The sequence below is a fragment of the Streptomyces sp. AC602_WCS936 genome, assembly GCF_019049125.1.
Classification (GTDB): Bacteria; Actinomycetota; Actinomycetes; order Streptomycetales; family Streptomycetaceae; genus Streptomyces.
This window is the reverse complement of record NZ_JAGMUF010000007.1, coordinates 1-57,671: the sequence shown is the minus strand read 5'-3', so window position 1 is coordinate 57,671 and position 57,671 is coordinate 1. Positions and strand designations below refer to the sequence as shown.

The following is a 57,671-nucleotide window of genomic DNA, read 5'->3' as shown; positions in this document are numbered from 1 at the left end:
GTTCGGCGACGACCGCTGCTTCGACACCCCGCTCGCCGAGTCCGCGATCGTCGGAACCGCGATCGGCATGGCGATGTACGGCCGGCGCCCCGTGATCGAGATGCAGTTCGACGCCTTCGCCTACCCGGCGTTCGAGCAACTGGTCAGCCACGTGGCCAAGTTCCGGGCCCGCACCCGCGGCGCCCTGCCGCTGCCGCTGACCGTCCGCATCCCCTACGGCGGCGGCATCGGGGGAGTGGAGCACCACAGCGACTCCTCCGAGGTCTACTACATGGCCACCCCCGGCCTGACCGTGGCCGCCCCGGCCACCGTCGCCGACGCCTACTCCATGCTGCGCCGCAGCATCGAGTCGGACGACCCGGTGATCTTCCTGGAGCCCAAGCGCCTGTACTGGCACAAGGAGCCCACCGGCCTGCCCGTGGACACCGGCCCCCTCGGCTGGGCCGCCGTACGCCGCCCCGGCACCGACGCCACGCTGATCGCGCACGGCCCGGCGGTGCCCGTCGCGCTCGAGGCGGCCGAGGCGGCCGCCGCCGACGGCCTCAGCCTGGAGGTCGTGGACCTGCGCACGCTGGCCCCGTTCGACGAGGAGACGGTCTGCGCCAGCGTCCGCCGCACCGGCCGCGCCGTCGTCGTCCACGAGGCGCACGGCTTCGCCGGTCCCGGCGCCGAGGTCGCCGCGACGGTCACCGAGCGCTGCTTCTACCACCTGGAGGCCCCCGTCCTGCGGGTCACCGGCTACGACGTGCCCTACCCGCCGCCGCTCGTCGAGGCCCACTACCTGCCCGGCGTCGCACGGATCCTGGACGCCGTCGACCGGCTGGAGTGGCCGGCCCGCCGGACGGCAGCGGCATGAACGTCCCCTGGTACCGCTGCTTCGTGCCCCGCCCCCGGGCCGGCGTCCGGCTGCTGTGCTTCCCCTACGGGGGCGGCTCCGCGACCGCCTACCGCGACTGGCCCGCCCTGCTGCCCGGAAGCATCGAGGTGCACGCCGCGCAGTACCCCGGGCACGCCGACCGCATCGCCGAACCCCTCCACACCGACCTGCACGCGCTGGCCGACGCCGCCGCCGCGGACGCCTCGGCGCTGCTGGACCGCCCGGTCGCCCTGTACGGCCACAGCCTCGGCGCGCTCGTCGCCTACGAGGTGGCGCTCAGGCTCCAGGCGGCCGGCCGTCCCCCCGTCCGCCTCGTCGTCTCCGGCATGCCGCCCCCGCACCGCGTCCGCCCCGGCGCCGTCCACCGCGCCGACGACGCCGGCCTGCTCGCCGAACTGCGCCGCCTGGGCGGCCTGCCCGACGAGGTCCTCGCCCACCCCGACCTCCTGGACCTGGCCCTGCGCACGGCCCGCGCCGACTACGCCCTCGGCGAGACCTACCGGCGGCGGCCGGGCCCCCGTCCGGCCGTTCCGGTGACCGTGCACCGCGGCGCGGCCGACCCGGAACTCACCGCCGAGGAGGCGTCCGCCTGGTCCGCGGTCACCGACGGGAAGGTGCGTGAACAGACCTTCCCCGGCGGTCACTTCCACGTCCTGGACGACCCGGCGCCGGTGCTGCTGGACCTCGTCGCCGACCTGGCCGCCGACGGCCGTCAGCGGCACGTCAGCCTTCCGGCAGCACCGGCGGCGACAGTGGACCGGGACCATCCCGTCCCGCAGCCGAACACCGGGAGACCGACATGAGCAACCCCTTCGAGGACCCCGAGGGCACCTATCTCGTCCTGGTCAACGACGAGGGTCAGCACTCGCTGTGGCCGTCCTTCGCCGAGGTGCCGGCCGGGTGGACCGTGGCGCTGCCGGCCACCGACCGGGACAGCGCGCTCGCCCACATCACCGAGCACTGGACGGACATGCGGCCGGCGAGCCTGATCGACGCCATGAAGGGCACGGCGGCATGACCCCGGCCGCGGGCCTGCTGGACGCGCCGGGCCGCGCCGCCCCCACCCTCTCCACCGAGGGCCTGCACGCCAGCCTCAGCGACCCCGCGCTGACCTCGATGACCCTGCTCAACGAGATCACCGGCAACTACCCGGACGCCGTGTCCTTCGCCGCCGGCCGCCCCTACGAGGGCTACTTCGACACCGAGGCCCTCCACCGCCACCTGCGCCTGTTCGCCCGGCACCTCGAGACCGAGCGGGGCATGGACGAGCGGGGCGTGCGGCGCACCCTGTTCCAGTACGGGGCGACCAAGGGCATCGTCGGCGACCTGATAGCCCGTCACCTCGCCGTCGACGAGGGCATCACCGCCGACGGGGACGACGTCCTCGTCACCTCCGGCTGCCAGGAGGCCATGGTCCTGGTGCTGCGCGCCCTGCGCCGCGACGAACGCGACGTCGTGCTGGCCGCCGCGCCCACCTACGTCGGTTTCACCGGCGCCGCCCGGCTCACCGAGACCCGGGTGCGGCCGGTGCCCGAGGGACCCGCGGGGCTCGACCCGGCCGCCGTGGGCCGCGCCGCCGACGAGGCCCGCGCGGCCGGGCTGCGCCCCCGCGCCCTGTACGTCGTGCCCGACTTCTCCAACCCCGGCGGCGCCCGGATGCCCGAGGCGGCCCGCCGGGAGCTGCTGCGCGTGGCCGACGCGCACGATCTGCTCGTCGTCGAGGACAACCCGTACTCGATGTTCCACGACGGCTCCGGCCGGCCGCCGACCCTGAAGTCCCTGGACCGCTCCGGGCGCGTGGTGTACATCGGGTCGTTCGCCAAGACCGCCTACCCCGGCGCGCGGATCGGCTACGTCGTCGCCGGGCAGCCGGTGGCCGAGGGCGGCACGCTCACCGACCAGCTCGCCAAGGTCAAGAGCATGGTCACCCTCAACACCTCCAGCGTCGCCCAGGCCGCGATCGGCGGACTGCTGCTGGAGAACGGGTGCAGCATGGAGCGCGCCTGCGCCCGCGAGGCCGCGGTCTACCGCCGCAACCTGCGCACGGTGCTGGACGGTCTGGCGGCACGCTTCCCGCGCGGCGGCCCGGTGAGCTGGAACGCCCCCGAGGGCGGGCTGTTCGCGGTGGTCACCGTGCCGTTCGCCGCGGACGAGGCGGCGCTGGAGGAGTCGGCCGAGCGGTTCGGCGTGCTGTGGACGCCGATGTACCACTTCTACGCCGGCACCGGCGGCCTGAACCAGCTCCGCCTGTCCTACAGCGTCCTGACGGAACCCGACCTCACCGAGGGCCTCGACCGCCTCAAGTCCTTCATCGCTTCCCGTACCCCCTGACCACGGCAGCCACCGCAGCCATGGCAGCCATGGCAGCCACCGCAGCCACCGCAGCTGCCGCAGCCACCGCAGCTGCGGGCAGTCGTGCCGCTGGGGCGGCACGGGTGGGCGCAGCGGCACCCCGCCACGCCGGGCCGCGCAACGCCCCCCCGCCCAGCCGAGACGCCGAGCACCCCTCGAACCCCGGCCCGCGCTCCCGCCCCGAGCGACCCGCCCGAGCGACCCGCCCCAAGGGCCCCGCCCTGAGGGCCCCGCACGAAACCCCACGTCAGCCCCCCGTCAGCACCGCGCAAGAGCAGCCCGGCACGCTCGCCCCGGACGCGCACCCCGGGCCGAGGCCTCGGATCCGACCCAGGAGACACCCGATGACCAAGCTCCACCCGCCAGGCGAGCAGCCCTCCGCGACCGCCGGACGCGGGGCGGACCAGGCGCGGCGGCTGCCGCTGACCGAGGACCAGCTGGGCCTGCTGCTCCAGCACCGCGCCGATCCCGGCGCCTCGCCCTACAACGTGCCGCTCGCCGTCGACCTCACCGGTCCGCTCGACGCGACCGCCCTGGAGACGGCCCTCGCGCGGCTCGTCACCCGCCACCCCCTGCTGTCCGCTCGGTTCGTCGACGACGCGTACGGCGACGGCCTGCCCGCCCTCGACCTGGACCCCGGCCGCGCTCCGCGGCTGGACCGGCGCACCGCGAGCCCCGGTCCCGACGGCACCTGGCCCGCCGAGGCCGTGGCCGCCGAGGCCCGCCGGGAACTGGACCTGGAGCGCGACGGCGTCCTGCGGGCCGTGCTGGTCGCGCACGGCCCCGACCGCCACACCCTCCTGCTCGTCGTCCACCACCTCGTCGTCGACGGCGAGTCCACCGGCATCCTCCTCGCCGACCTGCTCGCCGCCTACGACCGCGGCGAGGTGCCCGGCCCCGCCCCGCAGGCAGGCTTCGACGCCTACGTCGCCGACCGTGCCGCCGAGGCCGCCACCGGCGCGGAGGCCGCCGAGGCGTACTGGCGGGAGCGGCTCGACGGAGCCGACCTCACCGTCGACTTCCCGCTCGACGTCCCCGGCGGCGACGGACCCCCGCGCGAGGCGGCCGTCCCCCTGGAACTCGACGCCGGTCTGTGGGACCGCGTCCGCGCCTTCTCCCGGGCCCACCGCGCCGGCGCCGCCGCCGTACTGCTGGCCGCCTACCTCAAGGCCCTGGCCACCTACGGCCGCCAGGACGCGCCCACCGTCGGTGTCCCGCTCGGCGCCCGCACCGACCCCCGGTTCGACCGCACCGTCGGCTACTTCGTGCGCACCCTGCTCGTCCGCGCCCCGGACCGCGCCCCCGGCCTGACCTCGGCCGGCTACGTCACCGCCGTCCAGCGGGAACTGGCCCGTGCCGTCGACCACGCCGGGCTGCCGTTCCCGCGGATCGCCAGGCTCGCGCCGGACGGCACCGACCCGTCGGTGTTCAACTGCACCTTCGTGCTGCACAGCTGGGCCGACGCCACCGCCGCCGCCACCGACGGCGTCACCCTGCGCGGCGGAGTGCGCGCCCACTGGCGCCAGGACGTGCACACCCCCGGCCTCGGCCTGCTCACCCTGGAGCTGTACGAGGGCGAGGGCCGGCTGCACGGCCGGCTCAAGTACGACGCGACCCGCCTGGAGGCGGCCACGGCCGAAGCGTTCACCGAGCACGTCGCCACCCTCGCCGCCCAGCTCGTCGCCGACCCGGAGCAGCCCGTCGCCGGACTGGACGGCCTCGGCCCGCGCGCCCGCGCCACACTGGACTTCCTCAACGCCACCGACCACCCGATCCCCGACACGGACATCGACACCCTGCTGCGCGAGCGCGCCGCCGACCGCGGCGACGCCACCGCCGTGGAGTTCGGCGACGTGCGCTGGAGCCACCGCGAACTGGGCGCCCGTATCGACGCCTTCGCCGCCGGCCTGGAGCGGGCGGGCGTACGGGCCGGCGACCGGGTCGGCATCCTGCTGCCGCGCAGCGCCGACGCGGTCGCCGCGATGCTCGCCGTGCTGCGCACCGGCGCCGCCTACGTCCCGCTGGACGCCGCCCACCCCGAGGCGCGCCGCCGGCACATCGCCGACAGCAGCGGCATGCGGCTCGCCGTGGTCGACCCCGGCACGGCCGAGGCCTGCCCGCCCGGCCCCCGGCAGGTCCTCCTCGCGGACCTGGCGGTACCCGGCGGCCACGCCGGGCAGCCCGGCCCCGCCGGCGCCGACGCCCTGCACGTGCTGTACACCTCCGGCTCCACCGGTCTGCCCAAGGGCGTCCAGCTCAGCCACCGCGCCCTGGTCACCGACGTCCTGGCCGCGATCCGGCACTTCGGCATCGGCCCCGACGACGCCGTGCTGCTCAAGGCGCCCTTCACCTTCGACGTCAGCGCCCACGAGATGCTCGTCGCCCTGGTGTCCGGCGCCCGCCTGGTCGTCGCCCCGCCGGACGCCGAGCGCGACCCCGACCTGCTCGCCGAGACCCTGGACCGGCACGGGGTCACCCTGCTGCACGCCGTACCGTCCCAGCTGCGGCTGCTGCTTCAGGCCGAGGCGTTCGGCGCCAACCGCACCCTGCGCACGGTGGTGTCGACCGGCGAGTCGCTGCCCAACGAGCTGCGCGCCGCCTTCGAGGCCGCCCACCCGGCACGGCTGCACAACGCCTACGGGCCGACCGAGACGTCGTACTCGACGGTGTTCTCCTGGAGCCGCGGCGACGGCGCGTTCTGGACCCGGCGGGCCGAGGTGCCGATCGGCGTGCCCTTCGACAACATCCGCTGCCACGTCCTCGACGACGACCTGCGGCCGCTGCCCCCGGGCGCCCCCGGCGAGCTGTGGATCGGCGGCGGCACGGTCTCCGACGGCTATGTCGGCGACCCCGAGCGCACCGCCGACCGCTACCGCACGCTCCGGCTCGGCGACCGCACGGACACCGCCTACCGCACCGGCGACCTGGTCCGGCTGCTGCCCGACGGCACGCTCACCCACCTGGGCCGCCTCGACGACCAGGTGAAGATCAACGGCAACCGGGTCGAGCTCGGCGAGGTGCGCGCCGCGCTCGTGGCACTTCCGGGCGTGCGGGACGCCGCCGTCCAGGTGGCCCGGCACGCCCGCGGCAGCCTGCAGATCGTCGCCCACGTGGTGACGGACACGCCGGCCGCCGGGCTGCGCGCCGCCCTGGCGACCCGGCTGCCCTCCCACATGATCCCGGCACACTTCCACCCGGTGCCGCACATCCCCCTGCTCCCCAACGGCAAGACCGACCGCCGCGCCCTGGCGGCGCTGACCTCCCGCGAGCCGGACGCGACCGGAGCGGGTCCGGAGCCGGGCGTGGAGACGGCCCGGGCGTCCGCGCCCGAGCCGAACGTCTCCGAACCCGCCCCCGCACCGGCTCCCGCCGAACCCTCCGCACCGGCTCCCACCGAGCCCACCGAGCCGGCCGAGCCCACCGAGTCCACCGAGCCCACCGCGCCCGCGCCCATCGCGCCCGCCGAGCCCTCCGCCCGCACCCTCCAGGCCGTGCGCACCGTGTGGGCCGACCTCCTCGGCGAGGCCGGCGACGACGCGCAGTTCTTCGAGGCGGGCGGCGACTCCATCCTCGCCATGCAGATGGTGTCGCGGCTGCGCCGCGAGGGATTCGCCCTGGCCCTGCGCGACATCTACCGCCACCCCGTCCTCGCCGACCTCGCCGCCCACCTCGGCGGCGGCGCCGAGCAGGGCGGACCGGACGGCCCCCGGGCCGCGCAGCCCGCACCGCCCGCGCCCGCCGGGCGGGCCACCCCGCTCGCCCCGGTCCAGGCCTGGTTCTTCCGGCACATCAGGACCGACCTCCACCAGTGGAACCAGTCGGTGCTGCTGGAACTGAGCCGCGCCGTCGACCCCACGACGCTGCGCCTGGCCCTGCAGGCCGTGGTCGCCGCGCACCCGGCGCTGTCCGCACGGTTCGACCCCGACCCCGACGGCGACACCTCCGACGCGTCCGGCCGTCTGATGGTCGCCGCCGAGCCCTTCGCCGCGTACCCGCCGCAGGAGGTCCTGTGGGAGCGGGACATCGCCGAGGAGGCCGACTTCGACCGCGCCCTGGAGGACACCGAACGCAGCCTCGACCCGCTCGAGGGCGTCCACGTACGGGCCGTGCTGGTGCACGACCGGCGCTCGCCGGCGGCGCCCGCGCACCTGTTGATCGCCGTCCACCACCTGGTCGTCGACGGCGTCTCCTGGCGCATCCTGCTGGAGGACCTGGAGCACGCCCTGACCGCGCTGGCCGGCGGTGTGCTGCCCGCGCTGCCCGCCGAGGCCTGCCGCTACGAGGACTGGGTGGCCTCGCTGCCCGCCGTCGCGGCCCGGGACGGCGAGGCGGACCACTGGCGCGGCGTCGCCGCCGCCCGCGAGTCGGCGCACACCCTGCTGCTGACCACGCCCGCGCCGGACGAGGAGCACATCCGCCGCGTCGAGTTCTCCCTCGACCCCGAGGCGACCGCCCGGCTGATCGGCCCGCTGCCCGCCCGCCTGGGCCTGGAGGTGCACCAGGTCATGGCCGGCGCGTTCGCGCAGGCCCTGGCCCGCTGGCGGGGCACCCGCACGGTGACCTTCGACGTGGAGACGCACGGCCGGCACGGCCGCGACGACCTGTTCCGCACGGTCGGCTGGTTCACCTCCATCCACCCCGTGGTGCTCGGCGCCGACCGCGCGCTGCCGCCCGACCGCTACCTCGCCGCCGTCGGCGCCGGCCTGACCGCGGTGCCCGAGGGCGGGGTCGGCTTCGGCGCCTGCCGGGAGTTCTCCCCGGACGCGGCCCTGCGCGAGCTGCTGCGCGAGCTGCCGCCGGCCCTGGTCTGCTTCAACTACTACGGACAGGCCGACCAGTTGAGCCCGTCCGGCGGTTTCGCCATGTCCCAGCGGCCGATCCCGCGCGAGCACTCCGCCCGCTGCGAGCGGGTGTACGGCATCGAGGTCTACGGCATCGTCCACGGCGGTCGCCTGCGCATGGGCCTGACCTGGGTGCCGAGCCCCGCCGACGGCGTGGACGAGGCCGGCGTGGACGCGCTCGTGGCCCAGATGGCCTGGGTGCTGGCCACCCTGGCGGGCGCCGACCCGGCCGCCGTCGCCCCCGCCGAGATCCCCGCGCCGGGCACCGGCGCCCCGGCGCCGCGCCCCCGCCCGGCCGCCCTGCCGGCCCCGGCCCACCCCGCGGCGGCGGACGGGCGCCCGGTCACCGTGCCGGTCACCCCGCAGCAGCACGGCCTGCTCCTCGACGCGCTCGCCCACCGCGGCACCGGCCGCTACGTCGAGCAGCTGTTCTGGCGCTGGCACGGCCCCCTGGACACCGACCGGTTCACCGCGGCCTGGCAGTCGGTGTTCGACCGGGAGACCGTCCTGCGCGCCTCCTTCGACTGGGAGGCGGAACCCTGCCTGGTGCTGCACGAGCACGTCCGCGCCGAGGTGGTGCGGCACCCGGCCGGCTCGGTGGGCTTCGAGGAGCTGCGGGAGAGGGACCGGCTGCGCGGCTTCGACCTGCGCGGCCCCGGCCTGCTGCGGGTCAACGTGCTCGACGAACCGGAGCCCGTGGACGGCGGCCCGGCCTCCGCACGGATCCTGCTCACCTTCCACCACGTGCTGCTGGACGGCTGGAGCGTGTCCGTCCTGCTCCAGGAGTTCTACCGGGCCTACCTCTCCGGTGGCCTGCTGCCGGGCGGCGAACGGCGCCCGGACATCCGCGACTACGCCCGCTGGCTGGCCGGCCAGGACACCGCGCCCGCCCGCGAGTTCTGGTCCTCGGCGGTCCCCGACGCCACCCCGCTGGTGCGGCCCGCGATCCCCGGCCCGGCGACCGGCCTGACGGGGTCCGGCCGGGCCGAGGCCCGCATCGCCGCCGCACAGGCCGACCGGCTGCGCTCCTGGGCGGCGTCCAGCGCGGCCACCGAGTCCACCGCGCTCCAGGCGGTGTGGGCGCTGCTGCTGTACCGGGCCGGCGTCACCTCCGGACCCGCCCCGGTCGGCTTCGGCGTCACCGTCTCCGGCCGCGGGATCGCCCTGGAGTCCGTCGAGCGGCTGCCCGGCCTGCTGATGAACTCGCTGCCCATGACCATCCGGGTCGACCCGGACGGGGCCGTGACCCGGCTGCTGACCGAACTGCGCGACCAGGCCCTGGACATGGCCGCCTACGAGTGGGTGTCCACCGGGCAGATCCACCAGTGGAGCGGACGCCGCGCCGACGAGAAGCTCGTCGAGAGCCTCATCGTCTTCGAGAACTACCCGCGCGGCTCCGACGACCTGAGCACCGCGCTCGCCGCGCAGGGCATCAGCGTCGAACTGCCCGACGCGGCCGGCTCGCAGACCGCGTTCCCGGTCACCCTGCTCGCCTACCGGGACGTCGACGGCAGCCTGGTCCTGGCCGCCGTCCACGACCGCACCCGGCTCGCCGACGAGGACGCGGCGCGGCTGGTCGGCCAGTGCGCCCGGCTGCTGCGCGAACTGCCCGACCTGGCGGGCGGCTCGGCGACCGTGACCGACGTGCTGGCCGCGATCGACGACGACCCGCCGGTTCGCATGGGCGACGCGCCCGAGCCGGACGGCGCCGACGCCGGCGACGGCGACACGGCATGGCCCGACGGCCCCGAGACCGGCCTGGTCAAGGAGGCCTGGCAGGCGGTGTTCGGCACCGGCGACGTCGCCCCCGGCACCCACTTCTTCGACGCGGGCGGCCACTCCCTGCTCGCCGTGCGCCTGCTGCGCGAGCTGGCCCGGCGCACCGGCCGGACCCTGCGCCTGGACGACCTGCTCGCCCACCCCCGCGCCGGACAACTGGCCGCGCTGCTGGCCGGACCGGCCCCCGAGGACGGCCCGGACGGCACCGGCTCCGTCCTGGTCCCGCTGCGGCCCGCCGACCGCCCCGGCACCGGCACCCTCTACCTCGTCCACCCGCCCGGCGGCCAGGTCGCCTGTTACGCGCAGCTCGCCCGCGAGTACACCGGGCCGCACGCCCTCGTAGGCATCCGCGACCCCCGCACCGAGGACCCCGAGCCGTCGTACCTGTCCGTCGAGGAGAGCGCCGAGAAGTACGTGGAGGCGCTGCGCCCCGCCCTGGACCAGGGGGAGCGCATCGTGCTCGGCGGCTTCTCCGGCGGCGGCGTCCTCGCCTACGAGATGGCCCGCCTGATCACCGCCGAAGGCGGCCGGCCACCGCTGGTGGTGATGGTCGACGCGGGCGCCCCCGACGGCGACCTCACCGACGCCGACGCGGAGGGCTCCTTCGCCCGGCAGCTCAGGGACGTCGCCGAAGACCGGGCGCGGCCGGCGACGCCCGCGGCCGGCACGGCCCCCGAGGACGTCGCCCCCGAGGACGCCGAGACCGCCGAACCCGCCGAGTCCGCCGACCCCACCGCCGAACCCGACGGTGCCGCCGCCTACCTCGCCGAACTCGCGCAGATCGCCGACTGGATGCGCGGCGACGGCGGCGGCGACCCGGTGGAGCTGATGCGGATCAGCGTCGAGGCCGTACAGCGCTACCGCCCGCGTCCCTACTCGGGCCCGGTCGCGGTGCTGCGGGCCGGCGACACCGGCTTCGGCAAGGGCGCCTCCTACGACGAGAGCGACCGCTTCCACCACCGCCCCGGCCTCGGCTGGGAGGACCACGTCGCAGACCTCGCCATCCGCGTCGTCCCCGGCAACCACGTGACCATGCTGACCGGCGACAACGTCCGCAGCCTCGCCCGGATCCTGGCGTCCGCGCTCACGAACTGACCCGAGGAGAGCACCCACCATGACCACCCCGCGCCGGCGCATCACCCTGGCCGGCATCATCGACGGGCCGGGCGGCCACGTGGCCGCCTGGCGCCACCCGGCCACCCAGGCGGACGCCCAGCTCGACCTCGCCTTCCACCGCCGCAACGCCCAGACCCTCGAACGCGGGTTGTTCGACGCGGTGTTCATCGCCGACATCGTCGCCGTGTGGGGAACCCGCCTGGACTCGCTGTGCCGCACCTCGCGCACCGAGCACTTCGAGCCGCTGACCCTGCTCGCCGCGTACGCCGCCGCCACCGAGCACATCGGACTGTGCGCCACGGCCACCACCACCTACAACGAACCCGCCCACGTAGCCCGCCGGTTCGCCTCCCTGGACCACCTCAGCGGCGGCCGGGCCGGCTGGAACGTCGTCACCTCCGCCGCCCCCTGGGAGTCCGTCAACTTCGGCTTCCCCGAGCACCTGGAACACGGCCTGCGCTACGCCCGCGCCGAGGAGTTCATCGACGTCGTCAAGCGGCTGTGGGACTCCGGCGAGCAGCCCCTCGGCCACCGCGGCGAGCACTTCGACGTGCCCGGCCCACTGGGCCTCCAACGCCCGCCGCAGGGCCGCCCCGTGATCATCCAGGCCGGCTCCTCCCCGGTGGGACGCGAGTTCGCCGCCCGCCACGCCGAGGTGATCTTCACCCGGCACAACGCCCTCTCCGACGCCCAGGACTTCTACGCCGACCTCAAGAAGCGCGTCGCCGGACACGGCCGCGACCCCGAGAAGGTCCTGGTCTGGCCGACCCTCGCACCGATCGTCGCGGCCACCGAGGCGGAGGCGCGGCAGCGCCTGGCGGAACTGCAGGACCTCACCCACGACCACGTGGCCCTGCGCACCCTGCAGGACTTCCTCGGCGACGTCGACCTGAGCGCGCACCCGATCGACGGACCCGTCCCCGACATCCCGTACACCAACCAGTCCCAGTCGACGACCGAACGCCTCGTCGGCCTCGCCCGGCGCGAGAACCTGAGCATCCGGCAGCTGGCGCTGCGCCTGATGGGCGACATCGTCGCCGGCACGCCGGAGCAGATCGCCGACCACATGGAGAGCTGGTTCACCGGGCGCGGCGCGGACGGCTTCAACATCGACTTCCCGTACCTGCCGGGCTCCGCCGACGACTTCGTCGACCACGTGGTCCCCGAGCTCCAGCGCCGGGGCCTGTACCGCACCTCCTATGAGGGCGGCACGCTGCGCGAGAACCTCGGCATCCAACCGTCCACGACGACCACCGAGGCAGGTGCCGCCGCATGACCGCCCCGCTCCTGATCGGCCGGATCCCCGCCCACGGCCCCACCGCGCCGCCCTCCCTCGCGGACGTGCTGCGGCTTGTGCGGGCCGCCGAGACCGCAGGGTTCGACGCCGTCGTCCTCGACGACGGGGCCGGCGCCGACGGCACCCGGGCCCGGTTCGAGGCGACCACCCTGGCCGCCGCCGTGGCCGCCGCCACCGACCGGATCGGCCTGATCACCGCCCCGCTCCCCGCCGACCAGGCCCCCTACCACGTGGCCCGCATCACCGCCTCACTCGACCACCTCGCCCACGGCCGCACCGGCTGGCTGGCCGGGCCCGCCGACGCCGACGGCCGCACCGCCGAGCTGATCGAGGTGGCCCGCGGCCTGTGGGACAGCTTCGACGACGACGCCTTCGTGCACGACCGCGCCGACGGCCTGTACTGGCGGCTCGACGGCATCCACCGCCTCGACCACAAGGGCCGTCACTTCGACGTGGCCGGCCCGCTGAACGTCGCCCGCCCGCCCCAGGGCCACCCGGTCGTCGCCGTCACCGACCCCGCGCCGGCCCGCCACGCCGACCTGGTGCTGCTCGGCACCGAGCACGGCCCCGGCACCGTACGGGAGCTGAGGCACGGCGCGCCCCTCGCCAAGGTGCTGTGCGCGCTGCCGTCCGGCGCCGACGCCCGCGCCCTGCTCGCCGGTACCGCGGCCGACGGCCTCGTCGCGGACGTCACCGCGCCCGACAGCCCCTCCCTGGGCCTGCCCCGGGAGCTGGGCACCGTCCCGGCGGCGGGCGCCGCCACCGAACCGCGCACCGCCACCTCGGGCCCCACCCTGCGCGCCAGGCTCGGCCTGGTCCGCCCGGCGAGCCGCCACGCCCGCACCTCCGCAGCAGCCTGACCCGCCCCGGCCACCAGCCCACCCGGCCCCTGCCCCTGGAGAGTCATGTCCAGTCGCCTGTTCACCTCGGAGTCCGTCACCGAGGGCCACCCCGACAAGATCGCCGACCGGATCAGCGACACCATCCTCGACGCGTTGCTGCGCGAGGACCCCGCCTCCCGCGTCGCCGTCGAGACCCTGATCACCACCGGCCAGGTGCACGTCGCCGGCGAGGTCACCACCAAGGCGTACGCGCCGATCGCCCAGCTGGTGCGGGAGACGATCCTGGACATCGGCTACGACTCCTCCGCCAAGGGCTTCGACGGCGCATCCTGCGGCGTCTCGGTCTCGATCGGCGCGCAGTCCCCGGACATCGCGCAGGGCGTCGACACGGCCTACGAGAACCGGGTCGAGGGCGACGAGGACGAGCTGGACCGGCAGGGCGCCGGCGACCAGGGCATCATGTTCGGCTACGCGACCGACGAGACCCCGACCCTGATGCCGCTGCCGATCGAGCTGGCGCACCGCCTGTCCCGGCGCCTCACCGAGGTCCGCAAGGACGGCACCGTGCCCTACCTGCGGCCCGACGGCAAGACTCAGGTCACCATCGAGTACCTGGGCAGCACGCCCGTCCGCCTGGACACGGTCGTCGTCTCCACGCAGCACGCGAGCGACATCGACCTGGAGGGCCTGCTGGCCCCCGACATCCGCGAGCACGTCGTCGAGCACGTCCTCGCCCGCCTCGCCGACGACGGCATCAAGCTGGCGGCGGACGACTACCGGCTGCTGGTCAACCCCACCGGCCGGTTCGAGATCGGCGGCCCGATGGGCGACGCCGGCCTCACCGGCCGCAAGATCATCATCGACACCTACGGCGGCATGGCCCGCCACGGCGGCGGTGCCTTCTCCGGCAAGGACCCGTCCAAGGTCGACCGCTCCGCCGCGTACGCGATGCGCTGGGTCGCCAAGAACGTCGTCGCCGCGGGCCTCGCCTCCCGCTGCGAGGTCCAGGTCGCCTACGCGATCGGCAAGGCCGAGCCCGTCGGCCTGTTCGTGGAGACCTTCGGCACCGGCAAGGTCGCCCAGGAACGCATCGAGCAGGCCATCGAGCAGGTCTTCGACCTGCGCCCGGCCGCCGTCATCCGCGACCTGGACCTGCTGCGCCCGGTCTACGCCCAGACCGCCGCCTACGGCCACTTCGGCCGCGAACTGCCCGACTTCACCTGGGAGCGCACCGACCGCGCCGCCCAGCTCAAGGCCGCGGCCGGGCTCTGAGCCGGACCGCCGAGCTCGACGGGAGTGCCCACGTGCGTATCGCGGTGACCGGATCCGTCGCCACCGACCATCTGACGGTCTTTCCCGGCCGGTTCGCGGATCAGCTGATCCCTGACCGGCTGGCCCACGTCTCACTGTCCTTCCTGGTGGACCGCCTCGAGGTACGCAGGGGAGGCGTCGCCGCCAACATCGCCTACGGGCTCGGCCGCCTCGGCCTGCACCCCCTGCTCGTCGGTGCCGTCGGCAGCGACTTCGCCGAGTACGAGGTGTGGCTCAAGGAGCACGGCGTCGACACCGGCGGGGTCCTGGTGTCCGCCGAGCGGCACACCGCCCGCTTCATGTGCACCACCGACGCCGACAACAACCAGATCGCCGCCTTCTACGCGGGCGCCATGTCCCAGGCCCGCGACATCGACCTGACCCGGCTGCCGGTCCGCCCGGACGAGCTGGGGCTGGTCGTCGTCGGCCCCAACGACCCGGCGGCGATGGTGCGCCACACCCGCCAGTGCCGCGAGCGGGACGTCCCGTTCGCCGCCGACCCCTCCCAGCAACTGGCGCGGCTCGACGGCGGCGAGGCACGCGAACTGGTGGACGGCGCCCGCTGGCTGTTCACCAACGAGTACGAGGCCGCGCTGCTCCAGGAGCGGACCGGCTGGCGCGACGCCGACGTGCTGGACCGGGTCGGCGCCTGGGTCACCACCCTGGGCGCGGGCGGCGTCCGCATCCGCCGCGCCGCCGACGGCCTCGACGTGACGGTGTCCGCGATCCCCGACGTCCCCGTGGCCGACCCCACCGGCGTGGGAGACGCCTTCCGCGCCGGGTTCCTCGCCGCCACCGACCGGGGCCTGCCGGTGACCCCCGCCGCCCGCCTCGGCTGCGCGCTGGCCGCACTGTCCCTGGCCGCCATCGGCCCGCAGACCTACGAGCCCGACCGGCAGACCCTGCTCGGCCACCTCACCCGCGCCTACGGCGCCGACGCGGCCCGGTCCCTCGCCCCGCACCTGGAGGGCGTCCGATGACCGCCACCGCCCGGGTCGCCGCCCTGCGTGAGGCCCTCGCCACCCGCGTGGTGGTCGCCGACGGGGCGATGGGCACCATGCTCCAGGCGCAGAACCCGACGCTGGACGACTTCCAGCAGCTGGAGGGCTGCAACGAGGTCCTCAACGTCACCCGCCCGGACATCGTCCGCTCGGTGCACGAGGAGTACTTCGCCGCCGGCGTGGACTGCGTGGAGACCAACACCTTCGGCGCCAACCTCAGCGCCCTCGGCGAGTACGACATCGCCGACCGCGTCCACGAGCTGTCCGAGGCCGGCGCCCGGATCGCCCGCGAGACCGCCGACGCGTTCGCCGCCGAGGACGGACGGCAGCGCTGGGTGCTGGGCTCCATCGGCCCCGGCACCAAGCTGCCGACGCTCGGCCACATCGGCTACCGCGCCCTGCGGGACGGCTTCACCCGGAACGCCGAGGGCCTCGTCGCGGGCGGCGCGGACGCGCTGCTGGTGGAGACCACCCAGGACCTCCTCCAGACCAAGGCGGCTCTCGTCGGAGCCCGCCGTGCCATGGACGCCCTCGGCGTACGACTGCCGCTGATCTGTTCCCTCGCCTTCGAGACGACCGGCACGATGCTGCTCGGCTCGGAGATCGGCGCCGCGCTCACCGTCCTGGAGCCGCTGGGCATCGACATGATCGGTCTCAACTGCTCCACCGGACCGGCCGAGATGACCGAGCACCTGCGCCACCTCGCCCGCCACTCCCGCATCCCGCTGATGTGCATGCCCAACGCCGGCCTGCCCGTCCTCACCAAGGACGGCGCGCACTTCCCGCTCGGCCCCGAGGGACTGGCGGACGCGCAGGAGACGTTTGTCCGGGAGTACGGGCTGTCCCTGGTGGGCGGCTGCTGCGGGACGACGCCGGAGCACCTGCGGCAGGTCGTGGAACGGGTGAGGGGCATGGCCCCGGTGGAGCGGAACCCGCGTCCGGAACCGGGTGCGGCGTCGCTGTACCAGTCGGTGCCGTTCCGGCAGGACACGTCGTATCTGGCGATCGGTGAGCGGACGAACGCGAACGGGTCGAAGAAGTTCCGTGAGGCGATGCTGGAGGGCCGCTGGGACGACTGTGTGGAGATGGCCCGGGACCAGATCCGCGAGGGCGCGCACATGCTGGACCTGTGCGTGGACTACGTGGGCCGGGACGGCGTGGCCGACATGGAGGAGCTGGCGGGCCGGTTCGCGACCGCGTCGACGCTGCCCATCGTGCTGGACTCCACCGAGGTCGACGTCGTCCGGGCCGGTCTGGAGAAGCTCGGCGGCCGTGCGGTGATCAACTCGGTGAACTACGAGGACGGTGCGGGTCCGCAGTCCCGGTTCGCGAAGGTCACCGCGCTGGCGCGGGAGCATGGCGCGGCGCTGATCGCGCTGACCATCGACGAGGAGGGCCAGGCCCGTACGGCGGAGAAGAAGGTGGAGATCGCCGAGCGGCTGATCGCCGACCTGACCGGGAACTGGGGCATCCACGAGTCGGACATCCTCGTGGACTGTCTGACGTTCACCATCTGCACCGGGCAGGAGGAGTCCCGCAAGGACGGCATCGCGACGATCGAGGGCATCCGGGAGCTGAAGAAGCGGCATCCGGACGTGCAGACCACGCTGGGTCTGTCGAACATCTCCTTCGGTCTGAACCCGGCCGCCCGCATCCTGCTCAACAGTGTGTTCCTGGACGAGTGCGTGAAGGCGGGCCTGGATTCGGCGATCGTGCACGCCTCGAAGATCCTGCCGATTGCGCGGTTCGACGAGGAGCAGGTGCAGACGGCTCTGGACCTGATCTACGACCGCCGCCGTGAGGGTTACGACCCGCTGCAGAAGCTGATGCAGCTGTTCGAGGGTGCCACCGCGAAGTCGCTGCGGGTGTCCAAGGCGGAGGAGCTGGCCGCGCTGCCGCTGGAGGAGCGGCTCAAGCGGCGCATCATCGACGGTGAGAAGAACGGCCTGGAGGCCGACCTGGACGCGGCCCTGACCGAGCGTCCGGCACTCGACATCGTCAACGACACGCTGCTGGACGGCATGAAGGTCGTCGGTGAGCTGTTCGGCTCCGGGCAGATGCAGCTGCCGTTCGTGCTCCAGTCGGCCGAGGTGATGAAGACCGCGGTGGCTCATCTGGAGCCGCACATGGAGAAGACCGACGACGACGGCAAGGGCACGATCGTGCTGGCCACGGTCCGCGGTGACGTCCACGACATCGGCAAGAACCTCGTCGACATCATCCTGTCCAACAACGGCTACAACGTCGTCAACCTCGGCATCAAGCAGCCGGTCTCCGCGATCCTGGAGGCGGCCGGCGAGCACAGGGCCGACGTCATCGGCATGTCCGGGCTCCTGGTCAAGTCCACGGTGATCATGAAGGAGAACCTGGAGGAGCTCAACCAGCGCGGCCTGGCCGCCGACTACCCCGTCATCCTCGGCGGCGCCGCCCTCACCCGCGCCTACGTCGAACAGGACCTCCACGAGGTCTACGACGGCGAGGTCCGCTACGCCCGCGACGCCTTCGAGGGCCTGCGCCTGATGGACGCCCTGATCGGCATCAAGCGCGGTGTGCCCGGCGCCAAACTCCCCGAGCTGAAGCAACGCCGCGTCAAGGCGGCCACCGTCGCGTTGGAGGAACCCCCTGAAGACGGCAGCGTCCGTTCCGACGTGGCCGTGGACAATCCGGTGCCCACACCGCCGTTCCGGGGCACGCGTGTGGTCAAGGGCATCCAGCTCAAGGAGTACGCCTCCTGGCTGGACGAGACCGCGCTCTTCCGCGGCCAGTGGGGACTGACCAAGGAACTGATCGAGACCGAGGGCCGGCCCAGGCTGCGCGGCCTGCTCGACCGGCTCCAGACGGACAACGTCCTCGAAGCCGCCGTCGTCCACGGCTACTTCCCCTGCGTCTCCAAGGGCGACGACCTGATCATCCTGGACGACAGCGGCGGCGAGCGCACCCGGTTCACCTTCCCGCGCCAGCGCCGCGGCCGGCGGTTGTGCCTGGCCGACTTCTTCCGCCCGGAGGAGTCCGGCGAGACCGATGTCGTCGGCCTCCAGGTCGTCACCGTCGGCTCCCGCATCGGCGAGGAGACGGCCCGCATGTTCGAGGCCAACGCCTACCGCGACTACCTCGAACTGCACGGCCTGTCCGTCCAGCTCGCCGAGGCCCTCGCCGAGTACTGGCACGCCCGCGTCCGCGCCGAACTCGGCATCCACCGCGGCGACCCGGACGGGCTCGACGGCATGCTGCGCACCGAGTACCAGGGCTGCCGCTACTCCCTGGGCTACCCGGCCTGCCCGGACCTGGAGGACCGCGCCAAGATCGCCGAGCTGCTCCGGCCGGAGCGCATCGGCGTCGAGCTGTCGGAGGAGTTCCAGCTCCACCCCGAGCAGTCCACCGACGCCATCGTGGTCCACCACCCGGAGGCCGGTTACTTCAACACGGGAGCCAGGCGATGACGACCTTCTCCTTCGAGTTCTTCCCGCCCAAGACGGAGAAGGGCGAACGCACCCTGTGGGAGGCGATCCGCCGGGTCGAGGCGCTGCGCCCCGACTTCGTGTCCGTCACCTACGGCGCGGGCGGATCCTCCCGGGACCGGACCATCGCCGTCACCCGGCGCATCGCCGCCGAGACGACGCTGCGTCCCGTCGCCCACCTCACCGCCGTCGGTCACTCGGTGGCCGAACTGCGCCGGATCATCGGCCAGTACGCCGACGCCGGCATCCGGGACGTACTGGCACTGCGCGGCGACCCGCCCGGCGACCCGGGCGGACCCTGGACCCCCCACCCGGACGGCTTCACCCACGCCCGGGAACTGGTCGAACTCGTCCGCTCCCTGGGCGACTTCACCATCGGCGTCGCGGCGTTCCCCGAACGGCACCCGCGCTCGCCGGACTGGGACAGCGACGTCCGGCACTTCGTCGCCAAGTGCAGGGCCGGCGCCGACTACGCCATCACCCAGATGTTCTTCCACGTCGAGGACTACCTGCGGCTGCGCGACCGGGTGGCGGCGGCCGGCTGCGACACCCCGGTCATCCCGGAGATCATGCCCGCCACCGACGTCCGCCAGATCCGCCGCTTCGCCGAACTCTCCGGCGCGGCCTTCCCCGAGGACCTCGCCCACCGCCTGGAACGGGCCCGCGACAACCCGTCCGCCGGGCACCGGATCGGCGTCGACCACGCCACGGCCATGGCCGAAAGGCTCCTGGCCGAGGGCGCCCCCGGGCTGCACTACATCACCCTCAACCGGTCCACCGCCGCCCTCGACATCCACCGCAACGTCCAGACCATCAGGAGCCTCAGTGCCCACTGACCGCAGCGACTTCACGGACTTCAAGGTCGCCGACCTCTCCCTGGCCGCGTTCGGCCGCAAGGAGATCACCCTCGCCGAGCACGAGATGCCCGGCCTGATGGCGATCCGCGAGGAGTACGCCGAGGCCCGGCCCCTCGCCGGCGCCCGGATCACCGGCTCCCTGCACATGACGGTGCAGACCGCCGTCCTCATCGAGACCCTCGTCGCCCTGGGCGCCGAGGTCCGCTGGGCCTCCTGCAACATCTACTCCACCCAGGACCACGCCGCCGCCGCCGTCGCCGTCGCCGGCATCCCCGTGTTCGCCTGGAAGGGCGAGACGCTCCAGGAGTACTGGTGGTGCACGGAGCAGGCGCTGACCTGGCCGGACAGCCCGACCGGCGGCCCGAACATGATCCTGGACGACGGCGGTGACGCCACCCTCCTCGTCCACAAGGGCGTCGAGTACCGCAAGACCGGCGAGCTGCCCGAGGCCGCGAACGAGGAACTCGCCGCCGTACGCGCCCTGCTCGAGGCGAGCACGCTCGACTGGACCGCCATCGCCTCCGACATCCGCGGCGTGACCGAGGAGACCACGACGGGCGTGCACCGCCTGTACGAGATGCACCGCGACGGCACCCTGCTGTTCCCGGCGATCAACGTGAACGACGCGGTCACCAAGTCGAAGTTCGACAACAAGTACGGCTGCCGCCACTCGCTGATCGACGGCATCAACCGGGCCACCGACGTCCTCATCGGCGGCAAGACCGCCGTCGTGTGCGGCTACGGCGACGTGGGCAAGGGCTGCGCGGAGTCCCTGCGCGGCCAGGGCGCCCGCGTCATCATCACCGAGATCGACCCGATCTGCGCCCTCCAGGCGGCGATGGACGGCTACCAGGTCACGACGCTGGACGAGGTCGTCGACAAGGCCGACATCTTCGTCACCACGACCGGCAACAAGGACATCATCATGGCCTCCGACATGGCCAGGATGAAGCACCAGGCGATCATCGGGAACATCGGCCACTTCGACAACGAGATCGACATGGCCGGCCTGGCCAAGACCCCCGGCATCGTCAAGGACGAGGTCAAGCCGCAGGTCCACACCTGGACCTACCCCGACGGCAAGGTCCTGATCGTGCTGTCCGAGGGCCGGCTGCTGAACCTGGGCAACGCGACCGGTCACCCGTCGTTCGTGATGTCCAACTCGTTCGCGGACCAGACGCTGGCCCAGATCGAGCTGTTCACCAAGCCCGACGCGTACCCGATCGACGTCTACGTGCTGCCCAAGCACCTGGACGAGAAGGTCGCCCGCCTCCACCTCGATTCTCTCGGCGTCAAGCTGACCACGCTCCGTCCGGAGCAGGCCGAGTACATCGGCGTCCAGGTCGAGGGCCCGTACAAGGCGGACCACTACCGCTACTGACCAACCCCCGTCGCCCTCCCCGGCCGGGCCCGTGGCCGATTCGAGTCGTGCTCCAGGCACGTCCGCGAGGCTCGGACGCAGCCGATGCGCTCCCACCCACGGCGGCCGAGGAGGTGCGACACACCATGCGGGACGGTACGCCGGTCACGCTGTACTGCTTCGCGCACGCCGGGGCGGGCGTATCCGGGTTCGCGCACTGGCGCGCCAGGACGGGTCCCGACGTCACCACGGTGCCGGTGCTGCTGCCCGGCCGGGAGACCCGGCGCCGCGAACCCCGGGCGAGAACCCGCGAGGAACTGCTCGCAACCCTCCTCGGGCCGCTGGCCGACGAGGTGGCCGACGGCCGCCCGTACGCGCTGTACGGGCACAGCCTGGGCGGCATCATCGCCTACACCCTCGCCCGCGCGCTCATCGACCGGGGGCTGCCGGCCCCCGGACTCCTCGCCGTCGGCGCCAGCCCGGCACCGCACACCGTGCCGGTGCGCCACGACGGCGACATCACCGACGACCGGCTGCTGCGTTTCGTCGCCGACCTCGGTGCGGCGCCCGACGGCGCCCTCGCCGACCCCGGCAGCGTCTGGCACCGGTCCGTCCTGCCCGTGCTCCGGGACGACCTCGTACTCGCCGCCGCCCTGCGCTCCGCCGCCCTCGCCGACGGCGCGCACGGTCCGCTGCCGGTACCCGTCCTGGCCGTCGGAGGACAGGACGACCCCGTCGTCGGCGCGCCGTCGCTCGACGGCTGGGCGCGCTGGACCACCGGCCGGCTGGTGCGGCGCACCGTTCCCGGCGACCACTTCTTCGTCCGCGGCCCGCACGCACCCCCACTGATCGGCCGCGCCTGCCGCACGATGCGGCGCACTCGGCTCCTACCCGGGCTCATATCTGGAGGACAACTGTGAGGGACAACCGATGAGGCGGGTCGTCATCACCGGCATCGGGGTCGTGGCCCCGGGCGGCATCGGCACCCGGGCGTTCTGGGACACGCTGACCGCGGGCCGCACCGCCACGCGCGGCATCACGCTGTTCGACGCGTCCTCGTTCCGCTCGCGCATCGCCGCCGAGGCGGACTTCGACCCCGCCGCCCACGGATTCGGGCCGGCGGAAGCCGCCCGCCTCGACCGCGCCGCCCAGTTCGCCCTCGTCAGCGCCCGGGAGGCGGTCGAGGACAGCGGACTCACCTGCGCCCTGGACCCGGTGCGCACCGGCGTCACCCTCGGCAGCGCCGTCGGCTGCACCACCGGCCTCGACAACGAGTACGGCGTGGTCAGCGAGAACGGCAGCGCCTGGGAGGTCGACCACACCCGGGCCGTCGCCCACCTCTTCGACTACTTCGTGCCCAGCTCCATCGCCGCCGAGGTGGCCGGCGCGGTCGGCGCCCAGGGACCGGTGTCGCTGGTCTCCACCGGCTGCACCTCCGGCCTGGACTCCGTCGGCCACGCCGTCGACCTGATCCGCGAGGGCGGCGCCGACGTGATGGTGACCGGCGCCACCGAGGCACCGATCTCCCCGATCACCGTGGCCTGCTTCGACGCCATCAAGGCGACCAGCCCGCGCAACGACGAGCCGGAGACCGCCTCGCGCCCCTTCGACCGCTCCCGCAACGGCTTCGTCCTCGGCGAGGGTTCGGCCGTGCTGGTCCTGGAGGAGTTCGAGCACGCCCGCCGGCGCGGCGCCCACGTCTACGCCGAGATCGCCGGCTTCGCCGGGCGCAGCAACGCGTACCACATGACCGGACTGAAGTCCGACGGCGTGGAGATGGCCGAGGCGATCCGCGCGGCGCTCGACGAGGCCCGCCTGGACCCCACCGCCGTCGACTACGTCAACGCCCACGGCTCGGGCACCAAGCAGAACGACCGGCACGAGACCGCCGCGTTCAAGCGCAGCCTCGGCGAGCACGCCCACCGGGTGCCCGTCAGCTCCATCAAGTCCATGATCGGCCACTCGCTCGGCGCGATCGGCTCGCTGGAGGTGGCCGCCAGCGCCCTGGCCATCGAGCACGGCACCGTGCCGCCGACGGCCAACCTGCACGAGGCCGACCCGGCCTGCGACCTCGACTACACCCCGCTCACCGCGCGCGAACAGCGCACCGACACCGTGCTCAGCGTCGGCAGCGGCTTCGGCGGCTTCCAGAGCGCCATCGTCCTGACCCGGCCGCGACTTCAGGAGGCGGCATGACCACAGCGACACTGGACCGCCCCGCCGCCCGGCCGAGCGCTCCCACCACCACCGGCTCCGTCGTCACCGGCATCGGCGTCACCGCCCCCAACGGGCTGGGCCTCGAAGCGTGGTGGGCGGCGACCCTGCGCGGCGAGAGCGGCATCCGCGAGGTGACCCGCTTCGACGCCTCCCGCTACCCGGTGCGCATCGCCGGCGAGGTCCCCGGCTTCGTCGACGCCGAGCACCTGCCCAGCCGGCTGCTCCCGCAGACCGACCGGGTCACCCGGCTGTCGCTGGCCGCCGCCAAGGAGGCCCTCGACGACTGCGGCACCGACCCCGACGCCCTGCCGGAGTACGGCGCCGGCGTGGTCACCGCCTCCTCCGCGGGCGGCTTCGAGTTCGGGCAGCGCGAACTGCAGGCCCTGTGGTCCAAGGGCGGGCAGCACGTCAGCGCCTACCAGTCCTTCGCCTGGTTCTACGCCGTGAACACCGGCCAGATCTCCATCCGGCACGGGCTGCGCGGCTCCAGCGGCGTCGTCGTCGCCGAGCAGGCGGGCGGCCTGGACGCGATCGCCCACGCCCGGCGCCAGATCCGCAAGGGCGCCCGGCTCATGGTCACCGGCGGCGTCGACTCGGCGCTGTGCCCGTGGGGCTGGGCCGCCCACCTCGCCGCGGGCGAGCTGAGCCGCGTCACCGACCCCGCACGCGCCTACCTGCCGTTCGACGCCGAGGCGTGCGGCCACGTCGTCGGCGAGGGCGGCGCCCTGTTCGTCCTGGAGAGCGACGCCGCCGCCCGCGCGCGCGACGCCCGCGTGTACGGCGCGTTCACCGGGTACGCGGCCACCTTCGACGGCCCCGGCACCCCGCGCCTGGGCGACGCCGCCCGGCTGGCCCTCGCCGACGCCGGGGTCCGCCCCGACGACGTCGACGTGGTCTTCGCCGACGCCGCCGGCGCCCGCGCCGCCGACCGCGCCGAGGCCGAGGCGCTCGCCGCCCTGTTCGGCCCCCGGGGCGTGCCGGTCACCGCGCCGAAGTCGATGACCGGCCGGCTGCTGGCCGGCGGCGCCTCCCTCGACGTCGCCGCGGCCCTGCTGTCCCTGCGCGACCAGGTGATCCCGCCGACCACCGGCACCGCGCGGCCCGCCGCCGACTGCCCCGTCGACCTCGTCACCACGCCCCGCGAGACCACCGTCCGCCACGCCCTCGTCCTGGCCCGCGGCCGGGGCGGCTTCAACTCGGCGGCCGTCCTCAGCGCGGCCTGACCCGCCCGAGCCGGTCCGCCGCCGGGCCCGAGCCACCGAGAAAGGTGCACGATGACCGTTCCCAGCCGCCGCCGTTTCGTCGCCGGTTCCCTCACCGCGGGCGCCGCCGCCGGCCTGACCGCCGCCGGCGTCGCGCCCGCCGCCGCCCAGGACACCGCGGCGTCCGCGGGGGACGCCGCCACCGTCACCCCCGGCGACCCGCGCTACGCCGACCTGTCCACCCGGGGCAGCAACAAGCGCTTCACCGCCCGCCCCGACGCCTTCCGGCTCGCCACCACCACCGCCGACGTCGTCGACGCCGTCGGCGACGCGGTGCGCGCCGGCAAGCGGATCGCCGTGCGCAGCGGCGGCCACTGCTTCGAGAACGTCGTCGGCGACCCCGCCGTCCGCGTGGTCGTCGACCTCGCCGCGATGGACGCCGTCACCTACGACCCGCGGCGGCGCGCCTTCATGGTGGAGGCCGGCGCCCGCCTGATGGACGTGTACAAGAAGCTCTACTACGGGTGGGGCGTCACCCTGCCCGGCGGCGCCAGCGCCACCGTCGGCCTCGGCGGACACGTCACCGGCGGCGGCTACGGCGCGCTCTCCCGCGCCTTCGGCCTCGCCGCCGACCACCTCTACGCCGTCGAGGTGGTGGTCGTCGACGCCCGCGGCCGCGCCCACGCCGTCGTCGTCACCCGCGAGGACCGCGGCTTCCGCCGTGAGCTGTGGTGGGCGCACACCGGCGGTGGCGGCGGCAACTTCGGCATCGTCACCCGCTACTGGTTCCGCTCGCCCGACGCCCCGCGCGGCTGCGACGAGCCGTCCCGGCTGCTGCCCCGCCCGCCCGGCACCGTCCTGTCCGGCATGGTGTACGTCCCGCGCGAGGGCCTGGACCGCGCCTCCTTCCGCCGGCTGGTGCGCAACCACGGCCTGTGGCACGAGCGCAACAGCGACGCCGACTCGCCGTACGCCGGTCTCTTCGGCGGCCTGGTGATGTACGGGCGCCCCGCCTCCGCCGACGCCGAACCGACCCCGGCCGCCGTCAGCTTCGCGCACATGGACGGCACCCGCCCGGACGCCGAGAAGCTGCTGCGCGCCTACGCCGAGGCCGTCGCCGACGGCGTCGGAGGCTCCCCGCAGATCTCCGAGATCACCGAGCAGCCCTGGCTCACCGCCACGCAGGACCTCGCGGCCTCCCAGGACTACGAGGTGGGCCGCCAGAAGATCAAGTCGGCGTACCTGCGCCGGGCCTGGCGCGAGGACCAGGCCGACGTGCTGTACACCTACCTCAACAGCACCGGCCACCGGCACGACACCGCCTCGATCTCCCTGCAGTCCTTCGGCGGCCGGGTCAACACCGTGCCGGAGCACGCGACCGCCTCCACCCACCGCGACTCCGTCCTCAAGGCCCTGTTCATGAACACCTGGCAGGACCCCGACGCCGACGCCGAGTCGGTCGACTGGCTGCGCCGGCTCTACCGCGACGTGTACGCCACCACCGGCGGCGTCCCGGTACCCGGCCGCGACAGCGACGGCTGCTACATCAACTACCCGGACATCGACACCGCCGACGCCCGCTGGAACACCTCCGGCGTGCCCTGGCACCGGCTCTACTACAAGGACGCCTACGCCAGGCTGCAGCGCGTCAAGGCCGTCTGGGACCCCCGCGACGTCTTCCGGCACACCCTGTCCGTCCGTCCGCCGCACGGGCGGTGGGAGCGATGAGGGTCCTGTTCGTCTCCTTCCCGCACCACACCCACTACTACTCGATGGTGCCGCTCGCCTCCGCGCTGCGCACCGCCGGGCACGAGGTGCGCGTCGCGAGCCACCCCGACATCACCGAGCAGATCACCGCGGCCGGGCTCACCGCGGTGCCCGTCGGCACCCCCGACTGGTACTTCAACGACCCGCACGCGCCCGAACTCCTCGGGCAGGTCCTCGAGGACGGCTCCGGCCACGTGCAGGGCTTCGACTTCACCCGCGACGACCCCGGGCAGTGGACCCACGAGTCCCTGCTCGCCCTGGAGAACATCGCCGTCGCCGCCCTGTACGCCTCGGTCAGCAACGACGGGATGCTCGACGACCTGGTCGCCTACGCCCGGCACTGGCGCCCGGACCTGGTGATCTGGGAGCAGCACACCTTCGCCGGCGCCGTCGCCGCCCGCGCCGTCGGAGCCGCGCACGCCCGGCTGCTGCACGGCGTGGACATCACCGTCCGGGCCCGCCAGGAGTTCCTGCGCCAGTCCGCCACCCTGCCCGGCCCGGTGCAGGACCCCACCGCCGAATGGCTCGGCCGGGCCGTGCGCCGCTACGCGCCCCACCTCGGCTTCACCGAGGAGATGGTCACCGGCCAGTGGACCATCGACATCACCCCGCCCGGCTCCCGGCTCGACCTCGGTCTGCGCACCGTCGGCGTGCGCCACGTGCCGCACAACGGGGCCTCCGTGGTCCCTCACTGGCTGCGGGCACCGGCCGAGCGGCCCCGGGTCTGCCTGACGCTGGGACTGTCCGGCGAACTCGACCACGCGCCGTTCTCCGTCGCCGCGCTCCTCGACGGCCTGGCCGGCCTCGACGCCGAGATCGTCGCGGCACTCGGCGCACAGGCCGAACTGCCGGGCCCGGTACCGGAGAACGTACGGCTGGTGGACTTCGTCCCCCTGAACGACCTGCTGCCGACCTGCGCGGCGGTCGTCCACCACGGCGGCATCGGCACCCGCGCCACCGCCGAACTCCACGGCGTGCCCCAGCTGATGCTGCCCTACGGCTGGGACACGGTGGCCAAGGCCCGGCGCGTCGCCGAACTCGGTTACGGACTGTACCTGCCCGCCGCCGACCTCACCGTCGAGGCGCTGCGCGCGGCGGTCGAGCGGCTGCTCACCGAGGAGTCCTTCACCAAGGCCGCCGACCGGGTCCGCGCCGAGATCCTGACAGAGCCGACCCCCAACGAGGCGGTGGACGTACTGGAACGACTCACGGCCGAGTCCACCCCTCGAACCACCACCGCGCGGCTCGCGTAGGAGGTTTCCCGGCGGAGGCGGTCGCTCAGGCCACCGACGCGCCGCCGTCCACGGCCCTCACGGTTTCGTTCGCGTAGGTCCCTTCGGGCCGGGTGGTGAGCCGGGCGTTTCGTCACGACGTGCTCGGGCCGGTCTTCGGCCCGAAGGGGTGCTGGTGGGTTTCCCGGCGGAGGCGGTCGCTCAGGCCACCGACGCGCCGCCGTCCACGGCCACCACCGTGCCGCTCGCGTAGACCGCTTCGGGGCGGGTGAGCCGGGTGATCCACCAGGCGACGTCCTCGGGTCGGCCCACCCGGCCCGAGGGGGTGCGCGCCGCCGCCTCGGCCTGGTGGCGGGCGATGTCCGCCGGACTCCACCCCATGCGCTCACCGATGCAGGTGTCCGTCTCGCCGGGCGCCACCCCCACCGCGCGCACTCCCAGCGGCGCCAACTCCACCGCCCAGGTGCGTACCAGGAAGTCCAGCGCCGTCTTCGTCGCGCCGTACAGCGACAGTCCCGCGAAGGCGCGGCGCCCCTGCACCGCCGCCGTGCCCACCGCCACCACCGTGCCCCGCGCCGCGGCCAGCGCGGGCAGCGCGGCCCGGGTCAGCATGACCGGCGCGAGCAGGTTGGTCTCCACCTGGGTCCGGGCGTGCTCCCGCGTCACCGCGCCCACGGGCTCGGGCAGTACGGCCGCCGCGTTGTGCACCAGCACGTCCAGCCGCCCGAAGGCCTCCAGCGCCGCGGCCGTGATCCGCTCCGGGACGCCGTCGTCCGTCAGATCGGCCACCAGCGTCCGCACGTCCCCGTGCCCGGCCGCCGTCCCGGCCAGGGTGTCCGGCGTACGGCCCACCACCAGCACCCGCATCCCGTCCGCGGCCAGCGCCCTGGCCGTCGCCCGTCCGATGCCCGTGCCGCCGCCGGTGACCACGGCCACGCGCCCTGCCCCTGTCCTTGTCTCTGTCCCGCACTGACGTTCCGTCATACCGGCGAACGTTAGCCACCGTGGCTCGAAGACGGCTCTAGCGGCCGTTGGGACGGTGTCCAGGCGCCGTGCACGTGCCGTGGGCCGTCAGAGCCGGGGGTCCCGCGGCCGCTCACGCGCCACCGCAACCGGCACTTCCCGTCCGACCACGTCCCCTGGAGGCACGGCATGTCCGCGCACGTCACCGAACCACCGGCGCTCGGCACGGCGCCGCCGAAACCGGCCCCCGCGGCCCGCGCCGGACTCGCGCTCGGCCTGCTGGCCACCTGCAACGCGATGATCATGATCGACGAGTCGATGGTGAACATCGCACTGCCCGGCATGGGCCAGGACCTCGGCCTCGGACCGGTCGGCCTGGGCTGGGTCCTCAACGCCTACCTGCTGACCTTCGGCGGACTGCTGCTGCTCGGCGGCCGCACCGGTGACCTGCTGGGCCGCCGCCGGGTGTTCCTCGCCGGTGTCGCCCTGTTCACCGTCGCCGGGGCGCTGCGCGCCCTCGCGCCCTCCGGCGAGTTCCTCATCGCCGTACGCGCCGTCCAGGGCATCGGCGCGGCGTTCGCCGCGCCCAGCGCGCTCGCTCTCGTGCTGAGCCTGTTCCCCGAGGGCGCCGGACGCAAGAAGGCCATCGCGGTGTGCACCGCGGTCGGTGCGCTCAGCACCGCCGGCGGGCTGCTGCTGTCCGGCGCGCTGACCTCCCTCAGCTCCTGGCGCTGGGTGCTGCTGCTCAACGTGCCCATCGGCGTGGCGATCCTGCTGCTCGCCCCGCTCGTCATCGCCGAGACCCCGCGCAGCCGTGGCCGGTTCGACCTCGCGGGCGCGGTGCTGTCCACCGCCGGTGCCGCGGCCCTCGTCTTCGGCCTGGCCCGGGTCGCCGAGCACCCGTGGAGCGACTCGCTGGTCGTCGGCACCCTCACCGCCGGCGTGCTGCTGCTCGCCGCGTTCTGGTTCGTCGAGCGGCGCGCCGAGCAGCCCATCGTGGTGCTGCGGCTGTTCGCCGACCGCGACCGGCTGACCGCCTACACCGGCACCTTCGCCGTCCAGGGCGCCCTGATCGGCACCATGTTCTTCCTCATCCAGTACTTCCGGCACATCGCCGGCCACGGCCCGCTCACCTCGGCGGTGGCGCTGACCCCGGTGGCCGTCGCGATGATCACCATGTCCGGGGCCGCCGTCCGTCTGGAGCGTGCCGTCGGCGCCAAGCGGCTGATGCTCGCCGGCGCCACGCTGCTCGTCGTCGCCAACCTGTGGCTGTCGCGCCTGGAGGCCGGCTCCGGCTACTGGGACACCGTCCTGCCCGCCCTGCTCGTCTTCGGCACCGGCATGGCCTTCTGCGTGCTGCCCACCACCGTCCTCGGCACCTCGGGCCTGCGCCGCGACGAGGCGGGCGCCGCCTCCAGCGTGCACAACGCGCTGCAGACCGTCGGCGCCTCGCTGGGCCTGGCCGTCCTGGTCACCGTCGCCGCCCGCGCGGGCAGCGCCGCCGCCGAGAACCCGCCGGCCGGCCTGCCCGAGGAGGCCGTCCAGGGCCACGTGTTCCTCGAGAGCATGTCCGCCAGCTTCACCGCGGGGGCCTGCTTCGCCGTGGCCGCGTTCGTCGTCGCGCTCTTCATCCGACCGGCCGGTGCCGCGCGCACCTCGGGCCGCTGAGACACGGGAGGAAACGCCGTGCGTTTCGACTCCGCGGCGCGCTTCGCCGCCGTCGCCCTGCTGTGGGGCTCCAGCTACTTCTGGATCAAGATCGTTTTCGAGGGGCTGAACTCCGCCCAGTTCAGCTTCTTCCGCATCCTCGTCGGCGCCGTGGCGATGCTCGGCATCCTGCTGTTCAGCCGGGCGCGGCTGCCGCGCCGGGCGGGCGTGTGGGCCCAGCTGGTGCTGATCGCCTTCCTCGCCAACGCCCTGCCGGTGCTGCTGGTCGAGGTGGTCGACGACGCGGTCGGCGCCGACGCCGGCATGGTGTCGGTGTTCAACGCCAGCGTGCCGCTGTGCGTGGTCCTGCTCTACCTGGCGGCCCGCCGCGCCGACCGCATCCCGGCCCGGGTGACCGCCGGCCTCGTCGTCGGCTTCGCCGGTGTGCTCGTGCTGTACGCGCCGTGGGGCGCCGAGTGGCTGTCGGCCGGCGCGGCCGTGAACGCCGTCGCCGCCGTCGCCTACGGCTGGTCCATGCTGCTCATGGAGAAGCTCATGGGCCCCGCCGAGGAGGGCGGCCGGTCCATGACGCCGCTGGTGCTCGCCACCACCCAGGCCGTCATCGGCGTCGGCTGGGCCGGGATCAACCTGCCCAACGGCGGCTTCGACTCCAGCCCGCACTTCTCCGCCTCCATCATCGGCGCGCTGCTGGTGCTCGGCGTCCTCAACACCGGCCTGATCTACATGTGCTTCGCCTGGCTGATCCGCGAGGAGGGCGCGGCCAAGGCGTCCAGCGTGATGTACGCGGTGCCGGTGGTGCTGACCCTGGGCATGGTGCTGCTGGAGGACTACACGCTGGGCACCCGCGAGGTCCTCGGCATGGCCGTCATCGTGGTCGGCCTGGTGCTGGCCCGCCTGCCGCAGCGGTCGGCCTCCGTCGGCCGTACGCGGCCGGCTCCCGACGCGGCCCCGGCCGCCAAGTCCCCGGCCGCGGTGCGCTGACGGCCGCCGACGAACCCACCGGAAAGGAGCAGCCGTGATCGTCTTCGTCAACCGCTTCACCGTCACCGGCCCGCCGGCCGAGTTCGAATCGGCCTTCGCCAGGACGTCGGAGTTCTTCGGCGCTCAGCCCGGCTTCATCCGCCACCGCCTGCTCAAGCACGCGGACGAGCCGGGCGCGTACGTCAACGTGGCCGAGTGGGAGGACCGCGCCTCGTTCGAACAGGCGCTCAGGCAGCCCGGGTTCGCCGAGCACCGCACCGCCCTGCGGGAGCTGAGCGCGGGCGAACCCGACCTCTACACCGTCTGCCAGGAACGCGCCGCCTGAGCGGCGGGAAACGGCGAGGGGCCCCGGCCGTCCGGCCGGGGCCCCTCGCCGGTGCGTGCGGTGCCTACCCTGCCACGCGCGCCGGGAGCCGCCCCAGCCCCCACGTCACCGGGCAGCGCGGCAGCCGCACCGCGCTGCCCGCGGCGCTCAGGGTCCCCGACGCGGCCACCGCCGCCAGGACCGCCTCGGCCTGGACGCGCGCGAAGGCCTGCACGTCGACCCCGTGCGGCGCCGGCACCAGGGGTTCGGGGACACCGCCGACGGCGTAACGGTCCGGGGCGAACCGGTCGGGCGCGGTGAACGTGCCCGGGTCGCGGTTGGCGGCGCCCACCAGGACGGCCACCTGCTCCCCGGCGGCCACCCGCTCCCCGGCCACCTCCACGTCCTCCGCGACGGTGAACGCGTGCAGCTTCACGGGCGGATCGTGCCTGAGCGTCTCAGTCACCAGCCGGGCCGGGTCCCGCACCGCCGTCCCGGCGGACTCCGGCACGTGGAGCAGCGCGTGCAGCACGCCCGCGATCAGCTCCCGGGCGGCGCGCACCCCCACCACCGCCTGCCGGGCCGCCGCGTCACCGAGCAGCTCCCGCAGCACACCGACCGCGTCGAGCAGCCGTACGGCGTCGTCGTGCGCCGGGGGTGCCAGGGCCGCGTCCAGCGCGCCCGCCGCCCCCGCGCAGGCCCCGGCCAGCCGGTCACGGTCGGTGCCGGCCAGCCCGTGCAGGTCGGTGAGTACCTCCACCGGCACCCGCGCGGCCACGGCGGCCACCAGGTCCACCTCGCCCCGCAGCTCCGCCGACGCCCGGCGGGCGGCCCGCGCGGCGGCCTCCCGCACCCGGCCCGCGTCGGGCAGCTCCCCGGCGTCCGACAGCCCCTCGTCCCAGGCGAGCGCCGACTGCGGCTGCGCGGCGGGTCCGGCACCGGAACGCACCTGGAGCAGCCGGCGGGCCGGCGCGTAACCCGTGCACACCCAGGTGCCCAGCCGGCTGCGCCACAGCGGCCCCGCGGCCCGGGCCCGGGCGTACTCCTGACGCGGGTCGCCCCCGTACCCCCGCAGCAGGGCCGCGTACGCGTCGCCCTGCGCCCCGTACAGCCAGTGGATTCCCTGGACGAGCTGGAGCCGGCGCCCCAACTCCCTCTCCGCCGAAGCCAAAGCCATGGACGGCACCTCTCTGCTCAGTGGCCTGCGTGGCAGGCGCAGGCTAGGCCACGACGACGGAGCCCCGGTCGAGCCCCCGAACCAGCCAGGTCGTCCATCGGGGACGCAGCGCTCCGCGCGTGGCTCAACCCGTCGTTGCACGCAGAGGGCCCCGTCCTCTGCCACGAGGAAAGGCAGGCGAGCGGGGCCCGGCCCTGGGAGGTGCGGTCACGGTGAGGCGGGGAGATCCCAGCTTGCCCCGCCCACGTCTCCGTACGACACGGTCTGCTTGGTAGGTGTGATGGTCACCCGGAACTCTTCGCGGGCTGGTGCACCTTCGAAGACCCTCGCCAGGTGTTCGACCGTGTCCCACAGGCGCTGAGGTCCGCACTGTCGTACGGCACCAGACGCGTGCGCCGTGGCGGTCGAACCGTCGGGAGTCCACACTCCCACCGCTTCCAGGTTGCCCTCGTCGTCCTTCCACGAGCACGAGTTGTAGCCGGGCAGGGCAATCGACGCGGGGAACTTGAGTCGCCCAAGCAGGTCTGCCGGCGGCACACTGCTGTCGGTCGGGGGCTGCTGGGCAGCCTCGTCGAACTGCGGTGGTGCTCCGCTGCTGCGCCGGGCCATGAAGAACGCGGGGGTGTCGAGGAACCGGCCGACCGCGTGCCCCGGGCCGGTGACAGTGACGCGGACGATGCCGTATCCGAGCGGGACGACGATGACCGCGCCAGGAACAGCCTGCTGCAGGAGCTGCTGGGGGATCGTGTGGAGACCCACTGTGGCGATGACGCGGTCGTACGGCGCGCGGCTGGGCCAGCCCTGTGCACCGTCGCCGACGACGACGGTCGGTCGCAGGCCCACCACCTCGAGGTGCCGGACGGCGGCTTTGACCAGCTCGTAGTCGATGTCGATGCTGGTCACGTCCGAGGCGCCGAGGCGGTGGGCGAGCAAGGCGGCGTTGTATCCGGTGCCGGCGCCCAGCTCGAGCACTCGGTGCCCGTCCTCGGCGTCCAGGGCGTCGAGCATGCGCAGCATGACGGATGGCTGGCTTGATGAGCTGGTGGGGACGCCGTGGTCGTCGAGTTGTGTCGTCAGCGCTTCGTCGCTGTAGACCGCCTCCAGGTAGCCGGGTTCCCCCCACGTGACGGGCTGCCAGGCTCCCTCAGCGTTCTGCTGGTAGAAGCAAGGGACGAACACATGCCGGGGGATGGCGGAGAAGGCGTCGATCCAATCGTTCCAGTGCCCATCTGCCAGATCGGCGGCCATCTGCTGGCGAGCGGCGGCGGAGGCGCCATTGTCAGGCCAGGTCATGGGGTGTCTCCCATCAGGTACTGCGCGTGTGCCGCGGCGATCGGCAGGCCGGTACGGTTCTCGACCCAGCCCCATGTGCCGCAGGGGTTGTTCTCGAAGAACACCCACTGTCCCGCGGGAGTCGCGGCGAAGTCGAAGGAGCCGAAGGCGATGCCGTAGTAGGCGAGGAACCGGCGGACTGCGGTGGCGACGTCGTCGGGGACGTCCACGGTGTCGTACTCGATGTGGTCGTAGTCGGTGCGCCAGTCGGTGCCGGCGGCCTCGCTCGTGGTGATGAGTTTGCCGCCGAAGACCTGCCCGCCGACGGCGACCAGGCGCACCTCGTACTCCTTCGGGACGTCTTCCTGGAAGTAGTGCGCGGTGGTGCGAATGCTGTCGTCGAAGTCCGCCGGGTCCACGCGGTGCGTGGCGACCATCAGTCGCTTCTCGTCGCCGAAGTCGAGGCGGCCGCCGAGGACGGGTTTGCAGATCAGGGGTCCGGCCACGTCCTTCGCGAAGCTGCGGGCCGCGTCCGGGTCGTTCGTGATGATGCTCCGTGGCACGGTCAGGCCGCACCGGGTGGCGGCAACGAGCTGCTGTGGTTTGTGGGCGGCGACACGGTCGGCGTGCGGGTTGTTCAGCCACGGCACACCGGGCAGGGCGGCCAGGAGGTTGAGAATCGCGGCGTCGGCCTGGTTCTGCGCCCAGGTGGCGTAAGGCTCGGGGACGGAGTCGGCGATCAGGGGACGTGCGGGCCGCCTCCAGTAGACGGCCCGCACCTCCTCGAGCCGCGCCGTCCGGCGCCCGTCGTCGACGAGTCCCGTCCAGCCCGGTTCCTGCGGCAGGTGCGCGCCGGTCAGGGTGAGGTGCTGGGGGAACTCTGCGACGTCGAACCGCATCACGGGAACGTCGCGTTGGTTGAGCTGATCGACGACCATGTCGGCCGACGCGTCGAGCTGTTCAGCGACGACGAGCACAGGGCGGGCGGCGTTGCTCATGACGCCGGCGCGAAGTACGGGTCGGCGACGTCGTCGCCCTGGCCGTCCTGGTTGGTGTCGGTCGTCGAAGCGGCCTGCTCCATCGTGTGCCAGGGCTCGCCGTCACCGGCCAGGTTGATCTGCCGGTCCTTGTCCCAGTGGACACCGGCGATGGAGGTGGTGACCAGGCAGGGCGGCGCCGCGGCGCGTGCGGCGAACGGGATGGTCGCTGTGCTCATCGATTCTTCCCCTCGTTCAACGGTTGATGTGCTCTTGCTGACCTGTCGGTGGCATGGGCTGTGGCAGCGACCAGGCCACCGACAGGGGTCTGGGTGGTGTGCTCGGCCAGCTCCCGCAGCAGCTCCTCCATGCCGAGGACGCGGAAGCAGCGGATACGGCGGATGAGCTGGGTGGCGAGCATCGTGGCGAGGTTCGGATGGCCGAAGGGCAGCGCGTGGTCGGGCTGCGCGACGACGTGCACCTCGCCCTGCGAGTTGAGGCCGTAGATGGTGCCGTGCACGCCGTACAGAGGCGCGCTACGGGCCAGGAAGACCACGGGGTCCTTCTCCAGGTGCGGGCAGAGCGCAGCAGCGGCGCGGGCGTGCTTGACGCACACCGGCGGCTGGTTGGTCTGGATCTCGGTCTGTTCGGGGTCCTCGTCCCTCGGGCCGGCGAGGAAGACGAAGCCGAGCGGGGTGCGGGCCGGGCGGGCACAGACCTGACAGCGCATGGCCTGCATCGTGAGCATCTGCCGGTACGGGTGCATGAGCTTCCACTGCGGCTCACCGGTCGGCATCTGTTGCTCGTCCAGGGGGTTGAAGCTGCACCGGCCCCACAGCACGCCCTTCATGGGCCGGTCCCGCTGGGGGTCCTCGTCTCGGTAGTACAGCCTTGGCCCGGAGGGGTGCACGCGGATGATGAGGTTGTCCGGCGCGGGCTCTTCCCCCTTCCGCTGGGTGATGAAGGGGGCCAGGGCGGGGGCGGTGAGGGAGCGCACGGAGCGGTTCTTCTCTCTCGGCGGACTGTACGGGAGCGGGGGAACGATCACGCCGCCTCCTTGACGCATCGGAGGGCCGCCAGGCGCTCGAGGAGTTCGTTGACGCACCAGGCCATCCGGCGGAGATGTCCCACGGCCCTCATGTGGTCGCCCGGCAGCTCCTGGGCGCGCACGTCTCGGGCCTGCCAGATCAGGCGGAGCGCTTCCGGGTCGCTCTGGCCGGCTTCCTGGGCGACAGCGATGTCGACGAGCCCCATCAGGTGGCCGCGGAGGCGTTGGGCGTGGTCGACCGAAACAGCGGTTAAGGCGGTCACGGCTGTCGCTCCTTGGGGACCGGAAGACTGCACCAGGTCTCTGCGCCGGCGTCTTCGGTCCCCCAGTCACCGCCGCTGCCCTTCGTGAGGGCGTCGACGAGCAGCAGGCCCCGGCCCGACTCGGCCGTGTCCTGGGGGTACTGCGCAGTGCACGCGCCGGGCATGCCGTCTCGGACCCGGACGCTGAGGGTCCCGTCCTCCACGGTGATACTCAGGCTGATCTCCGTGGTGCCGCTGTGCTGGAGGGCGTTGGTCAGCAGCTCCGAGACAATCAGCATCACGTCGTCCGTCATGGCCTCGAGGCCGCAGTAGCGGAGCCGTGCGGCTGCGATCCGGCGCATGATCCCGACCCGGCATGCGTCCTCGCGGAGGGGCGGTAATCCGCCCTGCGCGGGGGAGACCTTGAAGCGCTCGCTCATCACATTCCCGCCGCGGCGGCATGTGACCGCGCGAGGCGTCCGTACGGCTGTCGTCGTCATCACGTCCTCTTGGGGGTCGGTCCGCAGGCGTCATAGGAGTCACGCCCCTGTGTGCGTTTGGACACTCTCAGTGAGGGTGTTGATCAGCGTGGTCCCGCATGGGGTGTCATCGCCATGTCGGGGGACTGCCGTCTCGGCGCCATCGGCATGGCGCACTGTCACCTGACTGCTGGCCAACTGCCATCTGCCCGAGATGTGTTGCACTGGACTCAAGCGGCGGTATCCCCTTCGTGCAAAGGGATCGATCCGTAGGTGGGCCGCCAACAGGCCAAGGCGCGATATCTGGGGGGCGAAGTGACGGAACAACCCGAGACGCTGCTCAAGGTCCTCTGCGACCGACGCAACTTGGGCGCTCCCGACTTCGTGGCGCTGTTCGACAGAACCGCCGACGAGGTCGTCGGGAAGGGCACCAACAACCCGACCTGCAGCGAGCGGACGGTGTTCCGCTGGAGAGCAGGAAAGACCCGTCCCGAGTCACTCTCCGCGGACACCCGGCGCGTGTTACAGGCCATGTTCGCCTGTGACGTCGCGGCCCTGTTCGCCCCTCCTCCCGCCGAGGATTCCCAGTCACCCGCGTTCAACCTGGAGCACGAGATCAACATGACCGCACGCGACGCACAGGACGACGCCAGCGCAACAGCGGCGGCGTCCGTCTCCGACACCAGCCTCGACCAGCTCACCGATGACGTGGCGTCCCTCGCGCGCGCTTACGCTTCGCTCCCTCCGATGGAGGTGTTCCGCCGCGGCCGCGCACTCCAGGAGGAGCTGCAGAGCCAGCGCGACCGCACGCAGGTCCCCACCCAGCAGCAGCGCCTCCTCGAGCTGACCGGCCAGGCCATGGCCTTGCTCGCCGCGGCGGCCTTCGACCTCGGTTCCTTCGACAACGCCCGCCGCCTGGCCCGCGCGGCGGACCTCTACGGCGAGAGCGCCCGCTTCAAGCCCCTGCGGGCGTACGCGGACGGCATCCTCGCGTACATCGCGTACTTCACCGGGATGCCGGGCGAGGCCGTCAGCAAGGCACGACGCGCTCAGACCTACGGCGGTCTCGGCGACGTTGCCCGGCGCCGGCTCCTGGCCATCGAGGCGCGGGCGCACGGCTACCTCGGTGACACGGACTCCGCGCGGCAGGCCCTCCAGCTCTCCCTGGCGGCCGAGAGCGGCGCCCGTGACGACCTTCACGACGGCGTGGGCGGAGAGTTCGGGTTCACGCCGGAGCGACTGGCCATGTCCAGCAGCTCTACCGCGCTCCTCATCCACGACGGGGAGCAGGCGGAGCAGTCCGCGCGCCAGGCTCTGGACCTCGTCGGCCAGCGGCCGCAGGCCAGCCGTTCGGCTCACGTACTCGGCGGGGCGGCGGCCGATCTCGCCATGGCCCGGCTCCTCGCGAACGACGTCGAGGGAGCCGCCGACGCCCTGACTCCCCTGTGGGACATCCCGGGGGACCAGCGGGCGACCGGTGTCCTCGTGCGTACGGGACAGATCCAGCAGTTCCTCGCGCAGCCGGTCTACCGGTCCTCGACGCTGCCGCGCGAGCTGCGCGACCGCGTCGAGGACTTCACCCGCAGCGCGAGCACGCACCAGCTCAGCACCCGTTCCGCGCTGCTCCAGTTGGAAGCCTGACTCAGGTCAGGGAGGCGAGAATCTTCGCTTCCTTCTCCGGAGCGATACCGTGTTCCGCCCACCTCGGGTGGTCCACGGGGCGGCCGTCGGCATCCAGCCAGGCCCAGGTGTCGCGAATCGAATCGGCGATCGGCCGGCAGCGCAGACCCGCGGCCACGGCCCGGTTGGAGTCCACCGCCCACACGCCCCCGTGCGTCCGCCACAGCGGCAGTTCTGTCCACTGGGCAACGCCGTGGTCGGTCAGGACGTTCGGCTCCACCCACTCCGGCTTTCCGGCTCCACGGGTCACCGCCAGGCACTCGCTGATGAAGTCGCCGAAGGTGATTCCCTCGGGGTGGGTGACGTTGTACCCGCCGCTGGTTTCGGCGGCGGCCTGATCGAGCGCGAACGCGGCGACGTCGCGCACATCGACCGGCTGGATGCGCTGACCGGCCGGTGCAGGCGCCAGAATCCGCCCGCCGCGCTTGGCCCGGGTCAGCCACCAGGGCAACCGCCCCACGTACTCTCCCGGGCCCAGGATCACCCCGGGCCGGAGGATCACCGCGGCGTCGCCGAAGGCTTCGGTGACCGCCCGCTCGCCGCCGGCCTTCTGGAACCCGTACACGGTCGGGCTCCCGTCCTCACCGGTGTACCCGTACGACTCGTCCGCGTCGGCGGGGCAGTCCAGCAACGCCGAGGCGTCCGTTAGCGCCTGGTGCGGCCATCCCTCGTAGACGGACACGGTGGAGATGTGCACCCAGCGCCGGGCCGCCTCACGCAGCGCGGAAGCGGCGAGCAGTACGTCGCGGGGCGGGAAGTCGGAACTGGAGGTGTCCACCACGGCGTCCCAGGGACCGTGTTTGGCGAGCCGGTGAAGGTCGCTCCGGTCGGTACGGTCACCGTGCACGGGCTCCACGCCTTCGACATCGCGGCCGGACTGTCCCCGGTTGAAGGTGGTCACGGACCACCCTCTAGCCAAGGCCCCCTCTGCGATGCACCGCCCCAAGAACCAGGTACCGCCGATGACGAGAATTCTCATGGCCTAGATCCTGCCGCCCTCGTTCCCTGCGCGGAAGGCGCCCAGAGCCCGCCTGCTACGAAATCGGGTGCTGGTCCAGCCAGTCAGACAGCTTGTGGGCGGAGCCGAAAACGTCGTCCCGGTTGGTCATCTCCAGGAGCGTTGCGGCGCCAGCCGGGGCGCCCAGGTCCTCACCGACCGCGATGCCCGTCTCCATGGTGTCGATCAGGGCGTACGCCTCGGTCCAGAAGTCGGCGCCCACGGACTTCTCCGCGTTCATCGCCTCCCGCAGGTCCCGCGTCGGCGTCATGAGCGCCATCATCTGGTCCCAGCACGTGCCGGGCTCCTGTTCGAGGCATCCGCCGTCGGTGTCGAGCGCGGTCACCGCGTCCTGGAACGTGGTGGTCGCCGCCTCCACGGTCACCGTCTTCGCCTTCGCGGCCGCGGTGGCAGACGGCTTCCCGCTGTCCTCGTCGTCCGAGCTGCTGCAGCCGCTCGCGGCCGCCACGGTCACGGCCAGGACCAGCGCGCCGGCCGTCTTCCCTCAGGTGTGTCTCCCCATGACGGTTGATCATCCCACGGCGCCCCGCCCCGGCCACGCCAAGGGCCCCGGCCGACGGCCAGGGTCCTCCTCCGAAGTAGGCGCACGTTACGGCTTCTTGGCCTCCTTGCGGCCGCTGACCAGGGCACGCAGGCCCGCGGCGATGAGCGTTGGGGGTGCTGGGCGGTGGTGAGGACGTAGACGACGGCCCGGTCGCGCTTGCCGTCCTCCTCGACCCACCCCGCGGCGACCCACTGGGCCAGCCACGGCCCGATGGACGTGTGGTGGTTGCAGATGCCGCGCTTGACCGCCTCGGGCTTCGTCAGGCCCTCGGGCCCGGCCTCGGCCCGCGGTCGCCCCACGGCCGGCCCGCAGTAGACGCGTCACGCCACACCACACCACATCGCCACCGCACACCCGCCATCACCCGGCACACGCACTCGCTCCAGACCCCTGCGCGCCGACGGCACCGGCCCGGTCAGCCCGACTGCGGGCGGCGCCGGCCGGTCCGCCGACCGCCGACGGGCACCGGCCCAATCAGCCCCCGGGGGGCCGTTCCGGCCCGGCTCCAGTCGGGCTCCACCCGCCCCCGCGACCATCGGCCCCACAAGCCCCCTGCCGTTGACCGGCTGCCGAGCTGCGGAGGTGACCGAAGGCCGTGCCGACCCCCAACACACCGGAGGAAGCGGTGACGGACCCGGCTGTACTGCTCCGGGACATGGTGCGCATCCGCTGCGTCGAGGAGGAACTCGCCGACCTGTACCGCGACGAGCAGGAGATGCGCACACCCGTGCACTTCTCCATCGGCCAGGAGGCCGCCGCCGTCGGAGTGTGCGCCGCGCTGCGCGAGGACGACCTCGTCTACACCGGGCACCGCAGCCACGCCGCCTACCTCGCCAAGGGCGGCGACCTGGCCGGAATGGTCGCCGAGCTGTACGGCAAGGAGACCGGCTGCGCCCGCGGACGCGGCGGCTCCGTGCACCTGACCGACCGGGCCGCGGGCTTCGCCGGCTCCGCCGCGATCCTCGGCGAGATGATCTCGGTGGCCACCGGCGCCGCCTGGGCGCTCGACCGGCAGGGCTCGCGGCGGGTCGTCGTGACGTTCTTCGGCGACGGCGCCGCGGAGGAGGGCGTCTTCCACGAGTCGCTGAACTTCGCCGCCGTGCACCGCGCCCCGGTCGTCTACGTCTGCGAGAACAACGCCTACTCGATCTCCTCGCCGATCACCGCCCGCCAGCCCGCGGGCGGCTCCGTCACCGAACGCGCCCGCGCCTTCGGCATCGCCGCCGAACGCGTCGACGGCAACGACGTCACCGAGGTCCACGCCGCCGCCCACCGGGCCGTCGCCGCCTGCCGCGCCGGGCAGGGGCCGTACTTCCTGGAACTGGACACCTACCGCTGGCGCGAGCACGTCGGCCCCGGCCACGACACCGGCATCGACCGCCCCCGCGAGGAGGTCGAGAGCTGGCTGGAGCGCTGCCCGGTGCGCCGTGCCGCACAAGCCCTGCGCCCCGGCACGCCCGACGTGGCGGAACGGCTCGCCGCCTGGGACGAGGAGTTCCGCGACGAGACCCGCCTCGCGGTCGCCGCCGCCAAGGCGGCCCCCTTCCCCGCCGTCGACCGCCTCACCGACGGCGCCTACGGCAGCCCCGTCCACGCGAGCTGACAGGAGAACATCCGATGGGACGGACGCTCACGTACTGGCAGGCGATCGCCGAGGCCACCGTGCAGTGCATGGAGGCGGACCCCTCCGTCGTCGTCGCCGGACAGAACGTCGACGACGCCAAGGGCTCCTACGGCACCACCCGCGCGGCCTACGAGCGTTTCGGCGCCGCCCGGGTCATCGACACCCCCAACAGCGAGAACGCCGTCGCCGGCATCTGCATCGGCGCCGCCGACCAGGGACTGCGGCCGCTGGTGGTGCACACCCGCGCCGACTTCATGTTCCTGACCATGGACGCGATGATCAACCTCGCCTCCAAGTGGCGCTACATGTACGGCGACCAGGGCGGCGTACCCGTCGTCATGCGCGGCGTCGTCGGCCGCGGCTGGGGGCAGGGCGCCACCCACTCGCAGAGCCTGCACTCCGTCTTCGGCCACTTCCCCGGCCTGTACGTGGCCGCCCCCGCCTCACCCGCCGACGCCAAGGGCCTGCTGACCTCCGCCCTGCGCGCCGACACTCCCGTGGTGCTGATGGAGAACCGGTCGCTGTACGCCACCGAGGGCGAGGTCCCCGAAGAGCCGTACGCGGTGCCGTTCGGCAAGGGCCGCATCGCCCGCCCCGGCACCGACGTGACGGTCGTGGCCGCCTCCCTCATGGTCCACGAGGCCGAGCGCGCCGCCGACCTGCTGGCCGGTCAGGGCGTCAGCGTGGAGGTCGTCGACGTGCGCAGCGTCCGCCCGCTCGACGAGGACGTCATCTGCTCCTCGGCCGCCCGCACCGGCCGGGTCGTGATCGCCGACACCAGCTGGGCCCGCTACGGCTTCTCCGCCGAGGTCGCCGCCGTCATCGCCGAGCGCGTTCCCGAGGTGCTGCGCGCCCCGGTGCGCCGGGTCACGCCGCCGGACTGCCCGGCGCCGGTGTCCTGGCCGCTGGAGGAGGCGTTCCACCCCAGCGCGCAGAAGATCGCCGACGCCTGTCTGGACCTGGTCGGCGGCGACCGGACCGCCGTACCCGCACTGGCCGGTGTGGACGCCGGGTTCATCGGACCCTACTGAGCCGGACCGCCGACGGCCGGTTTCCCGCGACGAAGCCGGTTTCCCCGCGACGAAAGGAAGACACGTGGAATCGAGCAAGCCGGCCGTGGTCGCCGAAGGGCTCCGCAAGAGCTATGGGAAGGCCACCGTCCTCGACGGACTCGACCTCGTCGTGCCCGAGGGCTCGGTGTGCGGCCTGCTCGGCCCCAACGGCGCCGGCAAGACCACCACCGTCGGCATCCTGTCCACCCTGCTGTCCGCCGACGCCGGCCGGGCCGAGGTCGCCGGCTTCGACGTCGCCCGCCAGTCCGCCCAGGTCCGCTTCCGCATCGGGCTCGTCGGCCAGCACGCCGCCGTCGACGAGGTCCTCAGCGGCCGGCAGAACCTGGTCATGTTCGGCAGGCTCTACCACCTCTCCCCGGCCGCCGCCCGGCGCCGCGCGGACGAGCTGCTGGAGCGGTTCCGGCTCACCGACACCGGCACCAAGCCGGTCAAGTCGTACTCCGGAGGCATGCGCCGCCGCCTGGACCTGGCGGCCAGCATGGTGCTCGCGCCGCCGGTGCTCTTCCTCGACGAGCCGACCACCGGCCTGGACCCGCGCAGCCGCAACGAGGTCTGGGACGCCGTCCGCGCCCTCGTCGACGGCGGCACCACCGTGCTGCTCACCACGCAGTACCTGGAGGAGGCCGACCAGCTGGCCGACAGCATCTCCGTCATCGACTCCGGCCGGGTCATCGCCGAGGGCACCCCGGACGAGCTCAAGGGCCGCATCGGCGGCGACCGCGTGGACGTGGTGGTGCGCCGGGCCGCCGACCTGCGGGCCGCCGGCGGCGTCCTCGCCCCGGTCGCCACCGGCGAGGTCGCCACCGACGAGGACACCCGGCAGATCTCCGTGCCGGTGCGCGACCGGGCCGCCGCCCTCACCGACGTGGTCCGCGTCCTGGACACCGCCGGTATCGCCGCCGAGGACATCGCGCTGCGCCGGCCCACCCTCGACGAGGTCTTCCTGCACCTGACCGGTTCCGCCACGGGCGCCTCGGCGGAACAGACCGACCAGAACACCAGCGACGAGAAGAAGACGGAGGGCGTAGCGGCATGAGCGTCGCGATCCCCGACCTGCCCCGCGGCCCCCTCGGGCGCCTGCGCTGGGCGCTGGCCGACGGCTGGACCGTCACCCTGCGCGGCCTGACGCACTGGACCCGCGAACCCGGCACCGTGATCAGCGGGCTGCTGTTCCCCGTGCTGATGGTGCTGATGTTCGGTTACTTCTTCGGCGGCGCCATGCAGGTGCCCGGAGGCGGCAACTACCGCGAGTTCCTCATCCCCGGCATGTTCGTGATGACCATGGTGTTCGGCATGGGCGAGACCGTCACCGCCGTCTCCGCCGACAAGAACCGCGGCGTCACCTCCCGCTTCCGCGCCATGCCGATGGCGCCCTCCGCCGTGCTGGTCGGCCGGTGCGTCACCGACATGCTCAACTCGGTCCTCGCCCTCGCCGTGCTCTTCGCCGTCGGCCTCGCCGTCGGCTGGGAGGCCCACGGCAGCGCGGCCGAGACCGTGTTCGCCGTCGGACTGCTCCTGCTGCTGCGGTTCGCGCTCACCTGGATGGGCATCTACTTCGGCCTGCTGATGAAGGGACCCGAGGGCATCACCATGGTGCAGACCCTGGAGTTCCCCGTCGGCTTCCTCACCAGCGCCTTCGTCGCGCCGTCCACGATGCCGGGCTGGCTGGGTGCCATCGCCGAGTGGAACCCGCTGTCCTCGACCGTCGCCGCGACCCGGGAACTGTTCGGCAACCCCGGCTGGGGCGGCGACTCCTGGATCGCGCAGCACGCCACCCTCATGGCCGTGGTGTGGCCGGCCGTCATCTTCGCGGTCTTCTTCCCGCTGTCCGTACGCCGGTTCCGCAACCTGACCGGCTGATCCCCACCCCCACCCACCCCCCACCTGCGGAGACGAACACCATGCCTCTGCGCCTTCGTACCAGGCTGACCGCCGTTGCCGGTGTGGCCGCGATCGCCGCGACCGCGTTCACCACGACCCCCACGGCGGTGGCCGAAGGCCCCCGTGCCACCACCGCCATCCGCTGCGCGCCCTTCTCCGACAAGGTCCCCCTCACTCCGGGCGCCCGAGCCGACCAGCGCATCGCCGGCACCCTGTGCGCGCCACGCGGCCGGCGCGCCACCACCGCCCAGCTCCTGCTGCACGGCGGCACCTACGACCACACGTACTGGACGATCCGCGGGAACGCCCGCGGCCCCTCCTACATGGAGGCCGCCGCCCGCGCCGGACACACGGCCCTGGCCGTCGACCGGCTGGGCACCGGCCGCAGCTCCGCCCCGCACAGCTCCCGTTTCAGCGGGAAGACCCACGAGGCGGTCGTGCTGCACCTGGCACGGCTGCTGCGCGAACGCGGCCACCGCAAGGTGGTCCTGGTCGGCAACTCGTTCGGCGCGACCGTCGCCCGGATGGTCGCCGTCCACCATCCGGGCGCCGTCGACGGGCTGATCCTGACCGGCGAGGGAGCCCCGCCCGACGACGCCGACTTCGCGGCGATGGGCCCGTTGTACGGGCCCGCCTCCCGGCAGCCGCTGCTGGCCCGGCGCGAACTGGACGACGGCTACCTGGCGCTCGCGCCGGGCGGGAAGGCGGCCTGGTTCTACGACCACGCCACGGCCGACCCGCGGGTCGTGCTCCACGACGAGCTGAACCCGGAACCCGACGTGTACCCTGCCGACCCCGACTTCGGGGACATCTCCCTCAACCGGCGCATCACCGTCCCCGTGCTGATCGTCGTCGGCCAGAACGACCGGCTCATCTGCGGCGGCTCCGGCAGCGACTGCTCCACCTCCGCCGCACTGCGCGCCTCCGCCGCCCCGCTGTACGGGCCGAAGGCCCGGCTGGAGGCCATCGTGGTGCCCCGCACCGGCCATGTGCTCAACCTGCACCGCACCACCGGCTACTGGTACGGCCGCGCCCAGGACTGGGTCGACCGCCAGGTGACCCACGGCAGCTGACGCGGCCCCCTCGGACCACCCCTCCCAGGTGCCGTGGACACATCCCCCCTGTGTCCACGGCACCGCTGCCGTTCCGGTCCCGGCCGGCCGCCTGCACCGCGGCTCGAACGCCGCTCCAGGGCCCGGCCCGAGCATCGAGGCGGACGACGCGCCCGGAACCGAGCGAAGACGAGGCGATGACCCGGCTATGACGACGGCAGGGGAGCAGCGCATGAACGCCACGCTGGTGGACGGCTTCCTGGCACAGGCCCGGCGCCGGCCGGACGCCGTGGCACTGACCGGAGACTGCGAGGAGGTCACCTACGGGACACTGCTGGCCCGGGCCACCGCCCAGCGCGGTCGCGTCGCGGGCCCCGGCCTCGCGCCCGGCGAACCGGTCGGTGTCCTCGCCGTCAAGTCGCCCGCCACCATCGCCCTGGTGCTCGCCTGCCTGCTGGAGCGCCGGCCGGTGCTGCTGCCCTCGCCCACCCTCGGCCAGGACGTCCGCGCCCGGCTCACCGAGGCGGCCGGCGCCAGCCGGCTCCTGACCGCGCGGGACGACGACCGCGCCACCGCCGAACCGTACGGGCCCGCGCCGGCCCGGCCGGACACCACCGCCTTCGTCCTGACGACCTCCGGCTCCACCGGCGTGCCCAAGGCGGTTCCGCTGCCCGCGGCGGCCGTCGACCGCTTCACCGCCTGGGCGGGCGACGCCTTCGGTATCGCCGAGGACACCCCGGTCCTCAACCACGCGCCGCTCAACTTCGACCTGTGCCTGCTGGACGTGTGGACCACGCTCGCCCGCGGCGGCCGGGTCGTGCTCGCCGACCCCGGCCGCGCCACCCGCGGCACCCACCTGTTCGGCCTGCTCCAGCGGCACCGGGTCGAGGTCGTCCAGGCGGTGCCCATGTTCTTCCGGCTGCTCGCCGACGCCGCCCCGGGGCGCGCGCTGCCCGCGGTGCGGCACGCCCTCACCACCGGCGACGCCCTGCCCGCACCCCTCCTGGCCGAGCTGCCCCCGCTGCTGCCCGCGGCCCGCCTGCACAACGTCTACGGCTGCACCGAGACCAACGACAGCTTCGTGCACGAGGTCGTCCCGGCCCGGGACACCGGCCCGGGCCCGCTGCCGATCGGCCGGCCGCTGCCCGGCGTGCACGCCCTGGTCGTCGCCGAGGACGGCACGGTCGTCGACGGCGAGGGACGCGGCGAGCTGTACGTCTCCACCCCGTTCCAGAGCGAGGGCTACCTCGGCGCGCCCGCCGGTCCCGCCTTCGCCCCCCACCCGCGGGGCCTGCCCGGCCGCCGCTACTTCCGCAGCGGCGACCTCGTGCACCGGGCGGCCGACGGCACCTTCACCCTTCGGGGCCGCACCGACTTCCAGGTCAAGGTGCGCGGCGTACGCGTCAACCCGCAGGAGGTCGAGGCGGTCCTGCTCGCCCACCCCCTGGTGCGCGAGGCGGCCGTGCTGGCCCTGCCCGACCCGGTGGCCGGGAAGCTGCTGCACGCCGTGGTGCGCGGCGACCGGGGCGCCGACGGCCTCGACAGCCTGACGCTGCGCGGCCACCTGGCGCGCGGACTGCCCCGCGCCGCGATCCCCTCCACGGTGCGCGTCACCGCGGACCCCCTGCCCAGGACCAGCACCGGCAAGGTCGACCGCGAGCGGGTCGCCCAGGCGCTCCTGCCCGCCTGACGGCCGGCCACGGAGCCCGGCACCGACCTGGTCCCGACGACGCGTCAGCCGCACCCCAGCCGCACACCGCCCGCCAGGAGGAGCCGACATGCCCCACGCCGAGTCCCGAGGGCGCCGCGCCGCCGCCGCGCCCCCGACGCAGGGATTCTTCCCCCGGCGCGGCGACGGACAGCCCGGCCTCGCCGTCTTCCTCAACGCCGGCGACCCGCCCCTGGACCGCCTGCCCGACCTCGCCGCCATGCTCGACGACAGCGGTGTGGAGTGCCTCGAACTCGCCGTGCCCTTCCCCGACTCCGTCACCGACGGTCCCGTCGTGCGCCGCTCGGCCCGCCGTGCCCTGGACGCCGGCACCACCGCCACCGCCGTCCTCGACGCGGTCGCGGCCCTGCGCCCCTCCCTGCGCCGGCTGCGCATCGCCCTGCTCGCCGACTTCGGCCACACCGTCAAGGGCCCCGGACTCACCGCCTTCACCGCCCGCGCCGCCGACGCCGGATGCGACGGGCTGCTGCTGCACGGACTGCCGCCCCGACTGCGCGAGCCCTACCTCGACGCCGCGGCGCGGGCCGCGCTGCCGGTCGTGGCCACCTGCTACGCCGTCTCCCGGCCCGAAGCCGTGGCCCGCGCCGCCGCCGACGCCTCCGCCTACGTCTACCTGGTCGCGCACTACGGCCGCAGCGGCACCGCCGCACCGCCCGACGAGACCGCGCTGTCCCGGACGATCGGCGCGCTGCGCCCCGCCGCGCGCGTGCCCGTCGCCGTCGGCTTCGGCGTACGCACGGCCGCCGACGTCGAACGGCTGGCGCGGCTCGGCGCCGACGCCGCCGTGATCGGCAGCGCCGCCGTCGCCCGGATCGAGCAGGCACTGGAGGCGGGCGACGACCCCGTGACCCGGCTCGCCGCGTTCACCGGCGCCCTGCGCCCCGACCCCCGTACCCCGACGGAAGGAGCACCCCCCGTGACCGCCCCCATCCCCGAGCCGGCACCCGCCGGGACCGGGACGGCGTGACATGCGCTTCAGCGACGACGACGAGGCACTGCGCCAGGGTCTGCGGCCGTGGCTCGACAAGCTGAGCGACGGCCATGTCGAGCGGGACGCCGAGGCCGACTTCTCCCGGGACACCTGGGAGCTGGTCCGGCGCACCGGCATCCTCGGCCTGCCCTTCGAGGAACGCTACGGCGGCCTCGGCCGGTCCCTGTCCACCACGATGTACGTGCTGGAGGGACTGGGGGAGGGCTGCCGCGACGCGGGACTGAGCTTCTCGGTGTGCACCAGCATGGTCAGTACCGGCGTGCCGCTGCAGCGGTTCGGCTCCGCCGCGCTCAAGGAGCGCCACCTGCCCGGCATCTGCTCCGGGGAGCTGATCGGCGCCCATGCCATCAGCGAACCCGACAGCGGCTCCGACGCCCTGGCGATGCGCACCCGTGCCGAACGCGACGGCGACACCTTCGTCCTCACCGGAGGCAAGGCGTTCGTCAGCAACGGCCCGATCGCCGACGTGTTCGTGGTGTACGCCAGGACCGATCCGCGCGGCGGCCCGCTCGGCATCACCGCCTTCCTCGTCGACCGGGACACCCCCGGCCTCGACGTCGGGCGCCCGGTGAGCAAGATGGGCCTGCGGACCTCGCCGCTGGGCGAGCTGTTCCTCGACGGCTGCCGGATTCCCGCCGACCGGGTCCTCGGCCGCGTCGGTGGCGGCTTCCTGGTCCTGGACCACGTGATGAAGTGGGAGATCCTGTGCTCCTTCGCCGTCACCGCCGGCGAGATGAGCCACCGCCTGGCACGCTGCGTCGAACACGCCCGCACCCGCACCCAGTTCGGCCAGGCCATCGGCTCCTTCCAGGCCGTCTCCCACCGCATCGTCGACATGCGGATCGGCGTGGAGACCGCCCGCCGCTGGCTGTTCGGCACCGCCGAGAAGCTCGTGGCCGGGGAGAACGTCACCGAGGACGTCGCGATCACCAAACTCGTCACCAGCGAGGCCAACGTCGCCTCCGCCCTCGCCGCCGTCCAGATCTTCGGCGGCAACGGCTACATGGCCGAGTACGGCATCGAGAAGGAGCTGCGCAACTCGGTGGCCGGGACCATCTACTCGGGCAGCTCCGAGATCCAGCGCAACCGCATCGCCACCATGCTCGGCCTGTGACCCGGGGAAGACCCCGAGGCCCCAGGAACCCGAAGGCCACCAAGAACCCGAAGGCCGCCAAGGACCCGAAGGACAGCCCATGACCGACGCCGCCCTGCGCGCCACCGCCTTCCTCGACCACACCTCCCCCGAGGTGACCGCGTTCGTCCGCACGGCCCTCGCCCGGGCCGCCCCGGACGCGACCGCCACGGAGCGGGCCGTGGCGCTCTACTACGCCGTGCGCGACGGCATCCGTTACGAGGTCTACGGCGCCGACCTCAGCCGCGAGGGCCTGCGGGCGAGCAGTGTCCTGCGCTCCGGCTCCGGGATGTGCCTGCACAAGTCCGTCGTCTACGCGGCCGCGCTGCGCTCCGTCGGCGTCCCCGCCCGGCTGGTCCTCACCGACGTACGCAACCACCTGGCCTCCCCGCGCCTGATCCGCCTGCTCGGCGGCGACGTCTTCCACCAGCACTGCCTGACGACGGTGTTCCTGGACGGCCGCTGGGTGAAGGCAACCCCGGTGTTCAACCGGACGCTGTGCCGGCTGTACCGCATGGCGCCCCTCGACTTCGACGGGACGGCCGACAGCGTGCACCACCCCTACGACGCCGAGGGCCGCCGCCAGATGGAGTTCCTGCGCCACCACGGGGAGTTCGACGACCTGCCCTACGAGGCCGTCCTCGCCGACCTGCGCGCCGCACACCCCGGCCTCTTCCGGGGCGACGGCACCGGCTTCGCCGCCGGCAGTCTGGCCGACGAGGCGGGCGGCGGGAGCGCGGCGTGACGCTGGTGAAGTTCTGCGGCGCCGTCACCCGGCGCGAGGTCCGGGACCTGGCCGCCGCGGGCGCCGACCTCGTCGGCCTGTGGCACGCGGTCCCCGGCGGCCGGGCGGAGCTGCCGCTCGACCGGCTGGCCGACCTGGCCGCCACGGCCCGGGCGGGCGGGCTGACCCCGGTCCTGGTCACCCTCTCCGCGGACCGCGACGAGCTGACCGCCGCCCTCGGGGCCACCGGGATCCGCTGGGTCCAGCTGCACGGCTACCAGCCCCCGGCCCTGGTCCGCGCCCTCAAGCGGCACGCCCCGGAGGAGACGACCGTCGTCAAGGTGCTGCACCTGCGCGGGAGCCGGTGCCCGGAGTCCGGGCTGCTGCGCGCCTACGAGCGCACCGGCACCGACGTGTTCCTGCTGGACACCGCCACCTCGGACGGCGCCCTCGGCTCCACCGGCCGGCCCCTCGACGCGTCGGCGGCCGCGGCCCTCGCCGACCGTCTCACCCGGCCCTTCCTCCTGGCCGGTGGCCTGGACGCCGCGAACGCCCCGGCCTACGCGCACCTCACCACCCATCCCCGCTTCCTCGGCGTCGACGTCGACTCCGCCGCCCGCGGCCGCTCCGGCCGGCTGGAGGAGGACCGGGCCCGCGCCGTGCGCGAGGCCTGGGCCGCGGCGGTGGTCACGGGGTGCGGGCCCGCAGGAAGAGGGTGAGGACCACGGCCGTTCCCGCCACCCCGGCCGCGCCGATGACCAGGCTGGGGGCGAGGACGGTGCCGGCCGCGCCGGACAGCGCGATGGCGACGCCCTGCACGGTCATCATGCCGCTGGTCTGCACGGTGAACAGGCGCCCGCGGTAGGCCGGTTCGGTCGCCGACAGGATCAGCGGGTCGATCCCCTGGTTGCAGGCGAAGCCGGCCCCGGACAGGGCCAGCAGCGCCACCGCGACGGGCACGGGCGGCGCCAGGAAGAACGCGACCAGCGGGACCTGGGAGCAGAGCAGCAGCGGTACGACGAGCCGTCGCCGGCGCGTCGGCGCGAGCCGCGCCACCGCACTCTCGCCGAGCACCGTGCCGACGGCGTACCCGGTGAACAGGGCGCCCGCGGCGGTGGCGGGGGCACCGGCGTGGGTGGTGTAGGCGACGGCCAGGCCGTCGCCGACGGCGGAGAATCCGGGCACGGCCCACGTCAGCAGCACGAGCCGGCGGACTCGGCGGTCGGCGAACAGGCGCCGCAGGCCGTCGGCGGAGTCGGCGAGGACACCGGCGGGGGAGCGGCGGCCGTCCGGTGCGAGGGCCGGCGTGGCGGGTGTGCACAGGCGGATCAGGGCGGCGGACAGCAGCAGGCTCGCGGCGTCGGCGGCGAGCATCCAGTGCGGGCCGATCGCGGCGACCAGGACGCTGCCCAGGGCGAACCCGGCGACGACGGCGGTCTGGCTGATGGTCCGCAGCAGCGAGCGGCCCACCGGGAAGAGGTCCTCGTCGAGCAGTTGGGTCAGGCTCGCGGCGCGGGCGCCCTGCGTGACGGGGGCGACGAACCCGGTGGTCAGCAGGAGCAGCAGCAGCGCGGCGACGGGCAGGCCGGGGACGAGCATGGCCGCGACGCACGCGGCGGCGAGCAGGTCGCAGCCGACGAGGACCCGGCGGGGCGGGAAGCGGTCGGCGAGGGCGGACAGGGCGGTGCCGCCGACGGCGTGCGGCAGGAAGGCGCAGACCAGCACCAGCGACGACAGCAGCGGGGAGCCGGTGCGCTGGTAGACGAGGATCGACAGGGCCACCTCGGCGGCCAGTTTGCCGGCCATGGAGACGGCGTGGGCGGCGAACACGGCCCGCATGCCCGGGGCCCGCAGCACCGCCCCGTAGCCGGGTGCCGGGGTCGCGGAGGCCGGGGCCGGGCCGGCTTCGGTCCGTCCCACAGGTGTTCCTCCTCGCTCGTGTGTCGTCCTGTCGGAAGCGCCACTGGTCTGCCGGGCCCCGGGCGTCCCGGGGTCCGGCAGACCATGTGCTTGGCTCAGTCCCGCGTGTGGGGGACTCGTCCCGCGTCGCGGGGGATTCAGTGGGCGTGACGCATCGCTGTCACCTCCTGGCGGTCTCGGGGGCGGGGGGCTCGTTCCGGCGGGCCCCGACGGGGGCGGGGCGGCACGTCAGAACGAAACTCGGAGGGAGTACATCCCGTGCTCGGTCACATTGGGCCGCGGCACCGGCTCGGCCAGCAGCCGGGCCTCGGGGAAACGGCGGCCGACGGTGCCGAAGACGTGGCGGGCGACCTCCACGGCGACCTGGGCGCCGAGGCAGGCGTGCGGGCCACGGCCGAAGCCCAGATGACGGTTGGGCGTGCGGTCCCAGACGAGCCTCTCGGGCTCGTCGAAGACCGAGGCGTCCCGGTTGGCGGCGCCGAGGAAGCAGGAGACGACCTCGCCCCTGCGGATCCGCTGCCCGCCCAGCACGGTGTCGCGGACGCATGCCCGGCTCTCCACGTGTACGGGGCCGGAGTGGCGGACCAGTTCGTGGACGGCCTTGTCGGTGTCCACCACGACGCGTTCGCCCGGCGGGACGCGCAACAGGGTCAGCAAGCCGGTGACCAGGAACCGGCTGGCCGTCTGGAACCCCGCCTGCAGCACCACCCGCAGCGAGTTGAGCAGGACCTCGCGGTCGACGCCCGCGTCCGGCGCCTTGGCCAGGACGTGCGTGGTGAAACCGTCCGGCAGTGGTTCCTCGAGCCAGCGGCCCACCAGCCGCGACAGCTCGGCGCGGGCCGCGACCCCGGGTTCGTAGCACTCGGGCCGCAGGCTGGCGTCCATGCCGTCGACGATGGCGTTGGACAGCGGCACGAACCAGTCCCGGTCCGGCTGCTGAACGCCCAGCAGCGCGGTGACGGCCCGCAGGGCGACGGGCTCCGCGACCAGCCGTACGAAGTCGAAGCCGTCGTCCTCCTTCTCCGCCAGCGCCAGTTGCTCGTCGAGCACGGCGGTGACCGCCTCGGTCAGCCGGGCCGGGTCGGCGGCCTTGAAGCCGTCGAGCATCAGCTTGCGTATCCGGGTGTGCTCGGGCGGGTCCAGGGTCTGCAGGCTCAGCAGCGCGGGCGGGGTGTCCACGCCGACCCGCCGCCAGTCCTGGCAGAAGGTCTCGACGTCCCGCAGGGTGGTGAACGCCTCCTCGTATCCGGTGACCAGCCAGGCCTCGATGCCGGAGTCCCAGATGACCGGGCCCTGTTCCCGCCAGGCCCGGTAGAGGGGGTGCGGGTCGATCAGCGCACTCGGTTCGAGCAGACGCCAGATCCCGGTGTCCGTCACGTGCTCTCACGCTCCCTCGTGCGTCGTCGCCGCCGTTGCAGATACAGAGGGCGCGGGGGAGTCCTGGATACGTCCGGCGCCACGGAATTCTTCCCGGCGGGCGGAGACCCGGGCGCGCGGTCAGCCGGCGAGCGGGCCGATGCCCAGGGTCACCAGGAAGGTGACTGCTCCTCACTCGCCGCGGGGTCGCCGGACCCGTCGGCCTCCAGCTGGGCGGCGGCCCACTCGGCCCAGTCGGCGATGGCGGAGGAGATCCGCACGCCCAGCTCGGCGGCGTACACGCCGAAGCCGGTGCTCTGCGGGTCGCGCAGCATGTCGCGCTGGTGGGTGATCTCCTCGGTGCGCCGCTGGTAGTACTTGGCCTCCTCCCGCACCAGCCGGACCGCGTCCTCGCGGTCGAGGGTGGGCAGCAGGAAGGCCCGCAGCGCGTTCTCGTTGCGCACGGTGCGGTTCGGTTCCACGTGGGTGAGCCAGTGCCGCAGCGCGTCCCGGCCGGCCTCGGTGACGCTGTAGCGCTTCTGGCCGCGCGGTCCCTCGTCCTCGACGGTGACGAGTCCGGTCTCGGCCAAGCGCGCCAGCTCCGGATACACCTGGCTGTGCTGGGCCGACCAGACGTGACTCAGGGAGTCGGCGAACGTCCTGGTCAGCGCGTAGCCGTTGGTCGGGCCCTTGGTGACCAGCAGACCGAGAAGAGCCATCCGCAGGGACATGGCGCCTTCACCCCATCCATCGTTTTGAGCCATCCGGTGAGTGACACCCTTGACATGTAAATGTTGACACTGTTCTCTAGGTCATGTCAACCTTGACATGTCAGTACTGTCAGTACTGGCCGTCAGTGCTGAGGGGAGAGCGTCGATGACCACGAGTGCCGAGGTGCGGGCCGCCGCGGCCGAGGCCGCCGCCGCCCAGCCCGGCTGGGCCGCCCGCACCCCCGCGGAACGGGCCGCGGTACTGCGCCGGGCGCTCGGGCTGCTCGCCGAACCGCCGTCGGACCTGCTGGACCTCTTCGTCCGGGAGACCGGCGCGATCCGCGCCAAGGCCGAGATGGAACTGGGCGCGGCCATGGGCGAGCTGGCCACCGCGGCCGGCCTCGCCGAGCAGGCCGCGGCACCGGTCGCCCTGGACAGCGCCGTCGAGGGCCGTACCGCCCGCGCCGAGCGGGTGCCGCTGGGCGTCGTGGGCGTCATCACCCCCTGGAACATGCCGCTGATGCTGGCCCTGCGCTCGGTGGCCCCCGCCCTCGCGCTCGGCAACGCCGTGCTGCTCAAACCCGACCCCCACACCCCCGTGGTGGGCGGACGGTTCGTGGCCTGGCTGCTGCGGCGGGCCGGACTGCCGGCCGGCCTGCTGCACGTACTGCCCGGCGGCGCCGCGACCGGCACGGCCCTCGTCGAGGCGCCGGAAGTGGAGATGGTCTCCTTCACCGGCTCCACCGCGGCCGGCCGGGCCGTCGCCCGCCGCGCGGGCGAACTGCTGAAGAAGGTCTCGCTGGAACTGGGCGGCAACAACGCCTTCGTCGTCCTCGCCGACGCCGACGTCGACGCCGCGGCCTCCGCCGGCGCCTTCGGCTCCTTCGTCCACTCCGGCCAGCTGTGCATCGCCGTCGGCCGGCACCTGGTCCACCGCTCGGTCGCCGAGCGGTACACCGCCGTACTCGCCGAGAAGGCCGGGGCCCTCACCGTCGGCGATCCCGCCGACGCCGCCACCCGGATCGGGCCGCTGATCGACGAACGCCAACTGGCCAAGGTGCGCGCGATCGTCGCCGACACGGTCGCCGCCGGCGCCCGTCTGGTGTGCGGCGGAACGGCCGAGGGACTGCTGCACCGGCCCACGGTCCTGGACGGCGTCCGCCCCGGCATGCGGGCGTTCGACGAGGAGGTGTTCGGCCCCGTCGCCCCCGTCACCGTCTTCACCGACGACGACGAGGCCGTCGCCCTCGCCAACGCCACCGACCACGGCCTCGCGGCGGCGGTGTACGGCGGTGCGCCCGAGGCGGCCCGCGCGGTGGCCGGCCGGCTGCGCGCCGGGATGGTCCACGTGAACGACCAGACCGTGGTGTCCGAACCGCAGCTGCCGTTCGGCGGGGTCGGCTGCTCGGGCAACGGCGGCCGCTTCGGCGGGACGGCCGCCGTGGAGGCCTTCACCCAGTGGCGCCTGACCACCGAGAGCACCCCGCCGCGGCGCTACCCCTTCTGAGGGCCCGCCGCACCGCCCGCTCCCCCCACCGACCCCCACGACCTGAAGGAGCGTCCGACATGGGGCAGAAGGTCCACCCCGGCCGATACGCCGCCGAGCCGCCCGAGGGAACGGTCGTCTTCCTGATCGGGATGCGCGTCAACGCCTGGTGGAAGATCCACCGCTGGCTCCCCGCTTTCCGGGCCATGGTGCCCATGCTCAAGGAGGTCAACCAGCGCTCGGAGCACGGATTCCTCGGCTACCACGTCTGGTTCGGCCGCACCACCGTGGTCCTGCAGTACTGGCGCAGCCTCGACGACCTGATGGCCTACGCCCGCAACGCCCAGGCCGAACACGTCCCCGGCTGGCGGAACTTCAACCGCAGTGTCGGCAACAGCGGAGACGTCGGCGTCTGGCACGAGGCGTACGTGACCCGTCCCGACCAGATGCACATCATCTACCGGAACATGCCGCTGTTCGGCATGGCCAAGGCGACCGAGCACGTCCACCGGGGCGGCGACGGCCCGGTCGCGGCCTCCGGGCCGCGGCACGGCCGGGCCGCCGCCTGAGAGGAGGCAGTGACGTGACCACCACACCCAGCCCCCCGGTGGCCGCCGCGGGCGCACCGCCCGCGGCCGGCCCGCCGATCGCCCGGCCCCGGCTGCTGCTCCTCGCCAGCTGCCTCGGCCTGTTCATGTCCTTCATCGAGGTCACCGCGGCCATCTCGACACTGCGCGCCATGCAGGTCGACCTGGGCGTGGCGACCGCCGACCTCAGCTGGGTCTCCAGCACCTACACCCTGGTGGTGGCGGCCGGAGTCCTCTCCGGCGGTGCCTTCGGCGAACGCTACGGCAGGCGCCGCGTGTTCCTCCTGGGCGTCGTCGCGCTCGCCGCCGGTTCCCTGGTGGTGGCCGCGGGCGACGGCTACGCGCAGGTGCTCGTCGGCCGGGCGATCAGCGGCGTGGGCGGGGCGCTGGTCCTGCCCACCTCGCTGGCCCTGATCACCACGTCCTTCACCGACCCCCGCGAACGCGGACGGAAGATCTCGGTGTGGGTGTCGGTCTCCGGCTTCGGCCTGGCCCTCGGACCGCTCATCGGCGGGACCCTGCTGGACGCGTCCGGCTGGCACGCGGTCTACCTCGTCAACGCGGTCCTCGCCGTGGTGACCGTCGCCGTCACGCTGTACGCCGTGCCCGAGACCCGGGTGCCGGGCCGGCCGCTGGACTGGCCGGGGCAGTTCCTCGCGGTGGTCGGCCTGGGCTGCCTGGTGACCGGCACGGCCGTCGGCGGCCGGGTCGGCTACGGCGATCCGCGCATCGTCGCCACTCTGGTCGTCGCCGTGGCCGCGCTCGCCGCGCTCGCCGTCGTCGAGGCCCGGGTCCCCGTGCCGATGCTCAACGTGCGCATGATGCGCTCGGCGCCGTACACCGCCGCGCTGGTGGTGGCCGCCGCCGGACTGTTCGCGTTCGTCGGGGTGACCTTCCTCGAGGTGCAGTTCCTCCAGCGGGTGCAGGGCGCCGACGCCCTGGACACCGGCGTGCGGCTGCTCGCCGCGATGGCCGCGTTCGTGCTCTCCACCGCCCTGGCCTCCCGGCTCGCCGGCCGGGTCGGGGCCGCCCGGCTCCTGGTGGCGGGCTGTGCGCTGACCGGCGTCGCCGGCCTGGTGCTGCTGCTGCAACGGCCCGACAGCCCCTACGGCGTCACCGCGGCCGGCCTGGTGCTGGCCGGGCTCGGGTCCGGTCTGGTGGTCGCCCCCTCGACGACGGCCGCACTGTCCGTCGTACCACCGCAGGCCGCGCCCGCCGCGTCCTCCGCGGTGACCGCCTTCCGGCAGGTCGGCTCGGTGCTGGCCACCGCGGCGCTCGGCGCGGTGCTGTCCCTGCGCTTCCTGGACGCGCTGCCCGCCGAACTGGATGCCGCGGGAGTGCCGCCCCAGGTCGCGGACGTCGTCCTGGACCGGGCGGACAGCGGCCCCGGCGGCGCCGCGCCGGACGGGGTGCACGCCGCCCTGGGCCAGGCGTTCACCGACGGGGTGCACGCGGGGATGCTCGTCATCTCGGCCGTGTCCTTCGCGGCCGCGGTCCTGGCCGCCGTGTTCCTGCTGCGGCGTCCCACCCGCACCTGACGGCCG

At 73.9% G+C, this 57,671-nt stretch carries 47 protein-coding genes (1 of these 47 running past the window's edge); 34 read left to right on the top strand and 13 right to left on the bottom strand.

The features are described from left to right. From KUM03_RS02720 to KUM03_RS02640, 17 genes are all read left to right on the top strand, one after another. A protein-coding gene (locus KUM03_RS02720) for an alpha-ketoacid dehydrogenase subunit beta (RefSeq protein ID WP_217245385.1) crosses the window boundary here: on the top strand, positions 1 to 856 show its 3' portion. The gene continues 173 nt to the left of window position 1, outside the view; the window shows 856 of its 1,029 coding nt (coding positions 174–1,029); the start codon falls outside the window, past its left edge; the stop codon is at positions 854 to 856. Then, positions 853 to 1,680, top strand: coding sequence for a thioesterase II family protein (locus tag KUM03_RS02715; protein ID WP_217245384.1), 828 nt, complete (start codon positions 853 to 855; stop codon positions 1,678 to 1,680). Before KUM03_RS02720 ends, KUM03_RS02715 begins: the two co-directional genes overlap by 4 nt. Beyond that, a complete protein-coding gene (locus KUM03_RS02710) occupies positions 1,677 to 1,895 on the top strand; it encodes an MbtH family protein (protein ID WP_217245383.1) in 219 nt (72 codons plus the stop codon). The genes KUM03_RS02715 and KUM03_RS02710 overlap by 4 nt, the downstream gene beginning before the upstream one ends. Then, a complete protein-coding gene (locus tag KUM03_RS02705; RefSeq protein WP_217245382.1) occupies positions 1,892 to 3,208 on the top strand; it encodes a PLP-dependent aminotransferase family protein in 1,317 nt (438 codons plus the stop codon). Before KUM03_RS02710 ends, KUM03_RS02705 begins: the two co-directional genes overlap by 4 nt. Positions 3,209 to 3,573: 365 nt before the next feature. Then, complete coding sequence (locus KUM03_RS02700; protein ID WP_217245381.1) at positions 3,574 to 10,944, top strand: non-ribosomal peptide synthetase; 7,371 nt, start codon at positions 3,574 to 3,576, stop codon at positions 10,942 to 10,944. Positions 10,945 to 10,963: 19 nt separating this feature from the next. Then, positions 10,964 to 12,241: an LLM class flavin-dependent oxidoreductase gene (locus KUM03_RS02695; RefSeq protein WP_217245380.1), complete on the top strand. Its 1,278-nt coding sequence runs from the start codon at positions 10,964 to 10,966 to the stop codon at positions 12,239 to 12,241. Then, entirely contained in the window at positions 12,238 to 13,122 is an 885-nt protein-coding gene (locus KUM03_RS02690) for an LLM class flavin-dependent oxidoreductase (protein ID WP_217245379.1), read from the top strand. Before KUM03_RS02695 ends, KUM03_RS02690 begins: the two co-directional genes overlap by 4 nt. Positions 13,123 to 13,167: 45 nt before the next feature. Continuing rightward, on the top strand, positions 13,168 to 14,376 hold the full coding sequence (metK, locus tag KUM03_RS02685; RefSeq protein ID WP_217245378.1) for a methionine adenosyltransferase: 1,209 nt from the start codon (positions 13,168 to 13,170) through the stop codon (positions 14,374 to 14,376). Between the two features lie 32 nt (positions 14,377 to 14,408). Continuing rightward, positions 14,409 to 15,395: a carbohydrate kinase family protein gene (locus tag KUM03_RS02680; RefSeq protein WP_217245377.1), complete on the top strand. Its 987-nt coding sequence runs from the start codon at positions 14,409 to 14,411 to the stop codon at positions 15,393 to 15,395. After that, positions 15,392 to 18,856 (top strand): methionine synthase, encoded by a 3,465-nt coding sequence (gene metH, locus KUM03_RS02675; RefSeq protein ID WP_217245376.1) that lies wholly within the window; start codon positions 15,392 to 15,394, stop codon positions 18,854 to 18,856. The genes KUM03_RS02680 and metH overlap by 4 nt, the downstream gene beginning before the upstream one ends. After that, a complete protein-coding gene (metF, locus tag KUM03_RS02670) occupies positions 18,853 to 19,710 on the top strand; it encodes a methylenetetrahydrofolate reductase [NAD(P)H] (protein WP_217245375.1) in 858 nt (285 codons plus the stop codon). The genes metH and metF overlap by 4 nt, the downstream gene beginning before the upstream one ends. Continuing rightward, positions 19,700 to 21,112, top strand: a complete 1,413-nt coding sequence (ahcY, locus tag KUM03_RS02665; RefSeq protein ID WP_217245374.1) for an adenosylhomocysteinase — start codon at positions 19,700 to 19,702, stop codon at positions 21,110 to 21,112. The genes metF and ahcY overlap by 11 nt, the downstream gene beginning before the upstream one ends. A gap of 125 nt (positions 21,113 to 21,237) precedes the next feature. Beyond that, on the top strand, positions 21,238 to 22,011 hold the full coding sequence (locus tag KUM03_RS02660) for a thioesterase II family protein (RefSeq protein WP_217245373.1): 774 nt from the start codon (positions 21,238 to 21,240) through the stop codon (positions 22,009 to 22,011). 10 nt (positions 22,012 to 22,021) lie between these two features. Beyond that, positions 22,022 to 23,287 carry a beta-ketoacyl synthase gene (locus KUM03_RS02655; protein WP_217245372.1) on the top strand — a complete coding sequence of 422 codons (1,266 nt, stop codon included), beginning with the start codon at positions 22,022 to 22,024 and terminating at the stop codon, positions 23,285 to 23,287. Beyond that, entirely contained in the window at positions 23,284 to 24,531 is a 1,248-nt protein-coding gene (locus tag KUM03_RS02650) for a ketosynthase chain-length factor (protein ID WP_217245371.1), read from the top strand. The genes KUM03_RS02655 and KUM03_RS02650 overlap by 4 nt, the downstream gene beginning before the upstream one ends. Positions 24,532 to 24,582: 51 nt before the next feature. Then, positions 24,583 to 26,238, top strand: coding sequence for an FAD-binding oxidoreductase (locus KUM03_RS02645; protein WP_217245370.1), 1,656 nt, complete (start codon positions 24,583 to 24,585; stop codon positions 26,236 to 26,238). Next, positions 26,235 to 27,530, top strand: a complete 1,296-nt coding sequence (locus KUM03_RS02640) for an activator-dependent family glycosyltransferase (RefSeq protein WP_217245369.1) — start codon at positions 26,235 to 26,237, stop codon at positions 27,528 to 27,530. The genes KUM03_RS02645 and KUM03_RS02640 overlap by 4 nt, the downstream gene beginning before the upstream one ends. Positions 27,531 to 27,710: 180 nt before the next feature. On the opposite strand, the gene KUM03_RS02635 is transcribed toward KUM03_RS02640, so the two are convergent. Next, positions 27,711 to 28,445, bottom strand: coding sequence for an SDR family oxidoreductase (locus tag KUM03_RS02635; protein ID WP_308406237.1), 735 nt, complete (start codon positions 28,443 to 28,445; stop codon positions 27,711 to 27,713). Between the two features lie 216 nt (positions 28,446 to 28,661). Here KUM03_RS02635 and KUM03_RS02630 point away from each other — a divergent pair, with 216 nt between their 5' ends. The 3 genes from KUM03_RS02630 to KUM03_RS02620 are packed head-to-tail and all read left to right on the top strand — an operon-like array spanning position 28,662 to position 31,446. After that, entirely contained in the window at positions 28,662 to 30,140 is a 1,479-nt protein-coding gene (locus KUM03_RS02630) for an MFS transporter (RefSeq protein ID WP_217245367.1), read from the top strand. Positions 30,141 to 30,158: 18 nt separating this feature from the next. Continuing rightward, positions 30,159 to 31,121 carry a DMT family transporter gene (locus tag KUM03_RS02625; RefSeq protein WP_217245366.1) on the top strand — a complete coding sequence of 321 codons (963 nt, stop codon included), beginning with the start codon at positions 30,159 to 30,161 and terminating at the stop codon, positions 31,119 to 31,121. Between the two features lie 34 nt (positions 31,122 to 31,155). Next, entirely contained in the window at positions 31,156 to 31,446 is a 291-nt protein-coding gene (locus tag KUM03_RS02620) for an antibiotic biosynthesis monooxygenase family protein (RefSeq protein ID WP_217245365.1), read from the top strand. Positions 31,447 to 31,510: 64 nt separating this feature from the next. Here the strand turns inward: KUM03_RS02620 and KUM03_RS02615 are convergent, their stop codons facing one another. From KUM03_RS02615 to KUM03_RS02585, 7 genes are all read right to left on the bottom strand, one after another. Further along, on the bottom strand, positions 31,511 to 32,602 hold the full coding sequence (locus KUM03_RS02615) for a cytochrome P450 (protein ID WP_217245364.1): 1,092 nt from the start codon (positions 32,600 to 32,602) through the stop codon (positions 31,511 to 31,513). A 207-nt stretch (positions 32,603 to 32,809) separates the two neighbouring features. Beyond that, positions 32,810 to 33,895 (bottom strand): methyltransferase domain-containing protein, encoded by a 1,086-nt coding sequence (locus KUM03_RS02610; RefSeq protein ID WP_217245363.1) that lies wholly within the window; start codon positions 33,893 to 33,895, stop codon positions 32,810 to 32,812. Beyond that, a complete protein-coding gene (locus KUM03_RS02605) occupies positions 33,892 to 34,872 on the bottom strand; it encodes an MvdC/MvdD family ATP grasp protein (RefSeq protein ID WP_254398741.1) in 981 nt (326 codons plus the stop codon). Before KUM03_RS02605 ends, KUM03_RS02610 begins: the two co-directional genes overlap by 4 nt. Continuing rightward, the gene (locus tag KUM03_RS02600) at positions 34,869 to 35,090 is read right to left on the bottom strand and encodes a hypothetical protein (RefSeq protein WP_217245362.1); all 222 of its coding nucleotides are present in this window, start codon (positions 35,088 to 35,090) and stop codon (positions 34,869 to 34,871) included. Before KUM03_RS02600 ends, KUM03_RS02605 begins: the two co-directional genes overlap by 4 nt. Then, positions 35,087 to 35,899: a hypothetical protein gene (locus tag KUM03_RS02595; RefSeq protein WP_308406236.1), complete on the bottom strand. Its 813-nt coding sequence runs from the start codon at positions 35,897 to 35,899 to the stop codon at positions 35,087 to 35,089. Before KUM03_RS02595 ends, KUM03_RS02600 begins: the two co-directional genes overlap by 4 nt. Beyond that, positions 35,896 to 36,162 (bottom strand): DUF6415 family natural product biosynthesis protein, encoded by a 267-nt coding sequence (locus KUM03_RS02590; RefSeq protein ID WP_217245361.1) that lies wholly within the window; start codon positions 36,160 to 36,162, stop codon positions 35,896 to 35,898. Before KUM03_RS02590 ends, KUM03_RS02595 begins: the two co-directional genes overlap by 4 nt. Next, positions 36,159 to 36,641, bottom strand: coding sequence for an ATP-binding protein (locus KUM03_RS02585; RefSeq protein ID WP_254398739.1), 483 nt, complete (start codon positions 36,639 to 36,641; stop codon positions 36,159 to 36,161). The genes KUM03_RS02590 and KUM03_RS02585 overlap by 4 nt, the downstream gene beginning before the upstream one ends. 294 nt (positions 36,642 to 36,935) lie before the next feature. On the opposite strand from KUM03_RS02585, the gene KUM03_RS02580 reads away from it, so the two are divergent. Continuing rightward, entirely contained in the window at positions 36,936 to 38,261 is a 1,326-nt protein-coding gene (locus KUM03_RS02580; RefSeq protein WP_254398738.1) for a DNA-binding protein, read from the top strand. Between the two features lies 1 nt (position 38,262). Here the strand turns inward: KUM03_RS02580 and KUM03_RS02575 are convergent, their stop codons facing one another. Together KUM03_RS02575 and KUM03_RS02570 are read right to left on the bottom strand one after the other, a co-directional pair. Then, on the bottom strand, positions 38,263 to 39,279 hold the full coding sequence (locus tag KUM03_RS02575) for an NAD-dependent epimerase/dehydratase family protein (protein ID WP_217245360.1): 1,017 nt from the start codon (positions 39,277 to 39,279) through the stop codon (positions 38,263 to 38,265). Positions 39,280 to 39,334: 55 nt separating this feature from the next. Then, positions 39,335 to 39,772, bottom strand: coding sequence for a hypothetical protein (locus KUM03_RS02570; RefSeq protein WP_217245359.1), 438 nt, complete (start codon positions 39,770 to 39,772; stop codon positions 39,335 to 39,337). Positions 39,773 to 40,457: 685 nt separating this feature from the next. Here KUM03_RS02570 and KUM03_RS02565 point away from each other — a divergent pair. The 10 genes from KUM03_RS02565 (at position 40,458) to KUM03_RS02520 (ending at position 50,787) form a co-directional block, all read left to right on the top strand. Beyond that, positions 40,458 to 41,465 (top strand): thiamine pyrophosphate-dependent dehydrogenase E1 component subunit alpha, encoded by a 1,008-nt coding sequence (locus tag KUM03_RS02565; RefSeq protein ID WP_308406235.1) that lies wholly within the window; start codon positions 40,458 to 40,460, stop codon positions 41,463 to 41,465. 14 nt (positions 41,466 to 41,479) lie between these two features. After that, the gene (locus KUM03_RS02560; RefSeq protein ID WP_217245358.1) at positions 41,480 to 42,517 is read left to right on the top strand and encodes an alpha-ketoacid dehydrogenase subunit beta; all 1,038 of its coding nucleotides are present in this window, start codon (positions 41,480 to 41,482) and stop codon (positions 42,515 to 42,517) included. A gap of 64 nt (positions 42,518 to 42,581) precedes the next feature. After that, entirely contained in the window at positions 42,582 to 43,595 is a 1,014-nt protein-coding gene (locus tag KUM03_RS02555) for an ATP-binding cassette domain-containing protein (RefSeq protein ID WP_217245357.1), read from the top strand. Next, positions 43,592 to 44,419 carry an ABC transporter permease gene (locus KUM03_RS02550; protein WP_217245356.1) on the top strand — a complete coding sequence of 276 codons (828 nt, stop codon included), beginning with the start codon at positions 43,592 to 43,594 and terminating at the stop codon, positions 44,417 to 44,419. The genes KUM03_RS02555 and KUM03_RS02550 overlap by 4 nt, the downstream gene beginning before the upstream one ends. Before the next feature lie 41 nt (positions 44,420 to 44,460). Next, positions 44,461 to 45,513, top strand: a complete 1,053-nt coding sequence (locus tag KUM03_RS02545) for an alpha/beta fold hydrolase (RefSeq protein WP_217245355.1) — start codon at positions 44,461 to 44,463, stop codon at positions 45,511 to 45,513. A 211-nt stretch (positions 45,514 to 45,724) separates the two neighbouring features. Beyond that, entirely contained in the window at positions 45,725 to 47,182 is a 1,458-nt protein-coding gene (locus KUM03_RS02540; protein ID WP_217245354.1) for an AMP-binding protein, read from the top strand. Positions 47,183 to 47,270: 88 nt separating this feature from the next. After that, positions 47,271 to 48,188 (top strand): tryptophan synthase subunit alpha, encoded by a 918-nt coding sequence (gene trpA / locus KUM03_RS02535; protein WP_217245353.1) that lies wholly within the window; start codon positions 47,271 to 47,273, stop codon positions 48,186 to 48,188. A gap of 1 nt (position 48,189) precedes the next feature. Then, the gene (locus KUM03_RS02530; protein ID WP_217245352.1) at positions 48,190 to 49,326 is read left to right on the top strand and encodes an acyl-CoA dehydrogenase family protein; all 1,137 of its coding nucleotides are present in this window, start codon (positions 48,190 to 48,192) and stop codon (positions 49,324 to 49,326) included. Between the two features lie 79 nt (positions 49,327 to 49,405). Next, complete coding sequence (locus KUM03_RS02525) at positions 49,406 to 50,089, top strand: transglutaminase family protein (RefSeq protein ID WP_217245351.1); 684 nt, start codon at positions 49,406 to 49,408, stop codon at positions 50,087 to 50,089. Then, on the top strand, positions 50,086 to 50,787 hold the full coding sequence (locus tag KUM03_RS02520; RefSeq protein ID WP_308406234.1) for an N-(5'-phosphoribosyl)anthranilate isomerase: 702 nt from the start codon (positions 50,086 to 50,088) through the stop codon (positions 50,785 to 50,787). The genes KUM03_RS02525 and KUM03_RS02520 overlap by 4 nt, the downstream gene beginning before the upstream one ends. Here KUM03_RS02520 and KUM03_RS02515 read toward each other — a convergent pair. From KUM03_RS02515 to KUM03_RS02505, 3 genes are all read right to left on the bottom strand, one after another. Continuing rightward, positions 50,756 to 51,988 (bottom strand): MFS transporter, encoded by a 1,233-nt coding sequence (locus KUM03_RS02515; RefSeq protein ID WP_217245350.1) that lies wholly within the window; start codon positions 51,986 to 51,988, stop codon positions 50,756 to 50,758. The two genes, KUM03_RS02520 and KUM03_RS02515, sit on opposite strands and share 32 nt — an antisense overlap. 228 nt (positions 51,989 to 52,216) lie before the next feature. Further along, positions 52,217 to 53,365 carry a cytochrome P450 gene (locus KUM03_RS38990; protein WP_217245349.1) on the bottom strand — a complete coding sequence of 383 codons (1,149 nt, stop codon included), beginning with the start codon at positions 53,363 to 53,365 and terminating at the stop codon, positions 52,217 to 52,219. A 149-nt stretch (positions 53,366 to 53,514) separates the two neighbouring features. After that, on the bottom strand, positions 53,515 to 54,075 hold the full coding sequence (locus KUM03_RS02505) for a PadR family transcriptional regulator (protein ID WP_217245348.1): 561 nt from the start codon (positions 54,073 to 54,075) through the stop codon (positions 53,515 to 53,517). Positions 54,076 to 54,220: 145 nt separating this feature from the next. Between KUM03_RS02505 and KUM03_RS02500 the strand changes: the two genes are divergently transcribed. The 3 genes from KUM03_RS02500 to KUM03_RS02495 are packed head-to-tail and all read left to right on the top strand — an operon-like array spanning position 54,221 to position 57,665. Then, on the top strand, positions 54,221 to 55,561 hold the full coding sequence (locus tag KUM03_RS02500; protein ID WP_217245347.1) for an aldehyde dehydrogenase family protein: 1,341 nt from the start codon (positions 54,221 to 54,223) through the stop codon (positions 55,559 to 55,561). 59 nt (positions 55,562 to 55,620) lie between these two features. Next, positions 55,621 to 56,109 (top strand): DUF4188 domain-containing protein, encoded by a 489-nt coding sequence (locus tag KUM03_RS38095; RefSeq protein WP_254398737.1) that lies wholly within the window; start codon positions 55,621 to 55,623, stop codon positions 56,107 to 56,109. A 14-nt stretch (positions 56,110 to 56,123) separates the two neighbouring features. Beyond that, positions 56,124 to 57,665 (top strand): MFS transporter, encoded by a 1,542-nt coding sequence (locus tag KUM03_RS02495; protein WP_308406233.1) that lies wholly within the window; start codon positions 56,124 to 56,126, stop codon positions 57,663 to 57,665. Positions 57,666 to 57,671 lie beyond the last annotated feature (6 nt).

Bases quoted from the DNA above. Each gene is read 5' to 3' on its own strand.
- KUM03_RS02715 (WP_217245384.1), top strand. From the start codon at position 853: ATGAACGTCCCCTGGTACCGCTGCTTCGTGCCCCGCCCCCGGGCCGGC.
- KUM03_RS02710 (WP_217245383.1), top strand. From the start codon at position 1,677: ATGAGCAACCCCTTCGAGGACCCCGAGGGCACCTATCTCGTCCTGGTC.
- KUM03_RS02705 (WP_217245382.1), top strand. From the start codon at position 1,892: ATGACCCCGGCCGCGGGCCTGCTGGACGCGCCGGGCCGCGCCGCCCCC.
- KUM03_RS02700 (WP_217245381.1), top strand. From the start codon at position 3,574: ATGACCAAGCTCCACCCGCCAGGCGAGCAGCCCTCCGCGACCGCCGGA.
- KUM03_RS02695 (WP_217245380.1), top strand. From the start codon at position 10,964: ATGACCACCCCGCGCCGGCGCATCACCCTGGCCGGCATCATCGACGGG.
- KUM03_RS02690 (WP_217245379.1), top strand. From the start codon at position 12,238: ATGACCGCCCCGCTCCTGATCGGCCGGATCCCCGCCCACGGCCCCACC.
- metK (WP_217245378.1), top strand. From the start codon at position 13,168: ATGTCCAGTCGCCTGTTCACCTCGGAGTCCGTCACCGAGGGCCACCCC.
- metH (WP_217245376.1), top strand. From the start codon at position 15,392: ATGACCGCCACCGCCCGGGTCGCCGCCCTGCGTGAGGCCCTCGCCACC.
- metF (WP_217245375.1), top strand. From the start codon at position 18,853: ATGACGACCTTCTCCTTCGAGTTCTTCCCGCCCAAGACGGAGAAGGGC.
- KUM03_RS02660 (WP_217245373.1), top strand. From the start codon at position 21,238: ATGCGGGACGGTACGCCGGTCACGCTGTACTGCTTCGCGCACGCCGGG.
- KUM03_RS02655 (WP_217245372.1), top strand. From the start codon at position 22,022: ATGAGGCGGGTCGTCATCACCGGCATCGGGGTCGTGGCCCCGGGCGGC.
- KUM03_RS02650 (WP_217245371.1), top strand. From the start codon at position 23,284: ATGACCACAGCGACACTGGACCGCCCCGCCGCCCGGCCGAGCGCTCCC.
- KUM03_RS02645 (WP_217245370.1), top strand. From the start codon at position 24,583: ATGACCGTTCCCAGCCGCCGCCGTTTCGTCGCCGGTTCCCTCACCGCG.
- KUM03_RS02640 (WP_217245369.1), top strand. From the start codon at position 26,235: ATGAGGGTCCTGTTCGTCTCCTTCCCGCACCACACCCACTACTACTCG.
- KUM03_RS02630 (WP_217245367.1), top strand. From the start codon at position 28,662: ATGTCCGCGCACGTCACCGAACCACCGGCGCTCGGCACGGCGCCGCCG.
- KUM03_RS02615 (WP_217245364.1), bottom strand. From the start codon at position 32,602: ATGGCTTTGGCTTCGGCGGAGAGGGAGTTGGGGCGCCGGCTCCAGCTC.
- KUM03_RS02610 (WP_217245363.1), bottom strand. From the start codon at position 33,895: ATGACCTGGCCTGACAATGGCGCCTCCGCCGCCGCTCGCCAGCAGATG.
- KUM03_RS02605 (WP_254398741.1), bottom strand. From the start codon at position 34,872: ATGAGCAACGCCGCCCGCCCTGTGCTCGTCGTCGCTGAACAGCTCGAC.
- KUM03_RS02600 (WP_217245362.1), bottom strand. From the start codon at position 35,090: ATGAGCACAGCGACCATCCCGTTCGCCGCACGCGCCGCGGCGCCGCCC.
- KUM03_RS02585 (WP_254398739.1), bottom strand. From the start codon at position 36,641: ATGACGACGACAGCCGTACGGACGCCTCGCGCGGTCACATGCCGCCGC.
- KUM03_RS02575 (WP_217245360.1), bottom strand. From the start codon at position 39,279: ATGAGAATTCTCGTCATCGGCGGTACCTGGTTCTTGGGGCGGTGCATC.
- KUM03_RS02560 (WP_217245358.1), top strand. From the start codon at position 41,480: ATGGGACGGACGCTCACGTACTGGCAGGCGATCGCCGAGGCCACCGTG.
- KUM03_RS02550 (WP_217245356.1), top strand. From the start codon at position 43,592: ATGAGCGTCGCGATCCCCGACCTGCCCCGCGGCCCCCTCGGGCGCCTG.
- KUM03_RS02545 (WP_217245355.1), top strand. From the start codon at position 44,461: ATGCCTCTGCGCCTTCGTACCAGGCTGACCGCCGTTGCCGGTGTGGCC.
- KUM03_RS02540 (WP_217245354.1), top strand. From the start codon at position 45,725: ATGAACGCCACGCTGGTGGACGGCTTCCTGGCACAGGCCCGGCGCCGG.
- trpA (WP_217245353.1), top strand. From the start codon at position 47,271: ATGCCCCACGCCGAGTCCCGAGGGCGCCGCGCCGCCGCCGCGCCCCCG.
- KUM03_RS02530 (WP_217245352.1), top strand. From the start codon at position 48,190: ATGCGCTTCAGCGACGACGACGAGGCACTGCGCCAGGGTCTGCGGCCG.
- KUM03_RS02525 (WP_217245351.1), top strand. From the start codon at position 49,406: ATGACCGACGCCGCCCTGCGCGCCACCGCCTTCCTCGACCACACCTCC.
- KUM03_RS02505 (WP_217245348.1), bottom strand. From the start codon at position 54,075: ATGTCCCTGCGGATGGCTCTTCTCGGTCTGCTGGTCACCAAGGGCCCG.
- KUM03_RS02500 (WP_217245347.1), top strand. From the start codon at position 54,221: ATGACCACGAGTGCCGAGGTGCGGGCCGCCGCGGCCGAGGCCGCCGCC.
- KUM03_RS38095 (WP_254398737.1), top strand. From the start codon at position 55,621: ATGGGGCAGAAGGTCCACCCCGGCCGATACGCCGCCGAGCCGCCCGAG.